Origin of the sequence: Slackia sp. CM382 (genome assembly GCF_000293015.1) — a bacterium.
Lineage (GTDB): Bacteria > Actinomycetota > Coriobacteriia > Coriobacteriales > Eggerthellaceae > Slackia > Slackia exigua.
Window position 1 is genome coordinate 115,062 of the sequence record NZ_ALNO01000011.1, and the last position, 57,671, is coordinate 172,732.

49 protein-coding genes and 1 pseudogene (2 of these 50 cut by a window edge) are annotated in these 57,671 nt (G+C 63.3%); 42 read left to right on the top strand and 8 right to left on the bottom strand.

Annotation, left to right across the window (positions count from 1 at the left end):
* Nucleotides 1–2,726, top strand: the 3' portion of a protein-coding gene (locus tag HMPREF1155_RS04785) for an FAD-binding and (Fe-S)-binding domain-containing protein (protein WP_009077970.1). The gene continues 448 nt to the left of window position 1, outside the view; the window shows 2,726 of its 3,174 coding nt (coding positions 449–3,174); its start codon lies beyond the left edge, outside the window; the stop codon is at nt 2,724–2,726.
* Here the strand turns inward: HMPREF1155_RS04785 and HMPREF1155_RS04790 are convergent.
* Together HMPREF1155_RS04790 and HMPREF1155_RS04795 are read right to left on the bottom strand one after the other, a co-directional pair.
* Nucleotides 2,683–3,360, bottom strand: coding sequence for a Crp/Fnr family transcriptional regulator (locus HMPREF1155_RS04790; protein WP_009078020.1), 678 nt, complete (start codon nt 3,358–3,360; stop codon nt 2,683–2,685). The two genes, HMPREF1155_RS04785 and HMPREF1155_RS04790, sit on opposite strands and share 44 nt — an antisense overlap.
* Before the next feature lie 69 nt (nt 3,361–3,429).
* Nucleotides 3,430–3,699 carry a response regulator transcription factor gene (locus HMPREF1155_RS04795; RefSeq protein WP_009077812.1) on the bottom strand — a complete coding sequence of 90 codons (270 nt, stop codon included), beginning with the start codon at nt 3,697–3,699 and terminating at the stop codon, nt 3,430–3,432.
* A 166-nt stretch (nt 3,700–3,865) separates the two neighbouring features.
* Here HMPREF1155_RS04795 and HMPREF1155_RS04800 point away from each other — a divergent pair, with 166 nt between their 5' ends.
* Entirely contained in the window at nt 3,866–5,629 is a 1,764-nt protein-coding gene (locus HMPREF1155_RS04800) for an FAD-binding protein (protein WP_238319113.1), read from the top strand.
* 143 nt (nt 5,630–5,772) lie between these two features.
* Here HMPREF1155_RS04800 and HMPREF1155_RS04805 read toward each other — a convergent pair whose 3' ends face one another.
* On the bottom strand, nt 5,773–6,231 hold the full coding sequence (locus HMPREF1155_RS04805; protein WP_009078040.1) for an S-ribosylhomocysteine lyase: 459 nt from the start codon (nt 6,229–6,231) through the stop codon (nt 5,773–5,775).
* A gap of 241 nt (nt 6,232–6,472) precedes the next feature.
* Here HMPREF1155_RS04805 and glmM point away from each other — a divergent pair, with 241 nt between their 5' ends.
* From glmM to HMPREF1155_RS04845, 8 genes are all read left to right on the top strand, one after another.
* Nucleotides 6,473–7,819, top strand: a complete 1,347-nt coding sequence (glmM, locus tag HMPREF1155_RS04810; protein WP_009077747.1) for a phosphoglucosamine mutase — start codon at nt 6,473–6,475, stop codon at nt 7,817–7,819.
* Nucleotides 7,820–7,885: 66 nt separating this feature from the next.
* Nucleotides 7,886–9,310, top strand: coding sequence for a bifunctional UDP-N-acetylglucosamine diphosphorylase/glucosamine-1-phosphate N-acetyltransferase GlmU (gene glmU, locus HMPREF1155_RS04815; RefSeq protein WP_009077983.1), 1,425 nt, complete (start codon nt 7,886–7,888; stop codon nt 9,308–9,310).
* 64 nt (nt 9,311–9,374) lie between these two features.
* Entirely contained in the window at nt 9,375–10,331 is a 957-nt protein-coding gene (locus HMPREF1155_RS04820) for a ribose-phosphate pyrophosphokinase (protein WP_006363250.1), read from the top strand.
* A gap of 8 nt (nt 10,332–10,339) precedes the next feature.
* The gene (gene pth / locus HMPREF1155_RS04825) at nt 10,340–10,897 is read left to right on the top strand and encodes an aminoacyl-tRNA hydrolase (RefSeq protein ID WP_006363249.1); all 558 of its coding nucleotides are present in this window, start codon (nt 10,340–10,342) and stop codon (nt 10,895–10,897) included.
* 87 nt (nt 10,898–10,984) lie between these two features.
* Entirely contained in the window at nt 10,985–14,296 is a 3,312-nt protein-coding gene (recJ, locus tag HMPREF1155_RS04830) for a single-stranded-DNA-specific exonuclease RecJ (protein WP_039993384.1), read from the top strand.
* A 14-nt stretch (nt 14,297–14,310) separates the two neighbouring features.
* Nucleotides 14,311–16,653: a bifunctional (p)ppGpp synthetase/guanosine-3',5'-bis(diphosphate) 3'-pyrophosphohydrolase gene (locus HMPREF1155_RS04835; protein WP_009078018.1), complete on the top strand. Its 2,343-nt coding sequence runs from the start codon at nt 14,311–14,313 to the stop codon at nt 16,651–16,653.
* Nucleotides 16,654–16,734: 81 nt separating this feature from the next.
* Nucleotides 16,735–17,430 (top strand): MBL fold metallo-hydrolase, encoded by a 696-nt coding sequence (locus HMPREF1155_RS04840; protein WP_039993405.1) that lies wholly within the window; start codon nt 16,735–16,737, stop codon nt 17,428–17,430.
* 244 nt (nt 17,431–17,674) lie between these two features.
* Nucleotides 17,675–18,301, top strand: coding sequence for a DUF47 domain-containing protein (locus HMPREF1155_RS04845; protein WP_009077795.1), 627 nt, complete (start codon nt 17,675–17,677; stop codon nt 18,299–18,301).
* A gap of 140 nt (nt 18,302–18,441) precedes the next feature.
* On the opposite strand, the gene HMPREF1155_RS04850 is transcribed toward HMPREF1155_RS04845, so the two are convergent.
* The gene (locus HMPREF1155_RS04850; RefSeq protein ID WP_009077959.1) at nt 18,442–19,290 is read right to left on the bottom strand and encodes a trigger factor; all 849 of its coding nucleotides are present in this window, start codon (nt 19,288–19,290) and stop codon (nt 18,442–18,444) included.
* Nucleotides 19,291–19,459: 169 nt separating this feature from the next.
* Here HMPREF1155_RS04850 and HMPREF1155_RS04855 point away from each other — a divergent pair, with 169 nt between their 5' ends.
* The 10 genes from HMPREF1155_RS04855 to HMPREF1155_RS04900 all read left to right on the top strand — a co-directional run bounded on the left by HMPREF1155_RS04855 (nt 19,460) and on the right by HMPREF1155_RS04900 (nt 35,784).
* Entirely contained in the window at nt 19,460–22,453 is a 2,994-nt protein-coding gene (locus HMPREF1155_RS04855) for an insulinase family protein (protein WP_009077849.1), read from the top strand.
* Between the two features lie 867 nt (nt 22,454–23,320).
* Entirely contained in the window at nt 23,321–24,685 is a 1,365-nt protein-coding gene (gene hisS / locus HMPREF1155_RS04860) for a histidine--tRNA ligase (protein WP_009077771.1), read from the top strand.
* A 77-nt stretch (nt 24,686–24,762) separates the two neighbouring features.
* On the top strand, nt 24,763–26,541 hold the full coding sequence (aspS, locus tag HMPREF1155_RS04865; protein ID WP_009078006.1) for an aspartate--tRNA ligase: 1,779 nt from the start codon (nt 24,763–24,765) through the stop codon (nt 26,539–26,541).
* A gap of 147 nt (nt 26,542–26,688) precedes the next feature.
* Complete coding sequence (locus HMPREF1155_RS04870; RefSeq protein WP_009077778.1) at nt 26,689–28,782, top strand: glutamine synthetase III; 2,094 nt, start codon at nt 26,689–26,691, stop codon at nt 28,780–28,782.
* A 10-nt stretch (nt 28,783–28,792) separates the two neighbouring features.
* The gene (locus HMPREF1155_RS04875) at nt 28,793–30,196 is read left to right on the top strand and encodes a Mur ligase family protein (RefSeq protein WP_009077947.1); all 1,404 of its coding nucleotides are present in this window, start codon (nt 28,793–28,795) and stop codon (nt 30,194–30,196) included.
* Nucleotide 30,197: 1 nt separating this feature from the next.
* Nucleotides 30,198–30,977, top strand: a complete 780-nt coding sequence (locus tag HMPREF1155_RS04880; protein WP_009078045.1) for a type 1 glutamine amidotransferase — start codon at nt 30,198–30,200, stop codon at nt 30,975–30,977.
* Nucleotides 30,974–32,308: a glutamine synthetase family protein gene (locus HMPREF1155_RS04885; RefSeq protein WP_009077914.1), complete on the top strand. Its 1,335-nt coding sequence runs from the start codon at nt 30,974–30,976 to the stop codon at nt 32,306–32,308. Before HMPREF1155_RS04880 ends, HMPREF1155_RS04885 begins: the two co-directional genes overlap by 4 nt.
* A 12-nt stretch (nt 32,309–32,320) precedes the next feature.
* The gene (locus tag HMPREF1155_RS04890; protein ID WP_009078027.1) at nt 32,321–33,004 is read left to right on the top strand and encodes a winged helix-turn-helix domain-containing protein; all 684 of its coding nucleotides are present in this window, start codon (nt 32,321–32,323) and stop codon (nt 33,002–33,004) included.
* Between the two features lie 58 nt (nt 33,005–33,062).
* Nucleotides 33,063–34,097 (top strand): restriction endonuclease, encoded by a 1,035-nt coding sequence (locus HMPREF1155_RS04895; RefSeq protein WP_039993386.1) that lies wholly within the window; start codon nt 33,063–33,065, stop codon nt 34,095–34,097.
* 49 nt (nt 34,098–34,146) lie between these two features.
* Nucleotides 34,147–35,784: an InlB B-repeat-containing protein gene (locus HMPREF1155_RS04900; protein WP_009077869.1), complete on the top strand. Its 1,638-nt coding sequence runs from the start codon at nt 34,147–34,149 to the stop codon at nt 35,782–35,784.
* A 136-nt stretch (nt 35,785–35,920) separates the two neighbouring features.
* Here HMPREF1155_RS04900 and HMPREF1155_RS04905 read toward each other — a convergent pair whose 3' ends face one another.
* Genes HMPREF1155_RS04905 through HMPREF1155_RS04915 form a run of 3 tightly spaced genes read right to left on the bottom strand, consistent with a single transcriptional unit; the run spans nt 35,921 to nt 39,403 of the window.
* Complete coding sequence (locus tag HMPREF1155_RS04905) at nt 35,921–37,117, bottom strand: ABC transporter permease (protein WP_009077924.1); 1,197 nt, start codon at nt 37,115–37,117, stop codon at nt 35,921–35,923.
* Nucleotides 37,114–37,908 (bottom strand): ABC transporter ATP-binding protein, encoded by a 795-nt coding sequence (locus HMPREF1155_RS04910; protein ID WP_009077832.1) that lies wholly within the window; start codon nt 37,906–37,908, stop codon nt 37,114–37,116. Before HMPREF1155_RS04910 ends, HMPREF1155_RS04905 begins: the two co-directional genes overlap by 4 nt.
* 10 nt (nt 37,909–37,918) lie before the next feature.
* Nucleotides 37,919–39,403 (bottom strand): efflux RND transporter periplasmic adaptor subunit, encoded by a 1,485-nt coding sequence (locus HMPREF1155_RS04915; RefSeq protein ID WP_009077905.1) that lies wholly within the window; start codon nt 39,401–39,403, stop codon nt 37,919–37,921.
* Nucleotides 39,404–39,699: 296 nt separating this feature from the next.
* Here HMPREF1155_RS04915 and HMPREF1155_RS04920 point away from each other — a divergent pair, with 296 nt between their 5' ends.
* The 12 genes from HMPREF1155_RS04920 to tsaE all read left to right on the top strand — a co-directional run bounded on the left by HMPREF1155_RS04920 (nt 39,700) and on the right by tsaE (nt 51,482).
* Nucleotides 39,700–42,357, top strand: a complete 2,658-nt coding sequence (locus tag HMPREF1155_RS04920) for a DMSO/selenate family reductase complex A subunit (protein WP_009078008.1) — start codon at nt 39,700–39,702, stop codon at nt 42,355–42,357.
* Between the two features lie 15 nt (nt 42,358–42,372).
* Nucleotides 42,373–42,990, top strand: a complete 618-nt coding sequence (locus HMPREF1155_RS04925; RefSeq protein ID WP_006363223.1) for a 4Fe-4S dicluster domain-containing protein — start codon at nt 42,373–42,375, stop codon at nt 42,988–42,990.
* A 98-nt stretch (nt 42,991–43,088) separates the two neighbouring features.
* On the top strand, nt 43,089–43,784 hold the full coding sequence (locus HMPREF1155_RS04930) for a molecular chaperone (RefSeq protein ID WP_009077789.1): 696 nt from the start codon (nt 43,089–43,091) through the stop codon (nt 43,782–43,784).
* Nucleotides 43,785–43,790: 6 nt separating this feature from the next.
* Nucleotides 43,791–45,518 carry an ATP-binding protein gene (locus HMPREF1155_RS04935; RefSeq protein WP_009078016.1) on the top strand — a complete coding sequence of 576 codons (1,728 nt, stop codon included), beginning with the start codon at nt 43,791–43,793 and terminating at the stop codon, nt 45,516–45,518.
* Nucleotides 45,515–46,228: a response regulator transcription factor gene (locus tag HMPREF1155_RS04940; RefSeq protein WP_006363216.1), complete on the top strand. Its 714-nt coding sequence runs from the start codon at nt 45,515–45,517 to the stop codon at nt 46,226–46,228. Before HMPREF1155_RS04935 ends, HMPREF1155_RS04940 begins: the two co-directional genes overlap by 4 nt.
* A gap of 180 nt (nt 46,229–46,408) precedes the next feature.
* Nucleotides 46,409–47,005 carry a twin-arginine translocase TatA/TatE family subunit gene (locus HMPREF1155_RS04945; protein WP_009078078.1) on the top strand — a complete coding sequence of 199 codons (597 nt, stop codon included), beginning with the start codon at nt 46,409–46,411 and terminating at the stop codon, nt 47,003–47,005.
* A complete protein-coding gene (gene tatC / locus HMPREF1155_RS04950; protein WP_009077882.1) occupies nt 47,005–47,859 on the top strand; it encodes a twin-arginine translocase subunit TatC in 855 nt (284 codons plus the stop codon). Before HMPREF1155_RS04945 ends, tatC begins: the two co-directional genes overlap by 1 nt.
* Before the next feature lie 160 nt (nt 47,860–48,019).
* Complete coding sequence (locus tag HMPREF1155_RS04955; protein ID WP_009077773.1) at nt 48,020–48,376, top strand: hydrogenase maturation nickel metallochaperone HypA; 357 nt, start codon at nt 48,020–48,022, stop codon at nt 48,374–48,376.
* Between the two features lie 10 nt (nt 48,377–48,386).
* The gene (gene hypB / locus HMPREF1155_RS04960; protein WP_006363211.1) at nt 48,387–49,040 is read left to right on the top strand and encodes a hydrogenase nickel incorporation protein HypB; all 654 of its coding nucleotides are present in this window, start codon (nt 48,387–48,389) and stop codon (nt 49,038–49,040) included.
* A gap of 24 nt (nt 49,041–49,064) precedes the next feature.
* A complete protein-coding gene (gene nadE / locus HMPREF1155_RS04965; RefSeq protein ID WP_009078057.1) occupies nt 49,065–49,871 on the top strand; it encodes an NAD(+) synthase in 807 nt (268 codons plus the stop codon).
* Between the two features lie 122 nt (nt 49,872–49,993).
* On the top strand, nt 49,994–50,935 hold the full coding sequence (locus HMPREF1155_RS04970; protein WP_202898209.1) for an aldolase: 942 nt from the start codon (nt 49,994–49,996) through the stop codon (nt 50,933–50,935).
* 79 nt (nt 50,936–51,014) lie between these two features.
* Nucleotides 51,015–51,482, top strand: a complete 468-nt coding sequence (tsaE, locus tag HMPREF1155_RS04975) for a tRNA (adenosine(37)-N6)-threonylcarbamoyltransferase complex ATPase subunit type 1 TsaE (protein WP_009077961.1) — start codon at nt 51,015–51,017, stop codon at nt 51,480–51,482.
* Between the two features lie 210 nt (nt 51,483–51,692).
* Here tsaE and HMPREF1155_RS04980 read toward each other — a convergent pair whose 3' ends face one another.
* Entirely contained in the window at nt 51,693–52,136 is a 444-nt protein-coding gene (locus HMPREF1155_RS04980; protein ID WP_006363207.1) for a universal stress protein, read from the bottom strand.
* Nucleotides 52,137–52,329: 193 nt separating this feature from the next.
* Between HMPREF1155_RS04980 and infA the strand changes: the two genes are divergently transcribed.
* The 10 genes and pseudogenes from infA to eno all read left to right on the top strand — a co-directional run.
* Nucleotides 52,330–52,548, top strand: coding sequence for a translation initiation factor IF-1 (gene infA / locus HMPREF1155_RS04985; RefSeq protein WP_006363206.1), 219 nt, complete (start codon nt 52,330–52,332; stop codon nt 52,546–52,548).
* A 250-nt stretch (nt 52,549–52,798) separates the two neighbouring features.
* Nucleotides 52,799–52,912, top strand: a complete 114-nt coding sequence (gene rpmJ, locus HMPREF1155_RS04990; RefSeq protein WP_006363204.1) for a 50S ribosomal protein L36 — start codon at nt 52,799–52,801, stop codon at nt 52,910–52,912.
* Nucleotides 52,913–52,934: 22 nt separating this feature from the next.
* A complete protein-coding gene (gene rpsM / locus HMPREF1155_RS04995; protein ID WP_006363203.1) occupies nt 52,935–53,303 on the top strand; it encodes a 30S ribosomal protein S13 in 369 nt (122 codons plus the stop codon).
* A gap of 12 nt (nt 53,304–53,315) precedes the next feature.
* The gene (gene rpsK / locus HMPREF1155_RS05000; RefSeq protein ID WP_006363202.1) at nt 53,316–53,711 is read left to right on the top strand and encodes a 30S ribosomal protein S11; all 396 of its coding nucleotides are present in this window, start codon (nt 53,316–53,318) and stop codon (nt 53,709–53,711) included.
* 21 nt (nt 53,712–53,732) lie between these two features.
* Entirely contained in the window at nt 53,733–54,329 is a 597-nt protein-coding gene (rpsD, locus tag HMPREF1155_RS05005; protein ID WP_006363201.1) for a 30S ribosomal protein S4, read from the top strand.
* Between the two features lie 35 nt (nt 54,330–54,364).
* Nucleotides 54,365–55,318: a DNA-directed RNA polymerase subunit alpha gene (locus HMPREF1155_RS05010; RefSeq protein WP_006363200.1), complete on the top strand. Its 954-nt coding sequence runs from the start codon at nt 54,365–54,367 to the stop codon at nt 55,316–55,318.
* A 15-nt stretch (nt 55,319–55,333) separates the two neighbouring features.
* Nucleotides 55,334–55,681, top strand: a pseudogene (rplQ, locus tag HMPREF1155_RS09185) (50S ribosomal protein L17); the annotation flags it as partial.
* Between the two features lie 443 nt (nt 55,682–56,124).
* Entirely contained in the window at nt 56,125–56,481 is a 357-nt protein-coding gene (locus HMPREF1155_RS05020; protein WP_009078025.1) for a hypothetical protein, read from the top strand.
* A 27-nt stretch (nt 56,482–56,508) separates the two neighbouring features.
* Entirely contained in the window at nt 56,509–57,207 is a 699-nt protein-coding gene (locus HMPREF1155_RS05025; protein ID WP_009077879.1) for an energy-coupling factor transporter transmembrane protein EcfT, read from the top strand.
* 53 nt (nt 57,208–57,260) lie between these two features.
* On the top strand, nt 57,261–57,671 hold the beginning of the coding sequence (gene eno / locus HMPREF1155_RS05030; protein WP_006363196.1) for a phosphopyruvate hydratase. It continues 891 nt past the right edge of the window; only the first 411 of its 1,302 coding nucleotides appear in the window; it begins with the start codon at nt 57,261–57,263; its stop codon lies off the right edge, out of view.

The following is a 57,671-nucleotide window of genomic DNA, read 5'->3' on the forward strand; positions in this document are numbered from 1 at the left end:
CCGTTGGGGGATGGCTTGCTCAGGGTGGCAGCGGATTCGGGTCGTACGAATACGGCCTTTTCAAGGAGAACGTCCTGCGCGCCCGCGTCGTCCTGCCGGATGGCAGCGTTCGGGAATGCGCGGATGAAGAGCTGCGCGACGGCATAGCCGACGCCGAGGGCATCACGGGCGTCATCACGCAGGTCACGTTCAAAGCGCGCCTGCTCGAGGAGACCGAGGTGCGCCTCATGTCCTTTCCTTCCATCGGAGCGCTCGACAAGGGCTTGACGCTCATTCGCGAACGGGAGCTGCCGATGTGGTCGGTTTCTTTTCTGAATCCGACATCGGTCAGGCTCAAGCGTGCGTTGCCGAGGCGCCGCTGCCACGAATACGAGAAGGCGGAACAGGAGCGGCTTGCGGCGATCGAGTGCGGCCTGCCAGAATCCTATCTCGTGATGATCGCCTTCCCCTGCTCCCGTGCAGAGGCGATCGATCCTGCGCTTGCGGAGATCGTCGCCGCGTGCGGCGCCGAGCGTCTGGACGATGAGGCTGCGGTGCACGAATGGGCCGATCGGGCCAATACCATGAAGCTCAAGCGCATCGGTCCCTCTATCGTTCCGACCGAGGTCATCGTGCCACGCGAAGGGCTGGCGGCCACGCTTGGCGATATCGAGAGGAACATCCGCCAGCCTTTCGTCATGGAGGGCATGTACACGAAAAGCGGCGACGTGGTCTTGCTGGGCTATATCCCCCACGATGATCGCAGGCTCTCGTTCAACCTCGCCTTCGCGCTCGCGCTTTCCGCCATCAGGATCGCCCGACGGCATGGGGGCAGCGCGTATTCCACCGGCCTGTACTTCCGCAGCCAGGCGACCGCCGTGCTCGGCGCCGAGCGGCTACGTTCGCTCGAACGATTCAAGGAACGCGTCGATCCCCAACGCATCATGAATCCCGGCAAAGTGCTCGCATTGGGCGGGGAGGGCGGTCGCACGCTCGATCGGCTCATGGGAATCGCCTCGGTTCTCGAACCTGCCATACGGCCGATCGCCAATGCGGCGAAGCCCAAGCCCTACGACGCGAGCGCCCTGGGGCCTGAACGGCACGGCATACCGGGAGAGGTCGCCTACACGGCGCATGCGTGCGCCCGATGCGGGTACTGCGTGCGCACGTGCGAGCAGTATGCCGGACGTGGCTGGGAGAGCCAGTCGCCGCGCGGCCGCTATGCGGTTATCGACGACATCTACCGGGGGCGCGATAGCTGGGATCGCAACGCCATCGACGCCGTCATGCGGTGCACGACCTGCGAACGCTGCGATACGCGCTGCCAGCTGCAGCTGCCTATCGAACCTGACAGCATGGTCCTGCGCGGGAAGCTCGTCCATGAGCAGAAGAAGGGAACGTTCCCGCCTTTCGAGATGATGGCCGCCGCGCTCGAGGGCGAGGGCGATATCTGGGCAGGCAAGCGCGATCGCCGCGCCGATTGGGTTCCCGCGGATGTGGCCGCGAAGATCGAACCGCAGGCCGACATCCTGTATTTCGCCGGATGCACGGCGAGCTACGTGGAAAACGACATCGCCGAGGCGACGATCCGCCTGCTCCAGGACGCCGGCTATCGGGTGACGTATCTAGGGACCGATGAGCAGTGCTGCGGCATCCCGATGAAGATGGCCGGCAAATGGGACCTTTTCGAGAAGATGTACCGCGAGAACGTGGCGGCGGCACGCGCGCACGGCGCCACGACGGTGGTCACCTCGTGCCCCGCCTGCGCGCTGGTATGGAAAGATCTCTATCGCGAGGAGGCGGAACGCCTGGGCGAACCCTACGAGATCGAGGCCATGCACTATTCCGAGCTCATCGCGCCTGCAATCCGACGCGGCGATCTCAAGCTTACGGAAAACCCCTTCGACGGCAAGACGGTGACGTTCCACGACTCATGCCACATGGGTCGCGCGCAGGGCATCTACGAACCGCCGCGCGATATGATCAAGGCTATTCCCGGCATCGATTACGTGGAGATGGAACACAACCGCGAACAGGGTATATGCTGCGGCTCGGTCATCACGCTCGTGAGCGACATCGAGACGGGGCCGGTGCTGGGCGGCATGCGCCTCGGCGAAGCGTGCAGCGCCTGCGCGCATACGGTGGTCGCCGCATGCCCCTGCTGCCAGGTGCAGCTGCGAGATTCTGCCGACAAGCTCGGCCTGCCGCTCGAGATCGACGACCTCGCCCGCGTCACCGCCGTCGCTGCCGGTCATGGTATTCCCAAATCGGACGCGTACACAAGCTATATGTGGGGGTATTTCGACAAGTTCATCCGTCTTATGGACCGCAAGGCCATGGCGGAGTTCATGGTGCCGTTGTTCGGGGCCATGGTCGATGCCATGCCGGCGGGCATGGGGCCGATGATGCGCGCCATGGCGCAGCTTCCCGGAGGGCCTGCGCTCATGGCGAAGATGATGCCTGTCCTGTTCCCGAGAATGGCGCCTGCCATCATGGGCAAGGTCATGCCGCAGATGATCGAACTCGTCGAAGCGTTCATGGGCGAGATGCCGCCCGATATGGCCGAACTCATGCCCGAGCTGCTTCCCAAGACGATGGGCTCGCTCATGCCGACCTATATTCCCGAACTGGTTCCCTACCTCGTCCCTCTGTTCATCGAGTATCTGAAGACGGGACATGTCGATCTGACTCGGGATGCCGTCGTCACGACGCGATCGTGTGAAGCCGCTGCCGATCGAGCAGCGTGATGCATCCGCGGGAAAGGTCGACGAGCCCTTCTTGTTGGAAATACTTGAGCATGCGCGAGACGACTTCGCGGGCGCTTCCCATATGGCGTGCGATCTCATCGTGCGTCATATGCAGCGCCTGCGAGCCCGAGCGCGCCGTCTCGTCCAACAGGAATACGGCGAGGCGTTCGTCGAAGCTCATGAAGACGATCTGATGCATGATCCACATCACGTCGCTGAAGCGTTCGGCTGCCTGGCGGTACGTGTACGCCTCGACTTCGCTCGAACGCTCCATCAGCCTCAGGTAGGCCTCCGAATCTATGGCGAGGACGTCGGCATCTTCGACGGCGTCGACGAAGATGTCGAACGTGATCATGCGCAGGATGCATGCGGCGGAAAGCACGCAGGTGTCGGGGCTTGCGACCCGAAAGAGCGTGATTTCCTTGCCGGATTTCGGCGAAAGCATGTACGCGCGCAGAGAACCCGTCTTCACCAGCAGCACGCCGATGCATTCGTCTCCGATGCCGTGGACATGCGCTCCGGCGCTGAAATGCAGCGCATGCGCATGCTCGACGAGCAAGCGGCGATCAAGCTCGTCAAGCGCGTTCCAGACCGGAAGCGATCCGCTCAAGTCGGTCTCGATATCCGAACGCATGGAATCCTCCTTGCGATGTCGTTTTGAACAGCCATGGCATCCATTCGTCGCCATGCGCAGTCGATCGGATCAATGCGTCTGCCTCGCTTCGTTGAGGAATGTCGAGTATCTATCGATAAGCTCCTGCCGGCGGGAAACGTCTGCTTTCTGATAGATATGGCGCACATGGGTCTTCACGGTGCCTTCGGCAAGAACGAGTTCATGGGCGATGCGCGGCATGCTTCGCCCGCGTGCAAGCAAGAGGAAGATCTCGGCCTCCCTCGGGGTCAGACCTATGGTGCGCGCGAATGCGGCGGATAGGCGGTCAGATTGTTCGACGAAACCGATGGATTCTTCCATCAAACGCCTCCGTCCTTCGTATGGGAGGCTCATTCTACCCATTCGAACAGCGTTCATGGAAATATCTACCTTTTCGGTGGATATGCTCAGCGTGCGGCTCGGGCATGATGGCGGCATGGCGGGCGAACGTAAGGGAGTCGCTCGAACTGTCAGAGGGAGGCATGTCATGAATGGACAAGATTCGATGCACGGTCGGGAATCGGTATCCGATCAGGAATCGGTCGGCAGCGATGATGCCGTTCGCGGGTCGGAGCTGAGCCGTAGGAATTTCCTGAGAGCGGCACTCACCACCGGTGCGACAGCCGCCGCGCTCGGCATCGTGGGTTGCGCGAAAGACGCGCCGGCGTCGGGAAGCGGCGCTTCTGCCATGTCGGCTTCTTCAACCGGGGCTGCGGATTCCGCCGGCATGGGAAGCATGCAGACGCTTGATCCGAGCCAGGCGGTATGGCCGGTGGTCGAGGAGATTTCGATCAATGCCGCCGGTGAGGGTAAAGTCGCCTTCGAGTCCGAACCGGTAGACCCCTCGCGGATCGTTGCCACGCATGACGTGGACGTGGTGGTCTGCGGACTCGGTCCCGCCGGGGATGCAGCGGCGCTTGCCTGCGCCGAAGCGGGGCTGAATACCGTCGCCGTGGAGAAGAACCCGTTCGGTAATTACAACTCCGCCACCATCGGCGGCACCGATTCGATGCTGCATAAGCATTGGGGTATGAGCTTCGATAAAGAGGCCTGGCTTTCCGACGCCGTCATCGATTCGGCTTTCCAAGGGGACATAGCGCTCTACAAGCACTTCCTGGACACCAACGGCGAGGCTGTCGATTGGTATGTCGGTCATTTCGACAATCAGAACCTCGACGACTACCCGCTTACGTTCGCTGCGGGGGATTTTCCTGATTTCCGCGACGAATACGACAAGACCGCATTCGGCCGGTCGTGGAATACGTCGTTGAATCTTCCGTATGCTCCTGCCGATCTGGCGAAGATTCTCGCAGGCTTCATCACCGATGCCGGTGCGGAGATTCGGTACGAGACACCGGCGGTGCAGCTGGTGACCGACGATGCGGGCGCCGTGACAGGCGTGATCGTGAAGAGCGGCGAGGCGTACGAACAGTACAACTGCGCGAAGGGCGTGGTGCTTGCGACCGGCGGCTATGAATATAACGAGCAGATGCTGCGCGAGCGCTGCCGTCCGCGCGGCATTCCCGGGCATTGGCTGACGGCAGCCATGGGGAATACGGGAGACGGGCATCGGATGGGGCTTGCCGTAGGCGCCGCCGAGGACGATTTCCCGCAGGCCATCATGCTCGATCCCGAGCAGCTCATGCCGTATCTTCGTGTGAATAAGCTGGGCCGGCGCTTCACGGCCGAGTACGAACCGTACGGCCATTTGGCCATGGCTATCCAAGCGCAGCCCGGAACGTATGACTTCTATATCGTCGACGGCGCCATCGCAGAGAAGATCGACAAGATCTGGACGCCCTCAAGCTCGTGCTACGGTCCTAAGGACGTATGGGTGGGCGCGGCGACTAAGACCGATATGAAGGCCGACACGCTCGAGGAGCTGGCGGATATGATGGGCGTGCCGCGGGACGCGTTCGTGGCTACCATCGACCGCTGGAATGAAATGGCTGCCGCAGGCAAGGACGAGGACTTCAATTTCCCCGGTCATATGATGGCGAGCATAGACACCCCGCCCTTCTATGCGACCAAGGAATATGCCGATGGCCTGTGCACCGCGGGCGGCCTGCTGGTGAACACCGATTGCCAGGTGCTCGATCGCGAGCATCGTCCCATACCGGGTCTGTATGCTGCCGGACTCACATCGGGCGGCATGTTCTACAACACCTACCCGCATAACCTGAACTGTTTGAGCCATACCCGCAACTGCCTGATGGGCTACACCATCGGCCACGTATTGGGCGGGAAATAGAGGAGCGGGGCGAAAAGTAGCGAATCGAGCAAGGGGCGCGCCGTTCGGTCAGGGCATCCGATCGAGCGCGCCTCTTCGTTCTTATCTTGAGGAGCGAGCTTCGCAGATCCTATCCTCATGGCATACGGTTGTGCCGCATGTCGCTAGTACGCCAGCTTCTCGGGGGTCCAACCTTCGAGGACGCGCGCCATCTCGGCGGCTTCCGCCCGGGCTCCGGGCAGATCCTGGTCAAGGTAGTTGCCGCATTCGACTTCGGTCGCTCCGGGAATGGGGCCGTCGTAGTCCGCGATGAAGGCGAGCGCCTCCTGCGTGAGCTCGATGGCGCGTTCGGGCTTCATATCCCGGCACAGCAGGTAGAAGCCGGTACGGCAGCCCATCGGGCCGACGTAGATCACCCGGTCGGAGTCTTCTCCGCTGCGGGCGAACGTCGCGAAGAGGTGCTCGAGCGTGTGAGCGGCGCCCGTCGTGAAATAATCACCCTTGTTCGGACGCTTGAAGCGGATGTCATAGGTGACGACGTCGCCATCGACGCGCGACGTGTACATGCCGCGATCGAGCGTCGTATGGTCGACCTGGAAGCTTGCGATCTTCTTGAGTTCCATGGCGTGCCTCCTGACGGGAATCTATCGTTGAACCGCATGATACGCGCCTGATCCTTCCCTGCGCGCCGCGCGCATGAAATGCGCGGATTCCAAGGGATTCGCCGCGTGCGTGCGGTGATGCTAAAATGGCTGCGCTTATCGGATATTCCGGCCGCTTCCGGCGGCTTCATCGGCAGCCTCTTGCGCAGCGCGTCTCGTCGCCGCGCATTCGAAAGGGGCGTTCGGGGGAAGGAACCCTTTCATGGCACGACTCTTCGGGACGGACGGCGTCCGAGGCGTTGCGAACGCCGAGCTCACCTGCGAGCTCGCGATGCGTCTCGGCCAAGCGGCCGTCAGATTCATGGGATCTCCCATCGTCGTCGGACGCGATACGCGCCTTTCGGGCGACATGCTGCAGGCCGCGCTCGTGGCCGGCATCGCGTCCGCCGGCGGAGACGCCCTGATCGCGGGCATCGTGCCGACGCCCGCCGTCGCCCTGCTCGTGCGCGAGATGCGCGCGGCGGGCGGCATCGTCATCTCCGCATCGCACAATCCGCCCGAATACAACGGCATCAAGTGCTTCGATGCGCAGGGCTTCAAGCTGCCCGATGCCGTCGAGGACGATATCCAGGCGTTCGTCGAGGCCGGAGGCCTCGATGCCCTCGACGGCGACGCGTTGCCCGTCGGCGCGGGCGTGGGCGTCGCGATAGAGCTGGAAGACGCGGCGGAAACCTACATCCGCCATGCGGTGGATTCCGTTGCATCCCAAGGCATCGATTTCTCGGGTCTGCACGTCGCCCTCGACTGCGGCCACGGCGCCTCGTCCCTGACGAGCGCCGAGGCCCTGCGTCGCCTGGGCGCCGAAGTCACGGTCGTGCACGACGATTTCGACGGCATGGATATCAACGTCGGATGCGGCTCCACCTGCCTTGACCCGCTGCGCGAGGTCATGGCGGCCTCGGGCGCCGACGTCGGCATCGCGCACGACGGAGACGCCGATCGCGTGATGCTCCTGTCGAAGGACGGGGTGGAAATCGACGGCGATATCGTCGAAGCCGTCATCGCGCGCGATATGAAGATGCGCGGCTGCCTGCCGCACGACACGGTGGTTTCCACGGTCATGGCGAACCTCGGCTTCGTGCGCGCCATGGAGGATCTGGGTATCGCCGTGAAGCAGACCAAGGTGGGCGACCGGTACGTGCTCGAGGAGATGCTCGCCGGCGGGTTCGCTCTCGGCGGCGAGCAGTCGGGGCATATGATCCTGCTCGACTACAATTCCACGGGCGACGGTCTTATGACCGCCTGCCAGTTTCTCTGCGCCGTGCGCCGCAGCGGTTGCACGGTCGAAGACGCCATCGCGATCATGAAGCGCTTTCCCCAGACGCTCGTCAACGTGCGCGTGCGCGACAAGCACGCGCTCGAAGGCTGCGCTCCCGTGCGCGATGCCGTCGCCGCCGCGGAAGCCCGGATGGGTTCGGATGGCCGCGTGCTCGTGCGCACGAGCGGCACCGAACCCGTCGTGCGCGTCATGGTGGAGGCTTCGCGCGCAGAGATCGCTCGAAGCTGCGCCGAATCCATCGCCGCCGTCGTCGAGCGCGAGCTCGCGTAACTCCAGAAACGTCATCCGGCTTTCGGACAGGCGTCTTCGAAGGCCCATACAGTAAGAAGGTATTCCATGAAAGCTCAGGCGCTCATCCTCGCTGCAGGGGCCGGTACTCGCATGAAATCCACAAAGCCCAAGGTCGCGCATGAAATTCTCGGCGTGCCTCTGGTTCGCTGGGTCGTGAATGCCGCCCGCGCTGCCGGCATTCACGACGTGGTCGCGGTGCTCGGGCATGGCGCCGATCAGGTGCGGCCCCTCGTGGAAGGCGACGTTCGCATCGTCATGCAGGAGCGCCAGCTGGGCACCGGCGATGCCGTCAACGCCGCGCGCGAAGCGTTTTCCGAAGACGGCCGGGTGCGCGGGGGGTCGCTCGTCGTCTTGTCGGGAGACTGTCCCCTCATCAAGCCCGAAACCATCCGCGCGCTTATCGCGCGTCGCGAAGAGACGGACGCTGCCGTGGTCGTGCTCACCATGGACATGCCCGATCCGACCGGCTACGGACGCATCGTGCGCGCCGCCGGCTCGGACGACGTGATGCGCATCGTGGAGCAGAAGGATTGCACGCCCGATCAAGCCGCCATCACCGAATGCAACTCCGGCTTCTACTGCTTCGACGCCCCGATGCTCTTCGACGCCCTCGAGCAGGTGGGCGACGACAACGCCCAGGGGGAATACTATCTGACCGACGTTCTGGAGATCTGCCGCGATGCCGGTCGGGCCGTGATCGCGCTTCCTGCCGACGACGCATCCGAGGCATTGGGCGTGAATTCCCGCGTCCAGCTCGCGCAGGCGACCGCCGCGATGCGCGAACGCATCAATGCGCGCCATATGGCCGCCGGCGTCACGATGTGGGATCCGGCCTCCACGTTCATTGGACCCGACGTCACGATCGCCGCCGACGTCGAGCTCCTTCCCTCGGTCATGCTTCTGGGAAGCACTTCCATCGAGAGCGGCAGCGTGATCGGCCCCCATACGCGCCTGACCGATACGGTCGTGGGGGAGGGCTGTACCGTGGACGAGACGGTGGCCGTCTCCGCCGTCGTCGATGACGGAGCCTCCTGCGGTCCGCGCGCGTACCTGCGTCCCGAGGCGCATGTCTGCGAAGGGGCCAAGGTCGGCACGCATGTGGAGATCAAGAAGTCCACGATCGGCGCGGGCAGCAAGGTGCCGCACCTCTCCTATATCGGCGATACGACGATGGGCGAGGGCGTCAACATCGGCGCCGGCACGATCACTTGCAACTACGACGGCGTGCATAAGCACAGGACCGTGATCGGCGACGGCGTCTTCATCGGCTCCGACACGATGCTCGTCGCGCCCGTGACCATCGGCGACGGCGCCGTCATCGGCGCGTCGTCCTGCATCACGCGCGATGTCGCGCCCGACGCCCTTGCGCTCGAGCGCGCCGAACAGCGTCAGATCGAAGGCTGGGCATCGCGCCACATGGAGAAATTGAAGTCTCGCGCGAAGCCTCATGGCACGCCTGCGTCTCGGTAGAAAGTAAGGTACTCTGGAATCCGCTGATACGGCATACGGGAATCGCGTAAAGGAGCGCTTGGACATGACCGACATGGTAAAGAACCTCTCCCTCTTCTCAGGTTCGGTGAACCCTCAACTGGCCGAGGAAATCGCGAGCGAGCTGGGCGTGGCACTCGGCAACATCAAGCGCGAGACCTTCGCCAATGGAGAGATCTACGTCCGCTACCTGCAGAGCGTGCGCGGTTCCGACGTGTTCCTGATCCAGTCCGTCGCGGGCGAGCACATCAACGACGCCCTCATGGAGCTTCTTATCATGATCGACGCCGCCAAACGCGCATCCGCCCGCTCGATCACGGCCGTCATTACGCATTACGGCTATTCGCGCCAGGAGCGCAAGGCCGCTCCGCGCGAACCTATCACGGCAAAGCTCGTTGCCGACCTGCTTTCCGTCGCCGGCATCGACAACGCCATCTGCATCGATCTGCATGCATCCGCCACCCAGGGCTTCTTCGACGTGCCCGTGAACCACATGACGGCCATGCCGATCTTCGTGGACTACTTCGAGAAGAAGGGCTTCGATCCGGCGGATCTCTGCATCGTCTCGCCTGACGTGGGCCGCGCGAAGGAAGCCAAGAAGATGCAGCTGCTGCTGGATTCCGACATCGCCATCATGCACAAGGATCGTCCGCGCCATAACCAGGCTGAGATCACAGCATTGATCGGCGATGTCACCGGCAAGATCTGCATCATCAACGACGACATGATCGACACGGGCGGCTCGCTCGTCGCGGCCGCCGACACGTTGAAGGCCAAGGGCGCCGACTGCATCTATGCCTGCGCCACGCACGGCATCCTGAGCGGTCCCGCCTTCGACCGCATCGAAAACTCCTGCATCGAGGAAGTCGTCGTCACCAATACGATCCCCGTGCCCCTCGATCGCCAGACTGGCAAGATCAAGGTCATCTCCGTCGCGCCGCTTCTGGCCAAGACCATCAAGAACGTCTACGAGAACGGCAGCGTCTCGGGGCTGTTCGCCTAGGTGCGCGCATGCATCTGATCGTGGGCCTGGGCAATCCCGGGGAAGAATACGCCCATACCAGGCATAACGCCGGATTCGAAGTCATCGACCTTCTAGCCGGCGAGCTGCGCGTCAGCTACTGGAAGTCCGAATGCGGCGCGCTGACGGGCAAAACGGCCTATCGGGGCGAAGACATCGTGCTCGCCAAGCCGCAGAGCTACATGAACGCATCCGGCGGCCCGGTCAAGCAGCTTGCCGCTGCCTACGGGGCGACGCCCGACGACATCGTCGTGATCCATGACGAGCTCGACATCGATCCCGGCACCATCCGCGTGAAGTTCGGCGGCGGGCTTGCGGGGCATAACGGTCTGAAGTCCATCGCCGAGAAGCTTCAGACGAAGGACTGGGCGCGCGTGCGCATCGGCATCGGACGTCCTCCCGGGCGCATGCCGGTGGTCGACTGGGTGCTCGGCACGCCGAGGAAGGAAGCCTGGGATGATTTCCAGCAAGCGGCCCATCTGGGATCTCAGGCCGTTCTCTATTTCCTCGAGCATGGACTGGCTAAGACCCAGCAAGAATACAATTAGGCTTTGCATGGCGCTGGCCGCGCCGTCTTCCAAATATGCGACAATGAGGGGCAATACACGACGCATGATTTGAAGATGGCGAGCATTATGTCAGCGCAGTTCGAAATCAAAGACGCCTGTCCCATCGCGGTGTCAGTGCTTATGTCCGAGTTCCGCCTCCCTCGATTCGTGGCCGCCACGATGGTGTCCCACGGCGTGAAAACGATTGAGGACGCGCGCCTGTTCCTTTCCCCCGACCTGGAGCGCGATTGGCTGAATCCCTATACGATCCCCGGCATGCAGGAAGCGGCCGATCGTGTGGAGGCGGCCCTGCGCGCGCATGAGCGCATCCTCGTCTTCGGCGATTTCGACCTGGACGGCATATCCGCGACCACGGTGCTCACGCGCGGTCTGCGGGCCCTCGACGGCGATGCGTGCTGGCTCATCCCGCGCCGGTTCGAAGAAGGCTACGGCATGAGCGAGGCATCCATCGCCCGTGCGCTCGAATCGAAACCCGACCTGGTCGTCTCGGTCGACTGCGGCATTTCGAACGGCAAGGAGGCCCGGCGTTTCAACGAGCTCGGGGTGGACGTCGTCATCACCGATCATCATGAGCCGGGCGAGAGCATGCCCGAATGCATCGTCTGCGACCCCAAGACCGATCCGGGCTGCAAAAGCTCGATTCTCGCCGGCGTCGGCGTTGCGCTGAAGCTGGTCCAGGCATTGGGGGCGCGCTTCGGCAAGCCGAACCTCTGGCGCTCGTTCACCGACTTCGCCGCGCTCGGCACCGTGGCCGATCTCATGCCTCTCGTCGGGGAGAATCGCGCCCTCGTGTCCGACGGTCTGGCGCGCATGAACGAACATCCCCGTCCGTCCATCGCGGCGCTCGTCGGCGTCTGCAACGTGTCCGGCAAGCCGCTCACGGCCACGAATCTCTCGTTTTCCCTCATCCCGCGCTTGAACGCTGCAGGGCGCATGGGCAACGCCGATTTGGCGGCCGAACTTCTGATGGAAGACGGCTTCGATGCCGCGGCCGAGAAGGCCGCTCGGCTCGATGCCGTCAACGACCAGCGCCGCGCTATCGAAGCCGACCTCGCAAAAGTCGCCCTCGCGCAGGCCGAGGACATCTACCGCGGGCAGCATGCCCTCGTCGTCTCGGGCGAAGGCTGGCACGAAGGTGTCAAGGGCATCGTCGCATCGCGCCTGGTCAGCAAATACGGCGTGCCGACCATCCTCTTCTCCATCGAAGGCGACGAAGCGCGCGGCTCAGGCCGCAGCGTCGGTCAGATCAATCTGTTCAAGGCCGTCGCGCAGACCTCCGACATCCTTACGCGTTTCGGCGGCCATGAAGCCGCCGTGGGCGTCACGCTTCCGGCCGACAAGCTTCCTGAATTCACCGAGCGGTTGTGCGCCTATATGGATGCGCTGCCGGAAAGCAGCTTCCATCCGCTGCTGTCCATCGATGCCGACGTCCGTCTGGGCGAGCTTACCATCGATGCCGTCGAGGCGTTGGAGCGCCTGGCTCCGTTCGGGCAGGAAAACCCCACGCCGCGCCTGATCGCGCGCAATGTCCGCATATCGAATTGCCGTGCCGTCGGCGCCGCGAAGAACCATCTGTCCTGCACGCTGACCGACGGAATCCATCATGTGGACGGTATCATGTTCCATCCTGCGGGCATCGAGGATCTGATCTCCTGCGGATGCGTCGTCGACGCGGTCTTCGAAGCGCAGGTGGACGAGTGGCGCGGCCGCCGCAAGGTCAAGGCCATGCTCCAGTCCATCGAACCTCTTGCGCTCTGCCCGGCCATGCGCGCCTGCCTGCCTGCGGACGACATCGAATTCGTCGGCGAGATGTACGACGAATTCAACGGCGATCGCCCGGCCCATGACGTCGAGGTCGATTTCTCTCCCGACGCCGAGGCCGTCCAGGCGCGCGCGTACTGGAGCCGCGTCGCCGCAGACAACCCTGACGTGCTCGTGGATGGCATCGTGGATACCCTCATCGGGTCGAAATCCCTGCATGAGTCGCAGATCCGCGCGCTTGCGTCCCTCGAGGCGGGGAAGAACACCTTCGCCGTCATGGGGACGGGGCGCGGCAAGTCGCTCATCTTCCAGACGCATGCCGCGCGCATCGCGTTGCGCGACGGCAGGGCGAGCCTGTTCGTCTACCCGCTGCGTGCGCTTATCGCCGACCAGCGCTTCCATATGGCCGAGACGCTTCAGCCCTTCGGCATCGGCGTGGCGGCCCTGACGGGCGAGACGGACCTGGCCGAGCGCGAGCGCATCTACGCGGGTATCGCCGACGGCAGCGTCGACATCGTGCTGACGACGCCTGAATTCGCGCAATGCCATGCGAAAAGGCTCGCTTCAAGCGGCGATTTCGGCTTCATCGCCGTGGATGAGGCCCATCACATGGCCGAACGCGGCGCGCGCAGGCGCATCGCCTATGCGGGGCTTTCCTCGCTGGTCGAAGCCTTGGGCAATCCGGTCGTCCTCGCGCTCACGGCCACGGCGCCCACCGTCGTCGCGGAAACGGCCGACGACGTCCTCTCCATCGACGAATCCATCTTCGACGACACGACGCGCCCGAACCTGCTGTTCGACGATCGCCGCGGCCTGAGGGACAAAGACAGCTATCTTGCCAGCGTCATCTCGTCGGGCGAGAAGACCATCGTCTACGTGAACTCGCGCGTCGGCACCGTCGATCTCGCGCGGCGCCTGCGCGAGCTCGCGCCGCATGTCGCCATGCAGATCGGCTTCTACAACGCGGGGCTTTCGCGCGACGAGCGCGAACGCATCGAATCGCTATTCCGAGACAACGTGCTGAAGGTGCTCGTCTGCACGTCGGCGTTCGGCGAAGGCGTCAACATTCCCGACGTGCGCCACGTGGCGCTCTACGGCATGCCGTTTTCCGAGATCGAATTCAACCAGATGAGCGGCCGCGCCGGACGCGACGGCGCCAACGCCTGCGTCCATGCGCTCTTCGGGCGTGCCGACGCCGACGCGTGCGCGCGCATCCTTTCCGCGGCGGCGCCTTCGCATGACGATATGGCGCAGGCGTATCGCGAGGTCAAACGCGCAACGAAAGATGCAGGTCCCGAGGGCGCCGTGCTGACGGACGCGATCCTCGCCGAGCGATGCGGCCGCGCGACCCTCGGCGCCGACGCCTGCCGCAGCGCGTTGAAGGTGTTCGAGGAGCTGGAGCTCATCCGCGTGGATGACGATGCGGACGACGGCATGCGGCGCGTGCGCATGAACGACGGGGCCGGCAAGGTCGAGCTGACCGACAGCGTGTACTATCGAGAAGGCATGGAGGAGCGGGAGACGTTCGGCCGTTTCCGAAATTGGGCGATCGGCGCATCGCCCGACGATCTCCATGGACGCATCGTGCGTCCTATCCTCCCAGGCACGAAGGGTTAGGCAGGTGAGCTTCCATGACAGACGCGAGCAGCGGTTCCATGCGATCCAAAGACATCGTGACGGGGGCGGCCGTGCTTCCCGCAGCCATCGAGGCGGCATCGGCCCCGGCCTCTGACACGGACACGACTCCCGACGAACGGTTCGCGAAGCTTTCCGAACTCGCCGGGACGTATCTTTCCGAAGAAGACCTCGGCCAGCTCGAACGCGCATACCGCTTCGCCGCCGCCGCCCATAAGGGCCAGCGTCGCAAGAGCGGCGAGCCGTTCGTGCAGCATCCGATCGAGGTCGCGATCATCCTGACCGACCTCAAGATGGACGTGGACACGCTGTCGGCGGCCCTTCTGCACGATACGGTCGAAGACACCGAGGTCACCGACGAGGAATTGGCCGAAACCTTCAATCCTGAGGTCGCGCAGCTGGTCGAAGGCGTGACCAAGATCACGAAGATCGAAGTCGAGAGCCTGACTGACGAGCAGGCGGCCACGATCCGCAAGATGTTCGTCGCGATGAGCAAGGACATCCGCGTCATCGTCATCAAGCTTGCCGACCGCCTGCACAACATGCGCACGCTGTCGGCGCTTAAAGAGGACCGCCGCATCTTCAAGGCGCACGAGACGATGGAGATCTACGCGCCCATCGCGCACCGTCTCGGCATCGGCTCCATCAAGTGGGAACTCGAAGATCTCGCCTTCTACTATCTGGAGCCGACGCGTTTCCGCCGCATCGCGCGCATGGTGGATGAATCGCGCGCCGATCGCGAGGACTACCTGGCCGGCGTCATCGACACGCTCACGGGCGATCTGGACGAGCTCGGCATCGAGTCGCGCATCATGGGCCGTCCGAAGCACCTGTGGTCCATCAATATGAAGATGACCCAGCGCGGCAAGGGTTTTTCGGAGATATACGACCTGATAGCCGTCCGTATCATCGTGAAGACGCTCAAAGACTGCTATTCGGCGTTGGGGGCGGTGCATTCGCGGTGGCATCCGATGCCGGGCCGTTTCAAAGACTACATCGCCATGCCGAAGATAAACATGTACCAGAGCCTGCACACGACGGTCATCGGTCCGTCGGGCCGGCCGCTCGAGGTGCAGATCCGCACCGAGGACATGCATCGCATGAGCGAATACGGCATCGCCGCGCACTGGCGCTACAAGGAGAAGGGCGCCAAGGCGGATGCGGCCTTCGACAAGCAGATCGCCTGGCTGCGCCAGATGGTCGACCTTCAAGACGAGACCCAGGATTCGCGCGAATACCTCAGCGAGCTCAAGGTCGATCTCGCGCCGACCGAGGTCTTCGTCTTCACGCCGGCAGGCAAGGTCATAAGCCTGCGTTCGGGCGCCACGCCGATCGATTTCGCCTACGCCGTGCACACCGAGGTGGGCAACCACTGCGTCGGCGCGAAGGTGGACGGCTCGATCGTGCCTCTTTCCTACGAGTTGCAGATGGGCGACCGCGTGGAGATCCTCACGCAGAAGAGCGCAAGCCCGTCGCGCGATTGGCTCAAGCTTGCGAAGACGCCTTCGGCACGCAGCAAGATCCGCGCCTACTTCTCGCGCGTGAACCGCGACGACGACCTTCTGGCGGGGCGCGACAAGCTCGCGCACGAGCTGAAGAAGCATGGATTCGGCCTCGGGTCGACCGCGTCGGTGCGCGCCCAGCGCGAGGTCTGCGAGCAGATGGGATTCAAAGACGTCGACGATATGCTCGTCGCCATCGGAGCGGGCAAGGAGAAGGTGGCGCACGTTTCGAACCGCCTGCTCGAGATCCTCGATCCCACGCCTGACGAAGATGCGGCTCCCGAGCTTTCGATGGTGACCGGCGCCGCGTCGGTTCCCATGCTCACGACGGTGAAGCGCGCGCGCAAGCGTAAAGCCCATGCGCCCAACGGCATCGTGGTCACCGGCCTCGACGATGCCCCGGTGCGCCTGTCCAAATGCTGCAACCCCGTTCCGGGAGACGACATCATCGGCTTCGTGACGCGCGGCCGCGGCGTGTCGGTGCATCGTGCGGACTGCCCGAACGCCAAGGCGCTGCTGCAGGAATCGGGCCGCATCATTCAGGTGGAATGGGAGGATGCGCCCTCGAAGGAAACGTCGTACCAGGTGGAGGTCTACGTCGGCGCGATCGATCGCATGAACCTCTTGCGCGACATCATCAACGCCCTTTCCGACACGGGCGTCAACGTGCTCGCATCGAGCACATCGAGCCATACGGACGGCCTCGTCGAGATGCGCTATCTCTTCCAGGTGTCCCAGGTATCCAATATCGAGAAGGTGCTTGCCGATCTGCGCGGCATCAACGGCGTCTTCGAGGCGCGCCGCATGCTGCCGGGCGAATCGATCCGCCATCACTGATGCGTGCGGGGTCGCATGCCGCGGCCCCGACGCGTTCCGAACGATCGCGCTGTGCCGGCGCATTCCAAGAAAGGGGCATCCATGGTTTCCTGCACGCGCATTCTCCGCTGCGAAGAAGGTTGCGTTCCCGTGACCATTCTGGTCATCGGGCCGATCGACAACAACACGCTTATCGTTTCGGACGGCCGGCAGGAAGGCGCGCCCGCCATGGTCGTCGATCCGTCGGGCGATCCCGACGCCATCATGTCGGCGCTCGGGTGGTTCACGCTCGATCGCATCGTCCTGACGCATAACCACCACGATCACGTGGCGGCGCTCCCCGAGCTCGTCGAACGCACGGGCGCCCAGGTCGTCTGCCACGCGGCGGATGCGGGCCTTATCGAGCGCGGACAGGAGAACCCCTACGATCCCGAGCATCCCTTCATCGAGGGCGTTCCTGTGGACCGCAAGGTTGCGGACGGCGACGTCGTTCGGGTCGGGTCGCTCGAATTCCAGGTCATCCATACGCCGGGGCATACCAAAGGCGGCATCTGCCTGTACCTCCCCGCGGCATCCGACGATGCGGGCGTCATGAAGCCGGGAATTCTGCTTTCGGGCGACACGCTGTTCTGCGGTGCGACCGGCCGCGTGGATTTCGAGGGCGGAAGCGCCCGGGAAATGCGTCGCAGCATGCGTGAAAAGCTCGCCCCGTTGCCCGACGCGACGATCGTCTTCCCCGGCCATGAGAATCTCACGACGATCGGCACGGAGCGTCATCGCACGATCGAGGCGTTCTAAGGGCGTCGGACGCAGAGCCGGCGGCGTGTTCGTTGCAGGGGATGCGAGGTCTGCCCGGCGGGCGCGTGCGAGCGGCGGGCCTCTGACAGGGCCCGTTCCTGCGCGACGCGCTCGGTATGCAGAAAACGTATCGGCAACAGCTGCTCAGGGGGCATATCCGGCTATTGCGCGCCGACGTGCAACTTTGCTAATCTTTCGGCTGGCGCGCGCATGCGCCCTGTGAACGGTGTTCGGAAGGACCATGATGGCTCATAAGAAGCGGTTCAACTATTTCGATGCGTTCGAGCGCCAGGCCGATCTGGCGGCGCGCGAAGTCAAGATCCTCTGCGACGCGGTGGACGACTATCCTGGAGTCGACGGCCTCAAGGATCTCGTGGATAAGGCCCATGATATCGAGCACGAGGGCGATGTCGTGGCCCATGAGGTCTTCAACGCCCTTGCCGTCGATTTCATGCCGCCGCTCGATCGCGACGACATCATCACGATCACGAAGGGCCTCGACGACGTCATCGACTACCTCGAAGGCACCATCCAGCGCTTCTACATGCATAACGTGGAAACGCTGCCCGAAGAGCTCAAGGATTATGCGAAGCTGCTGCGCAAGAGCACCAAGGCGCTCTGCGCGGCCCTCAAGGAATTCCGCAACTTCAAGAAGTCCAAGAAGATCATGGGGCTCATCGACGACATCGCCGGCATCGAGGAAGAGGGCGACGAGCTGTTCTTCCGGTCGATGCACGATCTGTACGCCAATTCGACCAATCCCATCCAGGTGCATGTAGGGGATATGCTCTACCAGCGCCTCGAGAACGCGATCGATGCCTGCGAGCATGTCTCCGACATCATGGGCACGATCCTGCTCAAGAATTCGTAGGGCTACGATCCGGCAGAATCCTTGGATGAAAGCCTGCATGGTCGAACCGCCGCAGGCAGGGGCCTTCTCGATTCTTGCGCGCGAAGATCCGTGCGAGAAGGATCCGGAGGGAACGGAGCGAATCTTCAGGGGCGGTGCGGCTATTCGGGTTGCGCCGCCCCTTCTTTCATCACGACCGATCGTTTGATCCAATCCAGGCCGATATCGCGGCGCGCCTGCTGTCGAAGAAGGCAGAGGCGCCCCGCGTCCTTCATGTCGCGGCGAAGGTCTTCCGACTGGCTCGTGCCCTTCGCTTGGATGACGAGCAGGCCGTTCATGCGGCCCTCAAGCGCGTCCGGTTCCGATTCCGAGGCCTTGAAGGCCAGTTCGAGCGCCGTGTCGCGCTTCACGCGTTCGCACGCCCTATCGTGCAGCTCATCGACGAGCTCCTGCGGCTTCAGACGGCGCTGCATGCGATATTCCTTGCTGGTGACGCCGCGTCGTTTCAGTTCGGCGCGGAATTCCGTGCGCACGGCATCGATCTGGAGCTTCAGGTGCGCCTGCGGGATTTCGCCATGGATGCGGGCGGACAGCGCCGCATCGATGCGCGCATTCTCGTCATCGTCCTCGGCAAGGACGATGGGCCTCTCGAAATCGAGCTCCATCGCGGGAACCAGCAGGTATTTCACGGCGAACGAGAACGGCTCTCCTTCGCGGCATGGATCGCGATGCTCGCAGGCCGGCGCGTACATCGTGGGAACATCCAGATCGACGTCCAAATCGTCTGCCACGCGCGCCATGACGCTTTCCGCCATGAACCGCTCTATCTCGGAATCGGTGAGCATGACCCGGGCTCGTTCCCGCGCCGCCTCTGCGTCGCATTTCAGGATGCGGGCGAGGCGTTCGTATGCCGCCCCGACGTGCGTATCCACGTCATCGGCATCCAGGAAGACGTGCGCATGCAGCGTGCGGAACGCCTCTGCGTCCCGATCTATCCATTCGACCCTCATGCGTGTCCTTCCGATCGTGTCACGAGGTTCATTATACGGCGCGCGTCCGCATGCGTTTCGAAGAGCGCTCCTGCGGGCGATGAAGCGGCGCGGCCTGGCATCGCCGCGTCTGCGGAGGCCGGTTGCCGTGCTATAGTCCACATGCAACCTGCGATTGAAAGGCACCTCTATGGAATTCCATCCTTACCAGGAGATTCATGGCTTCACGGTCGAAACGGTCGAAGACGTGGCCGAAATCGACGGACAGGCGATCGTCATGCGCCATGCTGCAAGCGGCGCGCGCCTCGCATTCCTGAAAAACGACGATGCGAACAAGTCGTTCTCCATCACGTTCAAGACGCCGCCCGCGGATGACACCGGGGTCTTCCACATTCTCGAGCACTCGGTGCTGTGCGGGTCGGAGAAGTATCCGGTCAAAGAGCCGTTCGTGAACCTGCTGCGCACGTCCATGCAGACGTTCCTGAACGCGATGACCTTCCCCGATAAGACGATGTATCCCGTGGCGTCCACCAATGGCAAGGATCTGCTCAACCTTATCGACGTATACATGGACGCCGTGCTGAATCCGCGCATCTACGAGAAGCGCGCGATCTTCGAGCAGGAAGGCTGGCATTACGAGCTCGACGGCGCACCTGAGCCGGTTGCGTCGGATGCGCATGACGCGCCGATTGCCGATGACGGTCCCGATGCGCCCATCGCGCCGGACTCGTCCTCGGATCCGAGCGTTTCCGAGGCGCTGCGCTACAACGGCGTCGTCTTCAACGAGATGAAAGGCGCGCTGTCCGACCCGGAAAGCGTGCTTGTGCGCGAGATGAACCATGCGCTCTTCCCGAACACCTGCTACGCGTTCGAGTCGGGCGGACATCCGCGCGCCATTCCGACGCTTACCTACGAAGGCTTCCTCGACACGCATGCGCGCCACTACCGCCTGGATAATTCGTTCATCATCCTGTACGGCGCGATCGATGCAGACCAGGTGCTCGGCTTCCTGGATGAACGCTATCTGTCCGTCGCGCGTCCGCGCACGCAAGCCGCGCCGAACGCCATCGGCACGCAGGAGCCCGTCTGCGCGCTTGATGCCGTCGTGCCGATGGACACCGCTCCTGAAAACGCTTGCGTCGGCGCCGGCTACGTGATCGGGCAGGCGCACGATTTCGAACGCGTGCTCGCCTGCGACATCCTGCTCGACGCGCTCATGGGCGGCAACGAGTCGCCTCTCAAGCGCCGTCTGCTCGACGAGGGACTCGGCGGCGACGTTTCGTCCTATCTCATGGATTCGCAGGCGCAGCCGGTCGCGCTGTTCTTCGTGCGCAGCGCGCACGAAGGTGCGGCGCGCCGTTTCCTCGAGGTGATCGAGGAGGAATCCGCGCGCCTGGCGCGCGAGGGCATCGCGCGCGACGTGCTCGAGGCCTCGATTTCGCAGATGGCGTTCAGCCTGCGCGAACGAGATCGCGGCATGGCCGACGGCGTGCCTCTTGCCATGAACGTCATGGCGGGGTGGCTCTACGACGACGATGACCCCCTTGCATACCTGCGCTACGAAGCGGCGCTCGAACGCATGCGCGCCGGCCTTGACGACGGGTATTTCGAAGATGTGCTTGAAGCGCTTGTGCCGGGCAATGTTCACAAGGCGCTGGTCGAGATCCGTCCCCAGGCAGAGGAAGGGGAGGGGGACGAGGCGCGCGAGCTGGCCGAGCGTCTGGCGTCGCTGTCCGACGGCGACAAGGCCTCCATCCGCGCCGATGTCGCGATGCTGCGCGAGCTGCAGGAGAGGCCCGACTCCCCTGAAGAGCTCGCATGCCTGCCCGTGCTGCACATCTCCGACATCGGTCCCGCGACGCCCGATCCCGCGCCGCGCCTGCTCATGGACGCATCCGTGCCCTATCTGTACCACGACCTTCCGACCCGTCGCATCGACTACGTTTCGCACTATTTCGATATCAACCGCTTGACGTGGGAGGACCTGCCTTACGTCTCTATTCTGACGTCGCTGCTCGGACGCTTGGAAACAGACGGGCTGTCCGCTGCGGACGTCGACGTCCGCACGCGTTCGCGCCTCGGATCGCTGCGTGCGTTCACGGATATCGTCGAGCATGTCGACGATCCGACACGCATCGAGCTCAAGCTCGTCGTGTCCGCGAGCGCGCTGTCCGAGGAAGTGGGAAGCCTTGCGTTCATTCCGCAGGACATCTGGTCGTCCACGCGCTTCGATGATGCCGGCCGCATCCGAGACATCCTCGTGCAGCGCCGTGTTTCCATGGAGCAGGACTTCGCCGCCAACGGCCATGCCGCGGCGAGCCGTCGCCTCGCTTCGTACCAAGGACCGTCCGGCGCGGTGCAGGAAGCCATGGGCGGCGTCGACTTCTATCGGTTCCTGCGCGATTTGATCGATCATTTCGACGAACGGTTCGATGATCTGCGCGAGCGCCTGAACGACGTGCGCGCCCGCGCTTTCACGATGCGCGGCCTCATGTCGAGCTTCACCGGCCCTGATGCCGATCGTGCGGCGTTCTGGAAAGCGGCGGGGGATATGGGGCTTGCCATGGGCGCCGACGGGCGGCCGCTGCGCATCCCGTTCACGGGCGTGAAGAACGAGGCGTTCATCGTTCCGACCGATGTCGCCTATGTCGCCAAGGGCGCGGACGTGTCCGGGTGCACGCGGCATTCAGGTTCGTGGTCGGTGCTCTCGTCGGCGCTTTCGTTCGATTATCTGTGGAACGAGGTGCGCGTGAAGGGCGGGGCGTACGGCACGGGCTTCCGTCGCGCGGCGACCGGTTCGGCCCGCTTCCATTCGTACCGCGATCCCGGCATCGACGGCACCATCGCGCGGTTCGACGCCGCGGGCGCATGGCTCGCGGAATTCTCGCCCGATGCCGATGAGATGGAAGGTTATGTGGTCAGCACGACGGCGAGCCATGATGCGCCGGTCAAGCCGAGGCAGATCGCACGCCGCAGCGACCAGGCGTATTTCCGCGGCGATGCGCCGGATGCCCGCGAGCGACGGCGCGACGAGATCCTGGCCACGACGCCCGAGACGTTGCGCGGCTATGCCGTGGGCCTCGATGCCATCGCGCGTGATGGCGCCGTTTGCGTCTTCGGCAACGAAGCCATCATCAAGGCGGCGAAGACGGACCTTGCGGTCGTCGACCTCTTCAACGAATAGAGCCAGTCTGTCTGGGCGTCCGTGTCGGTTTGGGACTGATTCCCATGTCCGACGCGGATGTTCCGGATCGTCTATGCTGAAGCGGGGATGACGTTGGGTAAAAGCGGAAGGCGGAGCGGAAGGCGGTCTAGCCCCTGCCGGCGCGATGAGTCTCGAACGTTGTCTCGAACACCGTCGCGCTCGTCGTCTCGAGCGCCGTCGCGAACGCTGTCTCCTTCTGCGGTTTTTGCCGCCCGCGGCATCTGACGCCGTTTGCGGGCAATCCCCCGACGGGACCCATCACCCGACGAGGCCCACTCGACGAGGTTCATCCTCTGACGAGGCCCACTCGACGAGGTTCATCCCCCGACGGGGCCCACTCGACCAAAAAATCGACGTTGTGCGAAAAAACGCAAGCGTTTCGGGTCTCAGTGCCAGAATAAAGGAGTTTAGTGGCATCGAGGCGCTTCTTGCGATATGAAAGGCAGCCGTTCCTTCTTTCATAATTCAATATATAGCGTATAAATTATATAATCATACTATATGTTGTTTATTCTACGGTATGCGATGAGTCATGCGACAAGCAAAATGCCACTAAACTCGGATTTTATGACACTGCGGAAGGGAAGGAGACGCACCGTCGTCGCTGTACACACGCATACGCCTGCGCTCGTCGCTGTACGCACGCATGCTCCAGCGCTCGAAACCGTACATATGCATGCATGCGCCCGCGCTCGATGCCGTACGCACGCATGCGCCCGCGCTCGATCCCCCTTGCAGCATCCAAGTGATGATATGCCTGTGGTAGCGTCCGCACGTCCTGCGCAAAGCCCAGAACAGGTGCTAAAATTCCAAGCTACGTGTTTTCTTGGAACCTAAGGATCTTCCATGGCATACAACTCACCGGAAGGAACCGTCGATCTGCTTCCCGGCGCAGCTCGTCACTGGCGGCATGCCCAGGATGTCGCGGCGAGGCTCTTCTCGGCCTACGGCTACGATTTCATGGAGACCCCGATCTTCGAACAGACCGAGGTCTTCACGCGTGGCATCGGGGAAGCCACCGATGTCGTGAACAAGGAGATGTTCGTCGTGCGCAGCGGCGAGAACTACCGCCGCAGCCTCGAGGCGGGCACCGATGCCGGCCTCAAGGGGAAGTCGCGCCTTTCGCTGCGCCCCGAGGGCACCGCAGGCGTCGTGCGTGCCGTCGTGCAGCACAATCTGGTCGAGCAGGGCGCTACGCCGGCGAAGCTCTATTACGCCGGCCCGATGTTCCGCGCCGAGCGCCCCCAGAAGGGCCGTTTGCGCGAATTCCACCAGATCGGCGCTGAATGCCTGGGCTCCACCGAGCCTACGGCCGATGCCGAGATGATCATCATGCTCGTGCGCTTCTACGAGAAGATGGGCATTCCCGCATCCGACATGACCCTCTACGTCAACTCGATGGGCGACGAGCGCTGCCGCCCCGCCTACCGTGCCATGGTGCGCGATCACATCCTGTCCCATGCCGACGAGATGTGCGAGGAATGCCGCCGCCGTGCCGACGCCAATCCGCTGCGCGCGTTCGATTGCAAGAACGCGGCATGCGCGCACGTCATGGCATCGGCGCCCAGGATCACCGACCATCTGTGCGACGACTGCCGCAGCCACTACGAGGCCGTGAAGTCGTATCTGGACGTCGCGGGCATCGCCTACGAGGAGGATCCGACGCTCGTGCGCGGCCTCGACTACTACACGCGCACGGTCTTCGAAGTGCAGTCCAACGCCATCGATGCCGCTCAGAATGCCATCGGCGGCGGCGGTCGCTACGATAAGCTCGCGGAAACGGTAGGCGGCCGTCCCACGCCCGGGCTCGGCTTCGCGCTCGGGTACGAACGCGTGATGCTCGCGCTCGAAGCGTCGGGCGCGCTTGCCGAGGCGTCTCCCTACGTGGATCTCTATGTGGCTTGCGTAGACGCGACGGTCCGATCGGTCGCGTTCGATCTGGTGCGCACGGCTCGCGACGCCGGTCTGCGCGTCGAGATGGACCATCAGGGCAAGAGCCTCAAGAGCCAGTTCAAAGCCGCCGGCAAGATGAATGCCCGCAAGGTCATCGTCGTCGGTCCCGACGAGCTGGAGCACGGCCAGGTGGTGGTGCGCGACATGGTCACGCACGAGGAGCGCACGGCATCGATCGAGCAGAGCAAGCAGCTGCTCTCGCGGTTCAGCGGCGACGTCGTGGACGATTCGACGTTCGCGGCTTTCACGCAGGGGTAGGCGGCATCCAGGGCATTCCAGCCGCGTGCCGCGCAGGCGCCCGGCTTTTTCGAACACGATAAGGAGCAAACACGACAATGACGGATTTTCTGAACGAGTACAGCATGCACGACCGCACGTGCGGTCAGCTGCGCGCGGCCGATGCCGGCGCATCGGTCGTCCTGTGCGGCTGGGCATGGCATACGCGCGATCACGGCGGGCTGATCTTCATCGACCTGCGCGACCGCGAAGGCTACACCCAGGTGGTCGTCGATCCCGATTGCGTGAGCGCCGAGGATTTCGCCAAGGCCGAGCATCTGGGCCGCGAATACGTGCTCAAGGTCGCCGGCACGGTGCGCACCCGCGCGGCCGAAGCCGTGAATCCCGATATGCCGACCGGCGAGATCGAAATCCTCGCCTCCGCGATCGAGGTGCTCAACACGTCCGTCACGCCGCCGTTCTCCATCGAAGACGGCATAGAAACCGACGAGACGACGCGTATGAAATGGCGCTACATGGATCTGCGCCGTCCCGAGATGTACGCGTCCATCAAATTGCGCCACATCGTGGCCCAGGCGATGCGCTCCGCGTTGAACGAACGCGGCTTCATCGAGGTCGAAACGCCCATCCTCGCGAACTCGACGCCCGAGGGCGCGCGCGACTACCTGGTTCCTTCCCGTCCGAACCCGGGCAGGTTCTACGCGCTGCCGCAGAGCCCCCAGCAGTTCAAGCAGATGCTCATGGTCGGCGGCATCGAGCGCTACTACCAGATCGCCCGTTGCTTCCGCGACGAAGACCTGCGCGCCGATCGCCAGCCTGAGTTCACCCAGGTCGATATCGAGATGTCCTTCGTCGAAGAGACCGACGTCATGGACATGATGGAAGGCGTGTTCAAGGAGGTGCTCGCCGCTGCCGGCGTCGAGCATGCGTTCCCGCTTACGCGCATGCCGTGGAAAGAGGCCATGGACCGATTCGGCTGCGACCGTCCCGACGTGCGTTTCGGCATGGAGCTCGTGGATCTGACCGATATCGTCGCAGGCTGCGGCTTCGGCGTGTTCTCCAAGGCCGTCGAAGCGGGCGGGGTCGTCAAGTGCATCAACGCCAAGGGCGCGGGCGATTGGTCGCGCGGCGAGATCGAGAAGCTCGCCAAGGTCGCCTCCGACAACGGTGCCAAGGGCATGGCCTGGATCGCCTATACCGCCGACGGCAAGGAGAAGAGCCCGATCATCAAGTTCCTGGGCGACGAGGTCCATGCCGCCATCAAGGAAGCCGCCGGCGTCGAGCCGGGCGACCTGCTTCTGTTCGCCGCCGATTCCTTCGATATCGCAAGCGCGGTGCTGTCCGCCCTCCGCCTGCACATGGCGGACGCCCTGGGCATCGATCGCGAAGGCCATGCACTGCTCTGGGTCGTCGATTTCCCGATGTTCAAGTTCGACGAGGACGAGAAGAAGTACGCGGCGGAGCACCATCCCTTCACGATGATCCCCCGCGAGGACTGGGATAAGATCGAAACCGATCCGCTGGCGTGCGGAAGCTATTCCTATGACATCGTCATGGACGGCTTCGAGATGGGCGGCGGCTCCATCCGAATCCATGATGCCGAGCTGCAGAAGCGCGTGCTCGCGCGCTGCGGCGTGGACGACGAGGACATGGAGCGCAAGTTCGGGCACCTGATCCATGCGCTCGAGCTGGGAGCGCCCCCGCACGGCGGCATCGCGCTCGGGCTCGACCGCCTGGTCATGCTGCTTGCGGGCAAGCAGTCGATCCGCGACGTCATCGCCTTCCCGAAGACCTCTTCTGCTGCGGATCCGATGACCGGCGCGCCCTCGGCCGTGTCCGGCCGCCAGCTCAAAGACGTGAGCCTGCGTCTGCTGTAATGCATGCGCCGTCGCACGGCGGCCTCGGCCGCGGCCGGCATCTTCGGGTGCCGGCCGCGCCGCTTTCCGTTAACCCGCGCGCAACGCGTCTGCGCAGGGCGTGCGGTATGATGCAGGAAGTTCATCCCGGTCCCAAGGAGCCAATCGATGAGGAACCTTTCAGAGCGCTACGGCACGACGGTCTTTTCCGACCAGGTGATGCGCGAATACCTTCCTTCGGATACGTATGCGAAGCTTAATCTGACGATCAAGCAGGGGAAACCGCTCGACCTCGAGGTCGCGAACTCCGTTGCCCACGGCATGAAGGAATGGGCCTTGAGCCACGGTGCCACGCATTACGCCCATTGGTTCCAGCCTCTGACGGGCATCACGTCCGAAAAGCACGACGCCTTCCTCGAGCCCTGCCATGACGGCACGGCCATCACGAAGTTCACCGGCAAGGAGCTCGTCCAGGGCGAGCCCGATGCTTCGAGCTTCCCTTCGGGCGGCCTGCGCGCGACCTTCGAAGCCCGCGGCTATTCCGCTTGGGATCCGACGAGCTACGCCTTCATCAAGGACGAGGTCCTTTGCATTCCGACGGCGTTCTGCTCGTACAACGGCGAAGCGCTCGACAAGAAGACGCCGCTTCTGCGTTCCATCTCGGCCATCGAAAAGCAATCCAAGCGCGTGCTCGCGCTCTTCGGCAAGCATCCGTCGAGCATCCAGGTCAACGTCGGCAACGAACAGGAATACTTCCTCATACCCGAGGAGGTCTATGCCAAACGCCAGGACCTCATCATGTGCGGCCGCACGCTCTTCGGGGCGCCGCCCTGCAAAGGGCAGGAGCTCGACGAGCATTATTTCGGCGCCATCCGCCCGACGGTCAACGCCTTCATGAAGGAGCTCGACGACGTGCTCTGGGGGTTCGCCATCGCTGCGAAGACCAAGCACAACGAGGTCGCTCCCGCCCAGCACGAACTCGCGCCCGTGTTCTGCAACGTGAACCGTGCGGTCGACGAGAACCTGCTCACGATGGAGGAGATGCGCCTGCTCGCATCGCACCACGACCTCGTCTGCCTCCAGCACGAGAAGCCCTTCGAGGGCATCAACGGATCGGGCAAGCATAACAACTGGTCGTTCGGGTCCGAATCCGAGAATTTCCTCGACCCGGGCGATGCGCCCGAGGACAACCTGCAGTTCGCTGTCATCTTGACCTGCGTTATCGAGGCGGTCGACAATTACCAGGACCTGCTGCGCATGTCGACGGCATCCTGCGGCAACGACCATCGCCTCGGGGCGCACGAGGCGCCGCCGGCCATCGTGTCCATCTTTCTGGGCGACGAGCTGTCGGGCGTCGTCGAGGGTCTCGTGTCCGGCCAGCTCGCCGGCCACGTATCCCATGCCCAGCTCGATTTCGGCGTCGATGTCCTTCCGACCTTCGATCGCGACACGACCGACCGCAACCGCACGAGCCCGTTCGCCTTCACCGGCAACAAGTTCGAATTCCGCATGCCGGGATCCTCTCAGAACGTGTCCGATGCGAACCTCATTCTGAACACGGCCGTCGCGAAGTCCCTGAAGGATTTCGCCGATGCGATGGAAGTGCGCGACACGAGCGTCTCGTTCGAACACGCCGCGCTCGAATACGCGCGCAAGACGCTGTCCGAGCATACCCGCATCCTGTTTTCCGGCGACGGCTATGCGGAGGAGTGGGAACGCGAGGCCGAACGTCGCGGCTTGAGCAATCTCAAGACCACGGCCGATGCGCTGCCGTGCTTCGTCAGCCAGAAGAGCATCGATCTGTTCGGCGAGATGGGCGTTCTCACCGAGCCCGAGGTTCGCAGCCGCTACGAGGTCAAGCTCGAGAAGTACAACAAGCTCATGAATATCGAGGCCACTACGATGCTGCGGATGGCACGCCGTACGTACCTGCCGGTCATCAGCGCGTATGCGACGAAGATCGCCAAGGGCATCACGACCATCGAAGGCGCGCAGCCCACCGCCTCGATGGCTCACGAGCGCCGCGAGCTCGAAATGCTGCTCGCCGGCGTGGATGCCATCTACGAGGGGATCGACGCGCTGCGTGCCGCCCATGATGCGACGCGCGCCCTGGCGGATGCGCAGGAGCAGGCCGACGCCTATGCGCACACGATCGCTCCGCTCATGGAGCGCCTGCGCGCGAGCGTCGACGCGATGGAGCCCATCGTCGCGCGCGACTACTGGCCGGTTCCTACCTACGACGACATCCTCTTCTACATGTAAAAGGAGCCTCATGCGTCCACGCTCCTCCTTCGCCGCATTCATGGGAAGGTCGGCCCGCTGGGCCGGCCTGACCTTCATGCATCGCGCCGCCGGCAACATTCCCGGCAGCATCGCGCTTCGGCTCGACCGCGACGTGCTTGCGGGTTTGACGGAATCGACCGAGGTCGTATCGGTGGTCGCCGGAACGAACGGCAAGACGACGACGAACAACCTGATCGCCGACTGCCTGGCTACGAGCGGACGTCCTCTGCACTGCAACCGCGAAGGAAACAACCTCGAATCGGGCGTCGTCACGTCGATGCTCGTCAAGCCTGTGCGCGTCGGCGCGGCGGCTGAAAGCGACGTGCCCATCGCCACCTTCGAGTGCGACGAGATGTACACGCGCTTCGTCGTCCCGAAGGCGCGCCCGAGGTTCTTCCTGCTGCTCAATCTCTTCCGCGACCAGCTCGATCGGTTCGGCGAGATCGACCATATCCAAGACGTCGTCGCAGGCGCGCTTGCGTCCAGCCCTGAAACCGCGTTCGTCTACAACGGCGACGACCCGCTCTGCGCCGGCATCGCCGAGCGCATCGGCAATCCCAAGGTCGCGTTCGGCATATCGAGCGACCTCGGGCTTGCGGCCGACCGCATCAGCGAAAGCCGCTTCTGCCAGTCATGCGGGGCGCAGCTCGATTACGATTACATCCACTACGGCCAGCTCGGCTCGTATCGCTGCCCGCAGTGCGGATGGAAGCGTCCCGACCTGCGTTTCGAGGCGAAGAACGTACGTCTTGACGCCGGTGAGCTGGTGTTCGACATCGATGGACGCCAGGTGCGCACGGGGCAGACGGGCACCTACATGCTCTACAACGTGCTTGCGGCCTATGCCGTCTCCATGCTCTCCGGCCTGGTATCCTTCGAAGGCTTTCAGCGCGCCGTGAGCGCCTATCATCCGGAAAACGGACGTCTTCAGACGTACGAGCTGGGGAACCGTACGCTCATGACGAACCTCGCGAAGAATCCGACCGGGTTCAACCAGAACATCGGCATCGTGCTCGCCGAGAGAGGGCGCGTGCTCGCCCTGTTCGTCAACGACAACGACCCCGACGGCCGCGACGTCTCCTGGTTCTTCGACATCGACTTCGAACGCTGGTCGAAGATCGAAGGGCTGAAGGCGTTCGTCGGCGGTTCGCGTGCGCACGATATGCAGGTGCGCCTGAAGTACGCGGGCATAGATGCGCGCGTGGTCTCCGACGTGCGGGATGTGCTCGACGCGACGTCTCCCGAAGACGGGAAGGTCTACATCATCGCGAACTACACGGCGCTTCCCGAGGTGCGTCGCCAGATCGATGCGATCGCCGCCGATCCTGACGCGGTCGCCGCGTTGGCCGGCGGGGTGCCGGCCGTCTCGGCCGACACGGAAGGGGAGCGATAGCATGGCGTCTTCGTCGCGTGCGGCCGGGCCGCTCGTCATCCTGCATATGTTTCCCGAGCTTCTGAACCTGTACGGTGACGGCGGCAACGTCATCGCGCTCGAGCGGCGCCTTGCATGGCGGGGGCTTCCCGTCCTCGTGCGGCAGGTCACGATGCGCGACGTCGATGCCGGGCAGATGCCCGATTTCGCCCAGGCCGACATCGTCTTCTTCGGAGGCGGAGCCGACCGCGAGCAGCTGATCGTGAAGGATGCGATTGTCAAAGCGCGTCATGAGCTGGCATCCTATGTGGCCGACGGAGGCGTCTTGCTCGCCGTGTGCGGAGGATACCAGTTCCTCGGTCATAGCTATGTCATGGGCGATACCGCCGTCGAGGGCCTGGGTATCGTCGATATGGAAACGGTGCGCGGCGAGGGACGCCTAATCGGCAATGCAGCTATTCAGAGCGACATCTGTCCGATGCCCATCATCGGGTTCGAGAACCATGGCGGACGCACCGCGCTGGGTTCGGGCGCACGTCCGCTCGGCCGCGTTCTCGGTTCCGCGTTCGGCAACAACGGCGAAGACGGCTTCGAGGGCGTTCATCAGGGAAATCTGATCGGCACCTATCTGCACGGCCCGCTTCTGCCTAAGAATCCGCAGGTGGCAGACTATCTATTGAAGCAGGCGTTCGAGCGGCGCGGCGACGCGGTCGAACTCGCCCCGCTCGACGACGCGGTCGAACTCGAAGCGAACCGCGTGATGGCGCGTCGTCTCGGCATCGTTGAAAGGACCGACGCATGATCGACACCATACGCTACGTCAACAAGCAGATCGAAGAGCGGGACATCCGCTTCATCCGACTGTGGTTCACCGATCTGCTCGGCAATCTGAAAAGCTTCGCCATCACGCCTTCGGCTGTGGAAGAGGCCCTGGTCGAAGGCATCGGGTTCGACGGATCGGCGATCGACGGCGTCAAGCGCGAAGACCAGAAGTCCGACATGCTCGTCTTTCCTGACCCGTCTACATTCCAAGTGCTTCCGTGGCGTCCTCAAGACAAGGGTGTGGCCAGGATGTTCTGCGATATCCGCACGCCGGAGGGCGTCCCTTCGATCGGCGATTCGCGCCATATCCTCATGAACGTGCTCAAGCGTGGCGCCGAGAAGGGCCTGATCCTGAATGCGGGCACCGAGCTCGAGTATTTCTATTTCAAAGACGCGGCCGTTCCTGAGCCCATCGATTGCGGCGGCTATTTCGATCTGACGCCGCTTGACAACGCTTCCGACCTGCGTCGGGAAACCATTCTGACGCTTGAGCAGATGGGCGTTCCCGTCCAGGCGTCCTTGCATGAGGACGCGCCGTCGCAGCACGAGATCGATCTCGGCTTCTCCGATGCGCTTTCCGCGGCCGACGCGGTCATGACCGCACGTCTGGTGGTGAAGGAGATCGCAAGCGCCCACGGCGTGCACGCCTCGTTCATGCCCAAGCCCTTGACCGGCGTTTCGGGCAGCGCGATGTTCGTGCACGAGTCGCTTCTGACCGAAGACGGCAACGCCTTCTACGATGCGAACGACCCCGACGGCTACGGGCTTTCCACGCTCGCGAAGCGCTACATCGCAGGCATTCTGAAGTACGCTCCCGAATTCATGCTGGTCACGAACCAGTACGTGAATTCGTATAAGCGGCTCGTCACGGGATTCGACGCACCGACGCATATTTCCTGGGGCAATCGCAACCGTTCCACCATCGTGCGCATCCCGCGCTTCAAGCCGAGCAAGGAAATCTCCGCACGCATCCAGCTGCGCAACGCCGATTCCGCCGCCAACCCGTATCTGACGCTGGCCGTCACGTTCGGTGCGGGGCTCAAAGGCATCGAAGAAGAGCTTCCGCTGCCGGCGCCCGTCGAAAGCGATCTGTTCTCGATGACGCCTGCGCAGCGTGCCGAGCTCGGCATCGATCCTCTGCCGACCGACCTTTCCCGTGCCGTCGATGCATTCGAGGCGTCCGACCTCATGCGTGACATCCTCGGCGATTACGTGCATGATTACCTGGTTTCCACCAAGCGCGCCGAATGGGAGGAATACCGAAGCCAGGTGTCGCGATGGGAAATCGACCGGTATCTGCCGAAGCTGTGAGGAGGCGGACGCATGCATAGGAAGACGATAGCCGTCTCATGCGGCGAAGCGCTTGCGCCGTCGCGCGTCCGCGATCTGTTCGCTCATATGGATGCCGAGGTCAGCGTGTTGAAAGTCCCGCTTTCCGATGCGCTTGCCGCGCATCGGGGCCTCGGATCGGGAATCGACCTGTTCGTGGTCGACGCCACGTCGACGCCGGTCGATTTCGCCGCGCTCGAGGAATCGTTGCGGGATGGGGCAGGGCAGTCGGCGTTGCTCGCCCTCGTGAACGGCACGGCATTGCCCGATACCTCGCTTCCCGTGCGCATGCCCTTCGATTTCGCGTGCGAGGGGGCGTCGGACGAAGAGCTGAAGCTCCGGTGCCGCAGATTGCTGTGGCCGGGCGAAGCCACGTCGGACGCCGATTTCCTGCAGGTCGGCCCCATGAGCATCAATCTCGCCACCTATCAGGTGAAGGTGGGCGACGATCCGATCGATCTCACGTACATGGAATACGAGCTGCTGTCGTTCCTGGTCACGCATCCGGATCGCATCTATTCGCGCGAGGTGTTGCTGAGCCAGGTCTGGGGCTTCGATTACTACGGCGGGTCGCGCACGGTGGACGTGCATGTCAGACGTCTGCGCGCGAAGCTCGGCCCCGAGGTGGCGCAGCGCATCGAAACCGTCCGCGGCGCCGGATACCTCTGGTCGAACTAGCGGCGATGCGACCGGCTTCCCCTCGGGTCGTCGGACGCATCGGATTTCAGAAAGAGCTATGCGGGTGGATTCTTTCATCGCGTTTATTCCAGTCATGCTTGCGGGCATTCTTATCATTGCGGGCGTCGTTCTCGTCATTGCGGGTGCTGCCTTCGTCATAGCCAGGCTTCGCCGTCGTGCGTATTTGCGCAGGCAGAAGGCTCTCATGGCGCGGTTTGCCGCGCTGTATCATCTCGATGCCCGTCTTCTCGAACCCTGCAGGATCGACGTCCGTCCGGGCATGCTCGTCCGCCCAGGCAAGATGACGCTTCATGTCCCGTATTGGGAACAGGCGAACAAGGATGGTGCCCGCGATCGGCGGTATGCGGGCAATCGGCTCGTCTCTGCACCGAGTTTCGTCGATATCGACGACTGGCGCATCTCGAGCGAGAAAACGCCGGATGTTCGCGGCGCGGAGGACGTCTATGCCGTCGCCTGGGCGCTGCGCGCCGATGGGCACGAGGTTGCGCAGCACCGGTTGGAGATCGATAAGGCGATGCGCGGGCGCGACGCGTGGGAGGATTCGCACATCCGCCTCAGCGCGCAGGCCGTGCACGATCGCTTCGTCGATGAACCGCATCGCTTCGAGCGTCTGGTGGCGGAAGCGTTCCGTGCGCACGGATGGCAGGCGAAAACCACGGCGCGCACGAACGACGGAGGCTTCGATGCGCGGATAGGCCGTGCAGGCCAGACGGGCATCGTCGAGTGCAAATGCTACGACCCGGAGCGGTCGTCCGTCGGGCGGCCGGCCATTCAGAAGCTCGTGGGCGCGAACGAATCGGAACGCGCCGACCTGATGTATTTCGTCACGACCGGCCGCTTCTCCAAGAATGCGCGGGAATATGCGGAAAAGGCGGGCGTCGTCCTCATGGACGGAGGCGCGCTCGTCGTCTTTCTGGACGAGGCGGGCATGTCGGCGGGTCCTCGCGATCGCATGCCTTCGATGATCGAGCTCGGACGCCTCGATCATGGCGACTTCGTCGCTCAGCTTCCGCCTGATGTCCGCACGGGCATGTCGGACAGCGCGGCAGACCCTCATCGTTGCCTTTTCTGAATGTTTACGAGAGAATACGAAACATTTCAGAAACGAAGAAAGGGGCATCATGCAACAACGTTCAGGGCATAAGGCACATGCCGCGTGCGCCTTGCATGGCTCATGGCTGGGCGCATGCGCGCTCGCAAGCGCCGCCGTCGCGTTCGTGCTTGCGCTCTCGCCGATCGCCGCCGCGCCGGCACAGGCCGAAGAGCCCATTCCCGATGAGTACAAGGCTCAGGTCGACGGCAACTACTGGGCAGAGCTCTGCTGGTATACCGATGAGTCCGGCCTGCATCGCGTCATGCCCGCCTACCTTGTCGATTACTTCCAGAACAGCAGGCTCAAGTGGTCGGACGACGTCGCGCATGAGTACTACATGCCCGGTTTCCCCGATGCGGGCATCATCGCGAACAAAGCGGCAGAAGATGATCTCAAAGAATCCATCGCGCAGTACTGGGCGCTCTATTCGATGGACCTTCCCCATAAGGAGCCGGCCGATCCTGCGCTCAACCACTGGCAAGGTGGCAAGCAGTGGAATCCCTATGGCTTCGACTACAAAACGGACGTGCTGACCGTCGATTCGACGGACTACAACATCCGCGGCGATATCCAGGAACGTGGAGAATCAAGCACCGCTGTCGTGAAGCATGAGGTGGGCGATACCGTGAATCTCGACCTCAAGCTCGATCTCGATATGTTCAAACGGGTGCGCAACACCGCTCTGTTGGCGGTCATCAACTCGGAGTTCCCGGCATACTACACGATGCTCAACGACTTGCCCGAAAACGGCCTTGCGAGTTCGGACGGCGCGTTCGCGTTCGTGCTCGATCTGCCCGAAGGTCTCGAAGCCACCGACTCGACCGCCTACAAGCTTACGGGCGTAGACGGTTTCGATTTGAGCGCCACGCAAGAGAGGGGCGGCAAGAGGCTCGTGGTGAAGGCGCGCCTCAAGCCTCACGGGGAATACGAGCCCTTGAAGGATCTGTATGCGCGCATTCAGAACGTGCAGTCCGCGACCTTGAGCATCGACGGTCTCAAGGTGACCGACCAGGTGGCGCGCGACCAGGACAGCACGGTGGTCGCCTACGCATACGGCGCGCACGAGGTCGTGAGCTCCTCGAGCAACGATGCCATCATCAACAAGGATACGTCCGCGCAATACGATAACAAGCATTGGTATGCCCGCATCCCCATGCTCTTCGCCGCGAAGCAGAACGATGCCGGCCGCGACGCGGCCGCTCCGGCCGACAAACCCAATCTCATGACCTACAGCTTCAGGGTCGATGCCTCTCAGCCTTGCACCGTGACCTTCGTGAACGATGACGACACCTACGCCTCCGTCAAGGCCGAGCGAGGCAAGACGATCGACGGCGACGCCCTGACGGACGAATCCATGCCCGCGAATCCCTCCAAGGACGGATACGTCTTCAAAGGATGGAACACCGCGCAGGACGGCACGGGCGATGCGTTCGACGGCTCGACCGTGGTCAACGGCGATATGACGGTCTATGCCGTCTACGACAAGAAACCGATGCCGGCGCCGCAACCGGAGTCTCCGAAGGCGCCTGTATCCACGACCAAGGCGAAGTCGAGCGGCATCTTGCCGCAAACCGGCGATTCCATGCTTTCCCTCGCGCCCCTTGCCGCAGGGGTTGCGGCCGGCGCTCTGCTCGTAGGGGCCTTGCTGCGGCGGCGCATGAGCTAGGCGCGTATCGTTCGCGCGAATCGCATGCAGAGATAGAGATGCAAGAGGGGCGCGGCCGAGGTTTCGGGCCGCGCCCCTCTGCGTGTCTATGTCCGGTTTCGCCGGCTCGCCTTGCAGGCCGGCGCTGCATGGACCCTTACTGGTAATGCAGGCTTTCGACCGGGTCGAGCTTGGCGGCGCGCCGTGCCGGCCCGTAGCCGAAGACGATGCCGATGATGGTGCAGATGGCCACGACGATGACGACCGTGGCGACGGAGAACGCCGGCGTGACGGTCATGCCGGGCAGGAACAGTCCCGCGCCCTGCGCCAGACCCCATGCGCCGAGATATCCGAACACGGTTCCTATAATGCCGCCCGACAGGCAGAGCGCGACCGATTCCATGAGGAACTGCTTCGTGATGTCGGCGCTTCGGGCGCCCAGGGCCTTGCGCAGGCCGATCTCGCGGATGCGTTCGGTCACGTTGGTGAGCATCATGTTCATGATGCCGATGCCGCCGACGAGCAGCGATATGCTCGCGACCATGGTCATCATGATCTGAAACGCCATGAGCATCGAATCGAGCTGGTTCTGGACGGATTCCATGGTCTCGACGTAGATCTCTTCCTGAGCCCGATCGGGAGGCAGATTGAAATAGGATTGCAGGTATTTCTTGGTCTCCTGCTGCACCGTGCCCATATCTTCGCCATCTTTGGCGTATCCGACGATGGAGTCCACGCCGTTGTTGCCCGTGAGACGGGTGGCGCTGGTGTTGAAGGGAACCCACGCTCCCGACGAACCGCCCAAAAGCCCCGACATCTCGACGACGCCGACGACAGTATACTGGTCGTTTCCTATGCTCATGGCCTTGCCGACGGGATTCGTGTCGGCGCCGAAGATCTTGCTCGCCGTGTTCTTCTCGATCAGGGCGACCATGGCTCCCGAGGCGTATTCCTCATCGGTGAAATCGCGCCCGCTGACGATCTTGCCGCCGTTCGCGGTGACGAAGCCTTTCCCGACGCCGAGAACGGTGGTGCTGGTTTGCTTCTTGCCCGAGGTCAGCTGGGCAGAAGATCCCTGCGCTCCGGAAAGGTACTCGTATTTCCCGATGCCTTGGGAGATCTTGTCAAGCTCGTCGACCGTGACGGTGCGTCCGGCATTCGCATAGATCATCACGGCGCGGGATTGGTTGAGGCCCAGCTCGCTGACGAGCGACTGCTTGATGCCGCCGATGAGCGCGGTCATGGTGATGACCGCCGCGATGCCGATGACGATGCCGAGTATCGTGAGCATGCTGCGGCCCTTGTTGGCCGTGAGGGCCGACCAGGTCTCTAGCAGAAGGTCTCGAAGCTTCATGTCAGCCCCCTTCCATCGGTATGGCTCGCGGCGACGACCGCGCGCTCCTCTTCGTCGGTCAGCAGCTTCCCGTCGCGAATGTGCACGACGCGGTCGGCCCATTCGCAGACCTCGGCGTCATGGGTGATGAGCACGACGGTCTTGCCGGCATCGCTCAAGCGCCTGAAGGTCTTGAGAACCATGAGTCCCGTCGCCGAGTCGAGGTTGCCGGTCGGCTCGTCGGCGAGCACGAGCGCCGGATTGTTGACGAGGGCGCGCGCGATGGCAACGCGCTGCATCTGCCCGCCCGAAAGCTCGTTCGACTTATGATCGAAGTATTCTTCCGGAAGCGACACGGCGTTGAGGGCCTTCACGGCGCGAAGCGTCCGCTCGGAGACGGGGCAGTCGGAATAGATGAGCGGAAGCATCACGTTGCGCAGCACGGTGGCGCGCGGCAGCAGGTTGAACGACTGGAACACGAAGCCGAGACGGGTGGATCTGATCTCGGCCAGGCCGTCGTCGTCGAGCTTGGAGACATCGAGCCCTTCGAGGAAGTAGCTGCCCGAGGTAGGGCGGTCGAGGCAGCCGAGCGTGTTCATGAGCGTCGACTTGCCCGAGCCCGATGGGCCCATGATGCAGAGGAACTCGCCCTTGCGCACGGTCAGGGACACGCCTTTGAGCGCATGCGTGAACCCCGCCTTCATCTCATAGACGCGATGGACATTGCGCACGTCGAGGACGATCTGCTCCCGGCCGTTTCGCGGTCCGTCGCCCGATCGGGCGACGGGTGCGGTTTGACTGAATGCTGACATGGGCGCGCCCCTAAGCGGTTGCGGCTGCGCCCGCCGCGGCGTCGGTGCCCGTGGAGACGGGGATGAGGATCGTATCCCCGTCCTTCAGGTCCCCTTCGACGACCGCCGTCGACGCGTCTTTGGCCTTGACGGTCACGATGCGCTCTTCGGTCGCCTGAGCGGAGCCTTCGTCGCCGCCGTCGACCGATGGCACGGTGACGGCCGTCGTGCCGTCGTCTTTCTCGACGAGCGCGGCGGCGGGAACGGTCAGGACGTTCTCGTAACGTTCGGTGACGATCTTGACGTTGGCGGTCATGCCGGGCTTAACGTTTGCGTCCGGATCGGATATGACCAGTTCGACGGCATAGGTGACGACGCCTGTGCCGCCCGACGCCCCTTCGCCCGAGGACGGGGAGGGCGATGCGCTGGTCGCGGTCGTCGCGATGCGGTCGATGGTCGCGTCGAGCGTGACGTCGGGAAGCGCGGAGAACGTGACCTTGCCGGTCTGGCCGACGGAAAGCTTGTTCACATCCACTTCGTTGACCTGCACGGTCACGCGCATCTGGGAAAGGTCGGCGATGGTGACGAGGGAGCCCTGGGCGCTTGCCGCCGATCCTCCCTGCGCAGCGCCGAAGGCCGCGCCCTCCTGCGCCTTCACGTCGATGACGGTTCCGCCCTTCTGGGCGGTGACCGTGCGTTTATCGGCTTTCTTCTGGGCCTGCGACAGAGCGGTCTGCGCGGTTGCAAGCGAGATGTTGGCGTTGTCCACCCCGATCTTCGCTTCGCTCACGCCTTGCGCCGCCGCGTCGACGGCCGATTGATCGGGCTCGGTCGTTTTCGTGTAGGCGTCGTGCGCAGGTTCGTGGGTCTCGTCGTCGAGGCCGTCGCCGTCCATATCGACGGAGGCGGGAACATCGATGGTCGTCGTCTTCGTGGCATCGGCGTAGGCGTCGTTGGCCTTGTCGAGCGCGATCTGGGCCGATCTGACCCCGTTCTTCGCGGTCTTCACCTGCTGCTCGGCGTCGTCGACGCCCTTGTCGAGGTCGTCGTTCTTCAGGGTGAAGAGCGTGTCGCCCTCTTCGACCTCGTCGCCGACCGACACGGACACATTGGAGATGATGCCGTCGACCTCAGGTGTGACCTGGACGGACGAAATAGGCTGAATAGCGCCGGATGCCGAGACGGTGGATTCGAAGTCGGTGCGCGTCACCTGGGCGTCTTCGTAGGCCGCAGCTCCCGCCGCGGCGGCGCCCATGCGCGCGAGCGTGACGATGCCTGCGATGACGACGACGAGCACGCCGACGACGATCCCAGCGGTGATGATCCTTTTGCGGCGCTTGGTCTTCTTGCGCCTCTCGATCATCTCAAGCGCGCTCGTCGGGATGCCGTCGTCGCCGCCGAGGTCGAACGCCGCGGTCGTTCCGGCATCGGCCGGACGCACGGGGAGCATCCCTTTCGTGTCGGCGCCTGCGGACCCTGCATCCGATTCGGCGCCTTTCTTTCCAATTCGAGGCATTCGCTTCTCCTTCTCCGTACGGCGCGATCGCGCATCCCTGCAATGCGAAGTCCTGCGTACGACGCATGCGATATTCGCATAGTGTCGCATGGTCCCTTTACGTCGGACCTTAACATTGGTAAACGATTGGTTACGGTTTCCTTTCGGTACCGGCACGGCGTCTCGGACCTGCGATGCAAGGGTTCAATAAGAAACATGCAATGAATCGAGAAGTTCTGCTCTATGGCTGTTCCTGCGAAAACCTCGTATCTTGATGCGCATTGGGGGAATGCATATCTGAATAAGGGGGGATTGCTATGCGAAGCAGCGCGGACACGCGTGCGTTCGGATCCGGCATGTCTCGGCGGTCGTTCGTGACGGCGGCCGGGGTATTCGGAGCGGGCGCCGTCTTGGCGGGATGCGCCAAGAAAGAGGACACGGCTTCGTCTTCCGCACTCGAACTCGACGAGAACGGCATGTCGAACCAGTCGCTTTCGACCGAGCCGTTCGCCTACGATTCGGTCGTCTGGGGAGGCTGCCATGTGAATTGCGGCAGCCGTTGCCCGCTCAAGCTGTACGTGAAGGACGGAACGGTCGTGCGCGTCTCGACCGACGTGGACGGGTCCGACGATTTCAAGCCGGGCGGCATCTATCAGATGCGCTCCTGCCTGCGCGGCCGTTCGAACCGCCAGCGCATCTATAACGAGACGCGCATCCAAAAGCCGCTCAAACGCGTGAAGGGCACCAAGCGCGGAGAAGGAAAGTACGAGGAGATATCCTGGGATCAGGCCATTTCCGAAATCGCCGAGATCATGAAGGGCGTCAAGGAGGAGTACGGCAACGACGCCTTCTACATCCAGTACGGCACGGGCCAGCTCGGCGGCACCGTCTCCAAGTCCTGGGCTCCCGACGTCACCGCGCTTGCGCGCATGATGAATTGCTGGGGCGGCTACCTCAGGCATTACTGCGACTATTCGACCGGTCAGATAACCTGGGAACTCCCGCTGTTCAACGGCGACGCCTGGTCGAACAACGAAGTCACCGACCTCGTGAATTCCAAGAACATCGTGCTGTGGGGCAACAATCCCGCGAACACCCGCATGTCGGGCTCTGCCATGGTCTGGCTCATCACGTGGGTCAAGGAGAACAATCCCGACGCGAACATCGTCGTCATCGACCCGCATCTGTCCGATACCGCCATCGGCGTCGGAACGCAGTGGGTGCCCGTCCGTCCCGGCACCGATCCCGCCCTGGTCGCCGGCATGCTGCACTATCTCCATACGGAGGGCAGGCTCGACGAGTCGTTCATTCGCGAGAAGTTCATCGGGTTCTACTCGGATACGTTCATCGACGATGTGAAGCAGGGCGAGCCGACGAGCAACGCGTTCATGGGCTTCGATGCCGACGGCGCCCTTTCCATCGACGAGGACATGTCCTACGAGGCCTATCTCATGGGCGCCGGCGCCTACAGGGGCACCGGCGAGAAGACGCCTGAATGGGCGTCCGCCATCTGCGGCGTTCCCGCCGACACCATCCGCTGGCTCGCCGATCTGTACATGGACGGCCCGACGGCGACCATCCAGGGCTGGGGCCCGCAGCGCCATGCCAACGGCGGCAACGTCACGCGCTCCATCGCGATGATCGCGACGCTGACCGGCAACGTGGGCATTTCCGGCGGCGGCACCGGCGCGCGCGAGGGCACGGGCGGCGTGCCGTACAAGATCCCCGCGAACCTGCCGAACTTCGCCGACAGGAACTCGGTCGAGACCTGCATCTCGTTCTTCGACTGGTACCAGGCGATCGAGGACTACACGGTCATGGACGACCGCACCTGGGGCGTGCGCACGATCGATGCGACCGGCGCCACGACCTATGCGCGCAAGCCGGGCGACATCAAGCTCAAGGCTCCGATCAAGTTCATCTGGAACTACGCGAGCAACGTCATGCTCAACCAACATGCCGACGTCAACGACTGCCTGCGCATCTTCAATCTTCCCGACGAGAAGGATTCCGGCCTGCGCTGCGTCGTGACGCACGACATCTATCTGACGCCCACGGCCATGATCTCCGATTACATCCTGCCGGCAACCACGTCCTACGAAGAGACCGACATCATCAAGGGCGGCACCGCCTGGACCGGATTCGCCTGCTGCGAAAGCCCTGCCATCGACCCGATGTTCGAATGCAAGCCTATCTACGAGGTCTGCCGCCTCGTCGCTGCCGAGCTCGGCGTCGAGGAGGACTTCACCGAGGGACGAACCCAGGAAGACTGGGTCGAATGGCTCTGGGAACAGGGCAAGGAGGCCGGCGACGATATCGGCGCCACCTTCGAGGAATTCAAGGAGAAGGGTCTGTGGAAGCAGACCGACGAGCATACGCCCGCGATCGCCAAGCCCGAGGCCATCAAGACGCCCTCCGGCAAATACGAGGTCTTCAGCAAGCAGGCGTACAATCTGTCGAAGCAGTGGGATCTGACCTGCGGCGGCGTGATTCCCGATGACGGATACGACCAGATAACCGGGCTGCCCGTCTGGTACGTCGCCAAGGAGGCGTACGGCGACGATGCGGCGATGAAGGACTACCCCTTCCAGCTTATCGGCCACCATACGAAGTCCCGCACGCATTCGAGCTACGGGAACGTCGCATGGCTCGAGTCGGTTCATCCTCAGCAGCTCTGGATCAATGCGGGCGACGCGAAGAAGCTCGGCATCGCGAACGGCGATACGGTCCGCGTCTCCACCGAGCGCGGCACGGTCGAGGTGCCGGCGAAGGTGACCGCGCGCATCATGCCCGGGGTCGTCTCTCTGCCGCAAGGCGCCTGGTACGATCCTGCGTCGCGTGATCCGAAGACCCTCGGCGACCCGAGCGTCGTCGATCGCGGCGGCTGCATCTCGGTGCTGACGAGCCAGCGTCCGACGCCGATCTCCAAGGGAAACGGCGTCCATACGAATCTCTGCAAGATCGAGAAGGCATAAGGGGGTGCTTCTTCAATGACTCAGATGGGCTTTTACGTCAATACCGACATCTGCATCGGCTGCAAGGCCTGCATGGTCGCCTGCTTCGACCGCAACGACCTGACCGTGCCCGAGAAATTCCGCAAGGTCTGGGAATTCGGCGGCGGCGAGTGGCAGGCCGACGGACAGGGAGCGTACGTGGGGGCGGCGTTCGGATACTACGTATCCATGACCTGCGGGCAGTGCGCGGATCCGCAGTGCGTGAAGAACTGTCCGACCGGCGCCATGGCCAAAGACGAGGAAACGGGCATCGTCAACAACGACAAGGAGATCTGCATAGGCTGCATGACCTGCGAGCAGGTATGCCCGTACAACCATCCCGTCAAGCTTTCCGACGGCCTGTCGCATAAGTGCGTCTTCTGCACGGACCGCACCGAAGACGGCCGCCCCGATCCTGCCTGCGCGAGCGCCTGCCCGGTGCGCGCCATCGAATTCGGCCCCATCGACGATCTGCGCGCCGCGCATGGCGACGTGGACACGCTCGGCACTTTGGACGATTCGACGGGCCCCAACGTGGTCTTCTCCCCGCATCGCGACGCTTCGCGCGGGGGCGAGATCGTGAATCCGCTCGAGCTGGAGCATCCGACGGCATAGCCTGCATCGATGCGCTTCTGCTTCATGGCGGGCCTCGGCCGCATCTTGCGTCCGGGGTCCGCCTGCATCATGATGGACTGAAAAAGGAGGGATGCGCCATGAGCGAACCGATCAGAGCCGACGCGCTGAGGGCGGCGGCCGTTCTATGCGACGTGTGCGCCGGGACGCTGCTGAGAAACGTCGACGAAGACGTCCTGAAGCTTTTCGTGGAAGGCCGCGATGCGTTTCTGCACGAACCGTTCGTCAGCGTCTCGCCCGACGACGCGCGCGTCATCGTCGACGAGCTTGCACGGGGGGACGGGGACGCGGATGCGTTCGATGCGCTCTTCCACGATCTGAGGCGCGACTATACCCATCTCTTCTACATGGTCGCGGTCAGCGGCGCCTCTCCGTACGAATCCGCATGGCGGACCGAAGACCGTACGCTCTGCGGGCCTTTCATGCACGAGGTTCGCGCGATGTATCGCTCGTACGGCGTCGAAGTCTCCATGGAATCCTCCGTTCCCGACGATCATCTCGGCCTCGAGCTCGCCTTCGCGTCCGATCTCCTTTCGCGCTCCGCGGCATCGATGGGCAAGGAACGTGAAGACATCGTCGATGACTTGCGCACGTTCTTCTCCGACCATGTCCTCGTGTTCGCCCATGCGTTTCTCGATGCGATGGCCGCGAGCGCCCATACGCCGTATTACCGGGCGTTCGCGCGCCTGACATCCGCGACCGTCGATTCCGTGGCCGCCCTCATCGGCGCCCGCGCCTCCGCCGCCCCCTTCGACCCTTCGCGCCGGAACGAGTAGGCGCCCATGCTCGATGTCCTCGCGCGTCGGGTCTCGCGCCTTTCGCTCAAGGTGAAGGTGGTCGGTCTCCTTGCGGCCATTCTCGTGCTGATCCTCGCCGCCTTCACGGCCTGGACCTATCACGAGAAGCTTGCGATGACGGAATCCGAGATCGTCGAGCAGGCCCGCATGCTGACGACCGAGATGGATGCGACCTGGTCGTTCGTCTCCGCCAACCAATACACCATCAACCATGATTCGACCGGCGCGTACGATTACAAAGGGCTTCACTGCGCCCTTGCGGGCAAGTCCGTCGCCGCACTGTTCTCCCAGCATTCCGATACCGTGATCCGTTTCACCAAGCTCGATCCCCGCAATTCGAACGCCGAGCCCGACGAATTCGAGGAGGCGGCCCTCAGGCAGTTCGAGGCCGACCCGCGGGACGACGAATACTACGGATTCACCGAATACGAAGGCCGGAACGTGTTTCGCTACGTTTCCGAGATGCGCGTGACCAAGGACTGCACCGAATGCCATGGCGAGCCTGCCGGCGAGATCGATCCGACCGGCCATCCGAAGGAAGGATGGAAGATCGGCGATGTCGGCGGAGCCATGAGCATCATCGTGCCGACGGACCTGTACTTCGACAACATGATGGCCTCGGTCTGGAACAACGTGATGTTCTTCCTGCTCATCATGCTCATCCTCGGCGTTGCCGTGTACTTCGCGCTGAGCTGGATGGTGGTGCGTCCTCTCGAAAGCCTTGGCGCGAGCCTGCGCGCCGTGGATGCCGATCCGTCCCGGGCGCACACGGCCGCAGCCCCGATCGGCGTCTTCGATTCCCGCGAGATGGATACGCTCTTCGCGCACTTCGATTCGATGTCGTCGGCCCTATCGGTGCTGTACGGAAACCTCGAAAGCCAGGTGGGAGAGCGCACCGACCAGCTTCGGACGGCCATGGAGCAGCTTCAGGAGCAGCGTGCGCACGTGGAGCGCGTCAACGAGCGCCTGAAGCGGGACAACCAGTACAAGACCGACTTCCTCGCCATCGTGAGCCACGAGCTGCGCACGCCTCTGACTTCGATCATAGCCTTCGCGGATCTGCTCGATACGCATGTTCCGCGCGATGGAGGGGAATCGCGCCGCCAGCTCGACGAGATCGAGAAGAACGGCCAGATCCTGCTCGAGATGGTGGACAACGTGCTCGAGACCGCGCGCATCCAATCGGGGCGCGACGAGGTGAGCATCGAGCTTATCGACGTCTCCGACCTCGTCGGCATGGTCGTCCAATCGCTCGCGCCTCTCGCCTCGAAGAAGGGGATCGCGCTGACGAGCGACGTCTCTTCCGAGGTTCCGCTCGTCATGAGCGACTGGGAGAAGCTGCGCCGGATACTCAGCAATCTCGTGAACAATGCGATAAAGTTCACGGGAGAAGGAGGCTCGGTTGCGGTCGCGGTCGCGCGCGATGCCGAGGAAGGGTTCGTGCGCATCGAGGTCAGGGATACCGGCATCGGCATTCCGGCCGATAAGCACGAATTGATATTCGAGCGATTCACCCAGGAGAACATGTCCACGGCGCGGCGTTTCGGGGGAAGCGGCCTAGGGCTTTCCCTCGTGAAGGACCTCGCGGGCATCCTCGGCGGCGACGTGTCCCTCACGAGCCGGCCGGGCGAGGGATCGGAATTCGTCGTGCGCGTTCCCGTCGTCACCGTGGCGCGCACCGGGTCGGAGTCGTCGGAAGGGGGAGGATCATGAGCAAGATCATGCTTATCGACGACGATGAAAGCCTGCGCGAGCTCGTCGGCCAGATAGCCGCGCGCGAGGGATGGGACTACTGCTGCTCCGACAACGGCGCGGCAGGTCTCGAGATGCTGCGCCGCGAACGGCCCGACGTGCTCGTCCTTGACGTCATGCTTCCGGACATGAACGGCTTCGACGTCTGCAGGCTCATCCGCAGCGAGGGCCGCCGCGTGCCCGTGGTCTTCCTATCCGCCAAAGGCGACATCGTCGACAAGAGCGTCGGTTTCAACAGCGGCGCGGACGACTATCTCGTCAAGCCGTTCTTGACCGAGGAGCTTGTGCTGCGCGTGAAGGTATGGCTCAATCGTCGCGCCCGCGCCGCCGCTGCGACGGACGCGCGGGCGAAGGGGTCGTTTCGCGTGGGCGACCTCGAGGTGTTCTTCAAAAAGTACGAAGCGCGCCTGCGCGGCGAGGCCGTCGCTCTGTCTTCGAGGGAGTTCGAGCTCCTCGCGCTCCTTGCGTCCGAGGCCGGGACGGTCTTCACGCGCGAGCAGATCATAGATGCGCTCTGGGAGCATCGCGAGGCCGCGGATCCGAACACCGTCACGGTGCTCGTGCGCAAGATCCGGGAGAAGATCGAAGACGACCCGTCCAAGCCGCGCTACGTGCTGACGGTGTGGCGGGTGGGATACAAGCTTGCCGATCGCTTGGAACCCGGGGCCTGACGTGCGGCCCTGCGTCAGCCTTGCGACAACGGCGCATGCGCCGCGCGCGGCTTCCCGACGGCACGGCGTGCGGCGGAGGGGCATGCATCCCCCTGTGTGCTTTCCCTGGCAGCGGTGGTTCGTCGCAGGCGGCCTATGCTAGAATCGTGCGGTTAATCGCCACGATCCTGAGAGGTCAATGTGTTTGGACTAAGCGGAACCGAGCTTTTTCTCATCCTCCTCTTCGGCTTCTTGATCTTCGGGCCCGATAAGCTGCCCCAGATCGCGAAGGTCGTCGGCCAAGGCATCGCCAAGTTCCGAGACGCCCAGCAGGAGATGAACAAGGTCGTCAAGGAAGAGGTCTTCGACCCTGCGGCGGCCGATCCCATCAAGAATCCCCTGAAAGACATGGATAAGACGAGCAAGGCCAAGGTCGAGAAGAAGGAATCCTTCTCCGCCCGCAAGGCCAAGTACGACCGCGAACGTGCCGAGAAGAAGAAGCGCGATGCCGCGAACGCCGCCGCGAAAGAGGTGCGCGACGAGGCGAACGCCGCCGCTGCCGCCGCCGGCACCACGGTCGCCAAAGCCGCTCCCGACATGCATAAGGACATCATGGCCGCCCGCAAGGCCGCGAACGAGGCAGCCGCCGAAGAGGTCGCCGCCGCGCGTTCCGCGGAGAGCGCGCTTGCCGACGAGATCTTCGGGACCGCGGCGCCCAAGCCCGAACCCGCCGTCCCTGCCGCGGCGGATGAGCCTGCCGAAACCGCCGAAGCCTCGAGCGAGAGGAAGGATGCGTAATGCCTATCGGTCCGGCGCGCATGCCGCTCTTCGAGCACCTGGGCGAGCTGCGCATGCGCCTCGTCCGCATCGTCGCGGTGCTCTTCGTCGCCATGTGCGTGTTCTACCTCGCCACGCCGACGATCATCCAGTTCATGTTCGAACCCATCAAGGATTTCATGCCGCAGAATCCCGACGGCTCCGTCGCGCTGAACGTCCTCGACGTGTTCGGATCGTTCTCCATCCGCTTCAAGGTCTCCATCTGGGTGTCCATCATGGCCTGCATGCCGATCATCATCTGGCAGGTCCTGGCGTTCTTCCTTCCGGCCCTGAAGCCGAGCGAGCGCAAGTGGTTCATCCCCACGTTCGCGGTGGGCGTGGCCCTCTTCGTCCTGGGCACCGTCTTCTGCTACGGCTTCATCCTGAATCCTGCGGTCGAGTGGCTGACCGACCAGGCAGGCGGATATGCGTCCATCTTCCCTGACGCTCGGTCGTGGGTCGATGTCATCATCAACTTCGAAATCGCGTTCGGTTTCGCGTTCGAGCTGCCGCTGATCGTGTTCTACCTGGTCGTCTTCGAGGTCATTCCCTATGCGAAGCTTCGCGAGTCCTGGCGCACCGTCTATATCACCCTCATGGTGATCGCCGCCATGGTCACGCTCGACGCCTCGCCGGTCACGATGCTCCTGATGTTCGCGGCGCTGCTCGTGCTCTACGAGCTCAGCCTGCTGGTCGCCCGCCTGGTGCTCGGCAGCCGCGTGAAGGAGCAGAAGGAAGAGCTCGCGCGCGAAGTGGAGGAGCAGCGCGACTGGGCCGAGCAATGGGAGATCCAGAAGCGGAAGATTCGCGAACGTTTGGGGGACGACGAGGACTGACGCGCCGTCCGGCCGTCGGTCGACGGAAACGCTCGCCTCATCGTGCCGATCGCATGGTCGGTTGTGAAAAAGCATGCGAGTCGTAACATAATCGCATACGACGGATTACTATGGGAGGAGGGCGCTTCGGTCGCCCTTCTTCCGCATCGAAAGGAAGGCCATGCACGAACTAGGCATCATGACCGGCGTCGTGGACAGCGTGTCTCAGGCAGCCCGCGAATCCGGTGCCACCCGCGTGCTCAAGGTCACGCTTTCCGTCGGCGTCATGACCGAGGCCATCGAAGATGCGCTCCATTTCGCCTTCGAGGTCCTCACCGAGCAGGAGCCGTTCTTCAAGGGAGCCGAGCTGGTCGTGAACATGATCGAGCCGAAGAGCCGGTGCGCCGAATGCGGCAAGGTCTACGTGCACGATCGCTTCCATATGCTGTGTCCCGAATGCGGGGGCATAGGCCGGTTGATCGAAGGCCGGGAGATGCGCATCGAATCCATCGAAGTCGACATTCCCGATCCCGAGTAAGGAGCATGTCATGAAGATCGATCTCAAGCAGCCCATCCTCGACAAGAACGATCGGCTTGCCGACGCCAACCGCGCCTTGTTCGCCGAGCACCATGTCTTCGTCGTCGATTTGCTGGCCAGCCCCGGTTCCGGGAAGACCTCCACGATCCTCGCCACCATCGAGGCCCTGCGCGACGAATTCAACATCGCGGTCATCGAAGGCGATATCGCGAGCAACGTGGATGCGGCGAAGATCAGCGCCCAGGGCATCCCGGCCGTGCAGATCAACACCGGGGGCGCCTGCCACCTGGAAAGCGATATGGTCCGGCGCGCGGTCGACGTGCTCGACCTCGAAAGCCTCGACCTCATCATCGTCGAGAACGTCGGCAACCTGGTATGCCCGACCGACTTCGATTTGGGCGAGGGCAGCAAGGTCATGATCCTGTCGGTGCCCGAAGGCGACGACAAGCCCCTCAAGTACCCGGGCGTGTTCCAGGCGGCCGAGGCCATCGTGCTCAACAAGGTCGATACCCTCGGCGTCTTCGACTTCGACGCAGACGCCTTCTCCGACGCGGTGCGCCAGCTCAATCCCGAAGCGCCCATCTTTCCGATCGCCGCGACGAAAGGCGACGGGGTCGACGCTTGGGCCGATTGGCTGCGCGCGCGCATCCGAGCCGTTCAGTAAGCCGATATCAGAAGGAAGCCATCTATGGATATCGCCGAAAAGCACCGCGTCTGCGTCGACGCGCTGCGCGACTTCGCCGAAGAGACGTCCGCGACCGATGTCGTCATCGGGCTTTCGGGCGGCATCGATTCGAGCCTGGTCGCCTGCCTCTGCTGCGACGTCTTCGGCAGCGAGCACGTGCACGGCGTTCTGATGCCCGGCCCGTATTCCACGAGCCATTCGCTCATCGACGCCCAGGAACTCGCGCGCGCGCTCGGCATCGAGACGCAGCAGATATCCATCAACGAGCCGTTCCAGGCGTTCGGGCGCATCCTGTCCGAGCACATGGGCGGATTCGGAGGCGTCGCGGCTGAAAACACCCAGGCCAGATGCCGCATGATCATTCTCATGGCCATCTCCAACATGACAGGCTGGCTGGTCGTCAACACGGGCAACCGATCCGAGGCCATGATGGGATACTCCACGCTGTACGGCGACACGGTCGGCGCCTTCGCTCCGATCGGGGGTTTGTACAAGACCGATGTGTTCGCGGCGTCGCGCTTCGTGAACGAACAGGCGGAAGCTTCCGGGCTCGCCGCGCCCATCCCCGAAAACGTGCTCATCAAGCCTCCGAGCGCAGAGCTTGCGCCCGATCAGCGCGACGAGGACGCCCTCGGCGCGTACGAGACGCTCGATGCCATGCTGATCGAGCATATCGAGCACGGCATCGACCGCGAGGGGCTTGTCGAGCGCGGTTTCGTTCCGACCGAGGTCGACCGCATGCTCGCACGCGTGAAAGCCAACGCGTTCAAGCGCGAGATGGAGCCGCCCTGCCCGCGTATTCCGTATTAAGCTGCGCGCCGCTGCCGATTGAAGCCGCCGGCGCATCATCTATACTGGAGCCCGCAGCCTTCCGCGCTGCCGCCGCATCGGCGCGAGCAACCGCCCGCGCCAAAGACTATGAGGAGGAAATGATGCCCAAGATCACTCGTGATCAGGTCAAGGTGCCCGTCGACGTTCTCGTGGACGCACGCGAGGCCTACATCGACAACTACATGGCCGCCACCCGCGGCACGGGCCGCTTGATGCTGTTCGCCTGCGACCAGAAGGTCGAGCACATGAACGGCGATTTCTACGGCGAAGGCATCGACATCGCCGACCTCGACCCCGAGCACCTCTTCAAGATCGCCGACCAGGGCGTCTGCGGCGTCATGGCCGCCCAGCGCGGCCTCATCGCCCGCTATGCGGCCGACTATCCCGATGTCAACTACCTGGTCAAGATGAATTCCAAGACCAATCTGGTCAAGACCTCCCAGGACGATCCGTACAGCGGCCAGCTGCATGACCTGGAAGCCGTGCTGGCCATGCGCGAGGCGGGCGTCAACATCGTCGGCCTCGGCTACACGCTGTATCTCGGCAGCGAATACGAATCCACCATGCTCTCCGAAGCCGGCCAGCTCATCGCCGAGGCGCATGCCCAAGGTCTGATCGTCGTGCTTTGGATCTATCCTCGCGGCAAGGCCGTCGGCGACCGCGAGAAGGCTTCCGAGACCATCGCGGGCGCCGCAGGCGTCGCGCTGTGCCTGGGCGCCGACTTCGTGAAGGTCAATCCTCCTGTCGCATCCGACGGCAAGACGTCTGCCGAGAACCTCGCCGTCGCCTCCGCCGCCGCGGGCCGCACCGGTCTGGTGTGCGCAGGCGGCTCCACGGTCGACGCCCCCGTATTCCTGTCCCAGCTGCATGATCAGATCCACATCGGCAACGCGGTGGGCAACGCCACCGGTCGCAACATCCATCAGCGCTCGTTGGACGAAGCCGTTCGTCTGACCAAGGCCATCTCCGCCATCACGTTGGCCGATGCCAGCGTCGAAGAGGCCGTCAAGGTCTTCGACGGCGAAGCGGACTTCAGCCTGTAGGCCGCGCGGTCGCATGCGATTCCAAGGGGGCGGGGCGATCGATTCGCCTCGCCCCCTTTCACGAGGAGGGATCCGTTCCATGGGCATCAGCTACGCAAGCGCGTCGGTCGAGGAGACGCAGCGCCTCGCCGCGCTTCTGGCGCCTGCGCTCGAAGAGGGCGACGTCCTGCTGCTCACAGGCGACCTCGGGGCGGGCAAGACGCACTTCGCCCAGGGACTTGCGGCGGCGCTCGGCATCCGCGAGGTTCCGACGAGCCCGACCTTCACCTTGATGAGCTCCTACGAGGGCGGGCGGCTCCCGCTGTACCATTTCGACCTGTATCGGCTCGACGATGCCGGCGAGCTCGACGACATCGATTACTTCGCGACGATCGAAGGCGACGGCGTCTCGGTCGTGGAATGGGCGGATAAATTCTGCGAAGCGTGCCCCGAAGACCACCTTCTCCTCGATTTCAGCGTCCGGCCCGACGGCGTGCGCGAGATAGTGATCACGCCCGCCGGCCTTCGAGGAGAAGCGCTCCTCGAAGGCCTTGCGCAAAGGCTCTAGAAGCGGCTCGTCGGAGGATCTCGGGAGGGAATCGAAGGGGTGGGCGCAGGATATCGGCGCCCGATCCCGCCCATCCTCCGCACCCAGGAGCCTTTCATCGTGCGGGGCCCGATGATGCGCGAAGGGCGTCTCCCTCCTCGAATCGAGGAGGGAGACGCCCTTCGCGATTGCGAACACGCATGCGTTCAAGCGGCCTGCGGTAAGCCGATCCTAGTTCTCTTTCACCACCAGGATATCGCAGCGCAGGTTGCGGATCAGGTAGGTGGACACGCTGCCCACGAACACGTACTTGATGTTCGACAGCCCGCGTTCCCCGCAGATGACCAGGTCGGGATCGTACGGTTCGATGATCTGCTCGGCCAAGGTCTCGGTGATGCGGCCGGCCTTCACGATGACGTGGACGCTGGGGATGTCGGGGTTGGAGCGCGCGGCTTCGAGCATCGGTGCGATGGATTCTTCGAGCTTGACGCGCATTTCGTCGGCAAGAGCGGCGAAATCGGTTCCGGCGGCCTCGTAAGGGACGGAATCGACGACGTGTCCGAAGACCAGTTCGGCCTTTTCGGTCGCCGCGAGCTCTATGGCACGTTCGGCGACATGGTTCTGGGTCTTTCCTCCGTCGAGCGCCGCGAAGACGCGCTTGTACTGCTTGGGCATGGAGAACAACTCCTCAAATCGACGTGCAGGTGCATTCCCATTCTAGCACTCGGCGCGAGCGTTCCTTTTCGCCTCGCGCCAGAGGTCGAAATGTGGCGCACGCGTGGTCGGTGATGCGTCACCTGCAAATTCCTGAAAAATTTGATAATATGTCCCGCTGCTGCGTTATCAACGAAGAGACGAAGGAAGATTATTGGCTAAGCAAGACGTCATTGAACTTGAGGGGACCGTCCTCGAGGCGCTCCCGAACGCGATGTTTAATGTCGAGCTTGAGAACGGGCATAAGATCCTGGCTCATATCTCAGGCAAAATGCGCATGCATTACATCAAGATCCTTCCTGGCGACAAGGTCACGGTGGAGCTTTCCATCTACGATCTGAATCGCGGTCGAATCACCTACCGCTTCAAGTAGCGTCTGCGGCGACGGGGTCGCGCAAGGCATGGATTGTCTGTGCTTTGTGTGAACGTCGCCTTCTTCGCATGCTTGGAATCCGAGCGATTCGGCATCCTTTCGTTGAATGCGCGCTGCGCGAAGCGGCGCATACGCACTGAAAATCATCGCCTGCGGCTGGGCGTGGTGGATAAAGAAGTACACGTAGTATCGAATGGTTTTCCCGGTGGCCCGTCACTGTCGGGGAGCTGCACATTCAAAGGAGACGAACATGAAGGTACGTCCTTCGGTCAAGAAGATGTGCGACAAGTGCAAAATCATCCGACGCCATGGCAAGGTCCTCGTCATCTGCGAGAACCCCCGTCATAAGCAGCGCCAGGGCTAAGAAAGAGGAAGGGTAAAGCAATATGCCACGTCTTTTTGGTGTCGACCTACCTCGCGAAAAGCGTATCGAGACCGGCTTGACCTACATCTACGGCATCGGTGACACCTCTGCCAAGAAAATCATCGCAGCTACCGGCGTCAACCCCGACATCCGCGTCAAGGATATCTCGGAAGACGACCTGCAGAAGATCCGCGAGTACATCGATCAGAACATGACGATCGAGGGCGACCTGCATCGCGAGGTTTCCCAGAACGTCAAGCGCCTTATGGAAATCGGCTGCTACCGTGGCCTGCGCCACCGCAAGGGCCTTCCCGTTCGCGGCCAGCGCACGCACACCAACGCCCGCACCCGCAAGGGTCCCAAGCGTCAAATCGGCGGCAAGAAGAAATAAGGGGTCTGACTCATGGCTAAGAAAAACGTTCGTACGCGCGTCAAGCGTTCCGAGCGCAAGAACATTGCGGTCGGACAGGCTCATATCAAGAGCACGTTCAACAACACCATCGTATCCATCACCGATCCTCAGGGCAATGTGATTTCCTGGAACTCCGCCGGCACGGTCGGCTTCAAGGGCTCCCGCAAGTCCACCCCGTTCGCAGCCCAGATGGCTGCCGAGCAGGCTGCCAAGAACGCCATGGAGCACGGCCTCAAGAAGGTCAGCGTCTTCGTCAAGGGCCCCGGTTCGGGCCGCGAGACCGCCATCCGTTCGCTCCAGGCCGCCGGTCTCGAAGTGACCAGCATCCAGGATTGCACCCCCATCCCGCACAACGGTTGCCGTCCGTGCAAGCGTCGTCGCGTGTAGTCAAGAAAGGATCATGTAATTATGGCAATTGATAGAACTCCGGTTCTCAAGCGCTGCCGTCAGCTCGGTATTGATCCCGTCGTCCTGGGCTACAGCAGCAAGAAGGAATCCATCCGTCAGCCCCAGCGCCGCCGCAAGGAAAGCGAATACGCCATCCAGCTGCGCGAGAAGCAGAAGGCCAAGTTCATCTACGGCGTTCTCGAGAAGCAGTTCCGCGGCTACTTCCGCAAGGCCAAGCGCATGAGCGGCATCACCGGCGAAAACCTGATGCGCATCCTCGAGTCCCGCCTGGACAACGTCGTCTTCCGCCTCGGGTTCGCCCGCACGCGCAAGGAAGCCCGCCAGACCGTGACCCACGGCCATATCCTGGTGAACGGCCGCCGCGTCGACGTCCCGTCCTTCCGCGTCCGTCCCGGCGACCTCGTCTCCGTGGCCCCCAAGGCCAAGGATCTGCTCGTCATCAAGAGCGCGCTCGTATCCAACGAACGCGTCCAGGTGCCTGCATGGCTCGAGGTCGACATCGAGAAGCTGCAGGGCAGCGTTCTCGCGCTTCCTAACCGCGATCAGATCGATTTGGATATCAAAGAGCAGCTTATCGTCGAGCTCTATTCGAAGTAGTAATGATTCGCGGCTTTAGAGGAGGCTTATAGACTATGGCAGAGTTCATGAGGCCAACTGTCACAACAGAAGAAGTGAACGACACCATCGCTCGCTTCATTGTTGAGCCGCTCGAGCGTGGTTTCGGCTACACGCTTGGCAACTGCATGCGTCGCGTCCTGCTGTCCTCCCTGGACGGCGCCCGCGCGACCGCCATTCAGATCGAAGGCGTGCAGCATGAGTTCACGACGGCGGAGGGCGTCATCGAAGACGTCACCGACATCGCGCTCAACGTGAAGGGCCTGGTCTTCCAGGCGCTTTCCGAGGATTACACCGAAGCTACGGCTACCGTTTCCGTCGAGGGGCCCTGCACCGTCACCGGTGCGGACATCCAGGTTCCGACCGAATTCACCCTCGTCAACCCCGAGCACGTCATCTGCACCGTCGCCGACGGCGGCACGCTGAACATGACGATCCGCATCGGCGTCGGCCGCGGGTACGTTCCCGCCGAGCGCAACAAGCGCAGCGAAGACCCGATCGGCATCATCCATGTCGACAGCCTGTTCTCGCCCGTGCAGCGTTGCACCGCCGACGTGAGCTCCACGCGCGTCGGTCAGCGCACCGACTTCGACAAGCTCGTGCTCGAGGTTGCGACCGACGGCTCCATCACGCCCGACGAGGCCGTGTGCCGTGCCGCCAACATCATCAACCAGTACATGGGCTCGTTCATGGCCCTGGCCGACATCGCCGGCGAGGACGAGGACGGCGAGATCCCGTCCATCTTCGCGCCGGAGGGCCAGGAATCCAACGCCGAGCTCGACAAGCAGATCGAGGATCTGGACCTTTCCGTCCGCTCCTACAACTGCCTGAAGCGCGCCGGCATCCATTCCGTGCGACAGCTGGTCGAGTTCTCCGAGAATGACTTGCTCAACATCCGTAACTTTGGTGCGAAGTCCATCGAAGAGGTCAAGGACAAGCTGATCTCGATGGGCCTCAACTTGAAGCAGTAATAGGGGAGATAAACGATGAGGCATAACGTTAAGGGCCGTAAGCTGGGCACCGATTCCAGCCATACCAAGGCTATGAAGAAGTCCCTGGTGGCCGCTCTGTTCACGAACGATCGCATCAAGACGATCGAGTCGCGCGCCAAGGAGATCCGTCCTGACGTCGACAAGATCATCACCTGGGCGAAGAGGGGCGACCTGCACTCCCGCCGCCTCGCCATCGCCGCGCTCGGCAACAAGGAGCTCGTGCGCGAGGTCTTCGAGAAGGTCGCGCAGGGCATGTTCCAGGATCGTCAGGGCGGGTACACCCGCATCTACAAGCTCGGTCCCCGCAAGGGCGACAACGCCCCCATGGTGATCATGGAGCTCTGCACCGAACCGGTGCGCAAGAAGGCCGACAAGACCGCTCCTGCGGCCGCCAAGCCGGCCAAGGCCGAGGCTCCGGCCGCCGAGAAGGCGCCTGTCGATGCCAAGGATGAGGCTCCGGCCTCCGACGCGGAAGAAGCCGTCCAGGCTCCCGCGGAGGAAGCTGCTGCAAAGGAAGCTCCCGTCGAAGAGGCGGCCGATAAGGCTGATGAGGCTGCTGCGGAAGAGGCGGCCGAGGCGCCTGCCGAAGAGGTTGCCGCCGAGGAGAAGAAGGCCGAATAGCCTTCATGCGAATCGCATGCGCGAAGGGGCTGCAGCGTCCGCTGCAGCCCCTTTCCCATATTCAGAGCCGCATGCGCCTTCAGGGCGTCCTTCGGGACGCTCTTTTCGTCTGAGTGGTAGGATGGACGAAGCAGCATAATCGCATGCGTACGAGGAGGTTCGCCATGACCGAGATCGGGAAGTTCATCAACGAAGCGATCGATAAGGCTCAAGAATTCGCGGGAGACGTCAAGGTCGCCTCGGACAAGGTCATCGACCAGATTCAGGAAAGCGCCCCCGAAGTGGTCGACAGCGCCATCGATAAGACGCGCGATCTCGTGGATCACGCGGTCGATGCTGCCCCCGGCATGATCGACGACGCCAAGGACGCGACCGATAAGGCGATCGATGCCGCCAAGAACATCGGCGACCATATGGCCGACGCAGGCAAGGCGGTCGCCGAGAAGGTCACGAGCACGGTCAAGCCTGCAACGAAGCCCGTTCCCGCAGAACCCGTGGTTGGAGAAGACGCTGACGCGTAACGGACGACGGATGCTTGGCGGGGCGGCATGAACGAACGCCGGCATATCGACGCTCGCTACGCGATCGCATGGTCCTTCTGCTTCTCGGTCGGGGTGCTGTCGACGCATGGATGGCGGGGGTTGGGCGCGTTCGCCCTCATGTTCGCGGGTGCCTGCATCGCTTCGCGCGTGCCGGCGCGCCGGCTCTTCGCATCTTCCGTCCCCATGCTCATCCTCGCCCTCTTCGTCATCGGGGCGCATGCTTCGACCGATCCGCTCGAAGGCGCCCGCTATGCCGCGAAGGCATATCTGCTCGCGCTCGGCGCCATTGCGCTCGTGCTGGCCTGTTCCCCGGATTCCATCGCGGCGGCTATGGAACGCTTCGCCGCGCCCCTCAGGCGGTTCCGTCTTCCCGTCGACGACTTCTGCATGATGACGTCCATCGCGCTCGGGGCTATCCCCGATTTGCATATCCAGCTTGCCCGCCTGGTCGCAGCGCAGGCTTCCCGCGGCGCGGCGTTTGATGCGGGGCCTCCTCATACGCGCGTGCTCGCCTGGGGGCGTGCGTTCGTCGCGCTGGTCGTCGTCGCCTTCCGAAGGGCCGCGACGCTGGCGGACGCCATGGAGGCCCGATGCTTCGGCGCCGGCGTCCGCAGCAGCATACGGCTCTCGCGAAGCGATCCGGCTGCCGTCGCGCTCGCCGTCGCGGGTGGCGCCGCGATGCTCGCGTGCGGCATCTTCCTCTAGCAACCTGATAGAATTTTCCTGTCGTGATAATCCGAGCAAGGAGGCTTCATCCTATGAGCGTCGTTTTCGATGTCTACGGTCGCGAGGTTCTTGATTCCCGCGGCAACCCGACCGTCGAAGTTGAGGTCACGTTGGACGACGGCACCTTCGCCCGCGCGATCGTTCCGTCCGGCGCTTCGACCGGGGCTTTCGAAGCCGTCGAGCTGCGCGATGGCGACAAAGGCCGTTACCTGGGCAAGGGCGTCAAGACCGCCGTCAATCACGTGAACGACGAAATCGCCGAGGCCATCGTCGGCATGGACGCCGACGACCAGCGCGCCCTCGATGCCGAGATGCTCGAGCTCGACGGCACGGACAACAAGGGCGCCATGGGCGCGAACGCGATCCTGGGCGCATCGCTCGCCGTGGCGCGCGCCGCCGCGGAATCCGCCGATCTGCCGCTGTACAAATATCTGGGCGGCGTG

Excerpts from the sequence above, each read along its gene's own strand:
- HMPREF1155_RS04790 (WP_009078020.1), bottom strand. The coding sequence starts at position 3,360 with ATGCGTTCGGATATCGAGACCGACTTGAGCGGATCGCTTCCGGTCTGG.
- HMPREF1155_RS04795 (WP_009077812.1), bottom strand. The coding sequence starts at position 3,699 with ATGGAAGAATCCATCGGTTTCGTCGAACAATCTGACCGCCTATCCGCC.
- HMPREF1155_RS04800 (WP_238319113.1), top strand. The coding sequence starts at position 3,866 with ATGAATGGACAAGATTCGATGCACGGTCGGGAATCGGTATCCGATCAG.
- HMPREF1155_RS04805 (WP_009078040.1), bottom strand. The coding sequence starts at position 6,231 with ATGGAACTCAAGAAGATCGCAAGCTTCCAGGTCGACCATACGACGCTC.
- glmM (WP_009077747.1), top strand. The coding sequence starts at position 6,473 with ATGGCACGACTCTTCGGGACGGACGGCGTCCGAGGCGTTGCGAACGCC.
- glmU (WP_009077983.1), top strand. The coding sequence starts at position 7,886 with ATGAAAGCTCAGGCGCTCATCCTCGCTGCAGGGGCCGGTACTCGCATG.
- HMPREF1155_RS04820 (WP_006363250.1), top strand. The coding sequence starts at position 9,375 with ATGACCGACATGGTAAAGAACCTCTCCCTCTTCTCAGGTTCGGTGAAC.
- pth (WP_006363249.1), top strand. The coding sequence starts at position 10,340 with ATGCATCTGATCGTGGGCCTGGGCAATCCCGGGGAAGAATACGCCCAT.
- recJ (WP_039993384.1), top strand. The coding sequence starts at position 10,985 with ATGTCAGCGCAGTTCGAAATCAAAGACGCCTGTCCCATCGCGGTGTCA.
- HMPREF1155_RS04835 (WP_009078018.1), top strand. The coding sequence starts at position 14,311 with ATGACAGACGCGAGCAGCGGTTCCATGCGATCCAAAGACATCGTGACG.
- HMPREF1155_RS04840 (WP_039993405.1), top strand. The coding sequence starts at position 16,735 with ATGGTTTCCTGCACGCGCATTCTCCGCTGCGAAGAAGGTTGCGTTCCC.
- HMPREF1155_RS04845 (WP_009077795.1), top strand. The coding sequence starts at position 17,675 with ATGGCTCATAAGAAGCGGTTCAACTATTTCGATGCGTTCGAGCGCCAG.
- HMPREF1155_RS04850 (WP_009077959.1), bottom strand. The coding sequence starts at position 19,290 with ATGAGGGTCGAATGGATAGATCGGGACGCAGAGGCGTTCCGCACGCTG.
- HMPREF1155_RS04855 (WP_009077849.1), top strand. The coding sequence starts at position 19,460 with ATGGAATTCCATCCTTACCAGGAGATTCATGGCTTCACGGTCGAAACG.
- hisS (WP_009077771.1), top strand. The coding sequence starts at position 23,321 with ATGGCATACAACTCACCGGAAGGAACCGTCGATCTGCTTCCCGGCGCA.
- aspS (WP_009078006.1), top strand. The coding sequence starts at position 24,763 with ATGACGGATTTTCTGAACGAGTACAGCATGCACGACCGCACGTGCGGT.
- HMPREF1155_RS04870 (WP_009077778.1), top strand. The coding sequence starts at position 26,689 with ATGAGGAACCTTTCAGAGCGCTACGGCACGACGGTCTTTTCCGACCAG.
- HMPREF1155_RS04875 (WP_009077947.1), top strand. The coding sequence starts at position 28,793 with ATGCGTCCACGCTCCTCCTTCGCCGCATTCATGGGAAGGTCGGCCCGC.
- HMPREF1155_RS04880 (WP_009078045.1), top strand. The coding sequence starts at position 30,198 with ATGGCGTCTTCGTCGCGTGCGGCCGGGCCGCTCGTCATCCTGCATATG.
- HMPREF1155_RS04885 (WP_009077914.1), top strand. The coding sequence starts at position 30,974 with ATGATCGACACCATACGCTACGTCAACAAGCAGATCGAAGAGCGGGAC.
- HMPREF1155_RS04890 (WP_009078027.1), top strand. The coding sequence starts at position 32,321 with ATGCATAGGAAGACGATAGCCGTCTCATGCGGCGAAGCGCTTGCGCCG.
- HMPREF1155_RS04895 (WP_039993386.1), top strand. The coding sequence starts at position 33,063 with ATGCGGGTGGATTCTTTCATCGCGTTTATTCCAGTCATGCTTGCGGGC.
- HMPREF1155_RS04900 (WP_009077869.1), top strand. The coding sequence starts at position 34,147 with ATGCAACAACGTTCAGGGCATAAGGCACATGCCGCGTGCGCCTTGCAT.
- HMPREF1155_RS04905 (WP_009077924.1), bottom strand. The coding sequence starts at position 37,117 with ATGAAGCTTCGAGACCTTCTGCTAGAGACCTGGTCGGCCCTCACGGCC.
- HMPREF1155_RS04910 (WP_009077832.1), bottom strand. The coding sequence starts at position 37,908 with ATGTCAGCATTCAGTCAAACCGCACCCGTCGCCCGATCGGGCGACGGA.
- HMPREF1155_RS04915 (WP_009077905.1), bottom strand. The coding sequence starts at position 39,403 with ATGCCTCGAATTGGAAAGAAAGGCGCCGAATCGGATGCAGGGTCCGCA.
- HMPREF1155_RS04920 (WP_009078008.1), top strand. The coding sequence starts at position 39,700 with ATGCGAAGCAGCGCGGACACGCGTGCGTTCGGATCCGGCATGTCTCGG.
- HMPREF1155_RS04925 (WP_006363223.1), top strand. The coding sequence starts at position 42,373 with ATGACTCAGATGGGCTTTTACGTCAATACCGACATCTGCATCGGCTGC.
- HMPREF1155_RS04930 (WP_009077789.1), top strand. The coding sequence starts at position 43,089 with ATGAGCGAACCGATCAGAGCCGACGCGCTGAGGGCGGCGGCCGTTCTA.
- HMPREF1155_RS04935 (WP_009078016.1), top strand. The coding sequence starts at position 43,791 with ATGCTCGATGTCCTCGCGCGTCGGGTCTCGCGCCTTTCGCTCAAGGTG.
- HMPREF1155_RS04940 (WP_006363216.1), top strand. The coding sequence starts at position 45,515 with ATGAGCAAGATCATGCTTATCGACGACGATGAAAGCCTGCGCGAGCTC.
- tatC (WP_009077882.1), top strand. The coding sequence starts at position 47,005 with ATGCCTATCGGTCCGGCGCGCATGCCGCTCTTCGAGCACCTGGGCGAG.
- HMPREF1155_RS04955 (WP_009077773.1), top strand. The coding sequence starts at position 48,020 with ATGCACGAACTAGGCATCATGACCGGCGTCGTGGACAGCGTGTCTCAG.
- hypB (WP_006363211.1), top strand. The coding sequence starts at position 48,387 with ATGAAGATCGATCTCAAGCAGCCCATCCTCGACAAGAACGATCGGCTT.
- nadE (WP_009078057.1), top strand. The coding sequence starts at position 49,065 with ATGGATATCGCCGAAAAGCACCGCGTCTGCGTCGACGCGCTGCGCGAC.
- HMPREF1155_RS04970 (WP_202898209.1), top strand. The coding sequence starts at position 49,994 with ATGCCCAAGATCACTCGTGATCAGGTCAAGGTGCCCGTCGACGTTCTC.
- tsaE (WP_009077961.1), top strand. The coding sequence starts at position 51,015 with ATGGGCATCAGCTACGCAAGCGCGTCGGTCGAGGAGACGCAGCGCCTC.
- HMPREF1155_RS04980 (WP_006363207.1), bottom strand. The coding sequence starts at position 52,136 with ATGCCCAAGCAGTACAAGCGCGTCTTCGCGGCGCTCGACGGAGGAAAG.
- rpmJ (WP_006363204.1), top strand. The coding sequence starts at position 52,799 with ATGAAGGTACGTCCTTCGGTCAAGAAGATGTGCGACAAGTGCAAAATC.
- rpsM (WP_006363203.1), top strand. The coding sequence starts at position 52,935 with ATGCCACGTCTTTTTGGTGTCGACCTACCTCGCGAAAAGCGTATCGAG.
- rpsK (WP_006363202.1), top strand. The coding sequence starts at position 53,316 with ATGGCTAAGAAAAACGTTCGTACGCGCGTCAAGCGTTCCGAGCGCAAG.
- rpsD (WP_006363201.1), top strand. The coding sequence starts at position 53,733 with ATGGCAATTGATAGAACTCCGGTTCTCAAGCGCTGCCGTCAGCTCGGT.
- HMPREF1155_RS05010 (WP_006363200.1), top strand. The coding sequence starts at position 54,365 with ATGGCAGAGTTCATGAGGCCAACTGTCACAACAGAAGAAGTGAACGAC.
- HMPREF1155_RS05020 (WP_009078025.1), top strand. The coding sequence starts at position 56,125 with ATGACCGAGATCGGGAAGTTCATCAACGAAGCGATCGATAAGGCTCAA.
- HMPREF1155_RS05025 (WP_009077879.1), top strand. The coding sequence starts at position 56,509 with ATGAACGAACGCCGGCATATCGACGCTCGCTACGCGATCGCATGGTCC.